Genomic DNA, 53,458 nt, shown 5'->3' with positions numbered 1-53,458 from the left:
GCTCAATCTCGTGTTCGCTGCCAATGCGACGCTCAGCTTTCAGGCGCGGCTGCCCCGCCAGGGACTCGAGCATAAAGTCTTTGGCAAACTTACCGGTTTGAATATCTTTAAGAACCCGTTTCATTTCTTCCTTGGTTTCTTCCGTAACAATACGCGGGCCCGTTACGTAGTCACCATACTCTGCAGTATTGGAGATAGAGTAGCGCATATCGGCAATGCCCCCCTGGTACATCAGGTCGACAATCAGCTTCAACTCATGCAGACATTCAAAATACGCCATTTCCGGAGCATAGCCGGCTTCTACTAGAGTCTCAAAACCAGCCGTTACAAGCGCGGAAACACCCCCACACAGAACAGCCTGCTCACCGAAGAGATCTGTTTCAGTCTCTTCGCGGAAATTGGTTTCAATAATACCTGAGCGGCCACCACCATTAGCTGAGGCATAAGACAGCGCCAAGTCTTTTGCTTTGCCTGTCGCATCCTGATAAACCGCAATCAAGGTAGGGACACCGCCTCCCTCAAGGTAGGTCGATCGAACGGTATGGCCGGGCCCCTTGGGAGCAACCATAATGACATCGACATCCGCTGGAGGCTCAATCAATTCAAAGTGCACATTAAAACCATGCGCGAAAGCCAGTGCTGCACCAGACTTTAAATTTGGAGCAACTTGCTCTTTGTAAATATTCGCCTGGTATTCATCCGGAGCGAGAATCATAACCACGTCGGCATCTTTCACCGCATCGACAACTTCAGCTACCTTCAAGCCCGCGCCTTCAGCCTTTTTCCAGGAAGCAGACCCCTCGCGCAACCCAACAACAACATTCGCTACACCAGAGTCTTTCAGGTTATTGGCATGGGCATGACCTTGAGATCCATAACCAATAATGGCTACTGTTTTTCCCTGAATTAAAGAAAGGTCACAATCTTTGTCGTAATAAACTTGCATCGCTCAATTCCTGCTTTTTGCTCTATACACTTAATACTTTTTCACCGCGGGCAATCCCGGAAACTCCGGATCGCACCACTTCCATAATTGTGTGTTCCCCCAGCGCCTGTAGGAACGCATCGAGTTTTTCGCCGGTTCCTGCCACCTGTACCGTGTACATACTGCTGGTGACATCGACGATCTGCCCGCGAAAAATATCGACACTGCGCTTCACCTCATCGCGCTGGGCACCATTGGCTCGCACTTTCACCAATAGCAGCTCCCGCTCGATATGAGAGCCTTCAGTGAGGTCCACCAATTTCACAACATCAATAAGCTTGTTTAGGTTCTTGGTAATTTGCTCAATCTTGTGATCGTCACCAATCGTCACCAGAGTGAGACGCGATAAAGTCGCATCCTCAGTAGGCGCCACGGTGAGGCTTTCAATGTTGTAGCCACGCTGGGAAAACAAGCCAACAACACGGGACAATGCCCCAGGCTCATTCTCCATCAGAACCGAAATTATTCTACGCATCGCCCTACCCTTTAAGTTCTCTCAGTTTTGCTCAGCCACATGTCACGCATGGAGCCATTTGGTAGCACTTGCATGGGATAGACATGCTCAGATGGGTCGACGTACACGTCGATAAATACAGTGCGATCCTTAATTGCAAAAGCTTCTTGCAACTTGTTGTGTAGGTCTTCACGACGCTCCACTTTCACCCCGACGTGACCGTATGCCTCGGCGAGTTTCACAAAGTCAGGCAGCGATTCCTCGTAAACACTATTGGAAAGCCTTCCTTCATATTGCATCTCCTGCCACTGCTTCACCATCCCGAGAGCCTGATTGTTAAGGCAGAGGATTTTTACTGGCAAATGATATTGGGTAGCCGTAGAAAGCTCCTGAATACACATCTGGATACTTCCCTCGCCAGTTACGCACACAACCTCTTTATCCGGGTGAGCTATTTTCACCCCCAAGGCTGCCGGTAAGCCGAAACCCATAGTCCCCAACCCACCGGAGTTAATCCAGCGGCGCGGCTTATCAAAAAGGTAATACTGCGCAGCAAACATCTGGTGTTGCCCTACATCGGATGTCACAAAAGCATCACCCTCTGTGATGTCATACACCGCCTTGATCACATCCTGCGGCATTATCAGGGCACCATTAGTCTGATAACGAGGAGCCGTGTAGAGCCCGTGACGCTCACGCCAGTCATCGATTTGGCGCCACCAGTCAACTATCGCGGAGTGATCCGGCTGCTCATCATTGGCTTTCAGCGCTTCGAGCATCTCTCGAAGGACAGCCTGAACCGTGCCCACAATCGGGATATCGGCAACAATCGTTTTAGAGATCGAAGCCGGATCGACGTCGATATGAATAACTTTGGCACCCGGGCAAAATTTGCCTGGAGTATTAGTTACCCGGTCATCAAAACGAGCTCCTACAGCCAGGATAACGTCCGCGTGATGCATGGCGGTATTTGCCTCGAAAGTGCCGTGCATACCAAGCATTCCCAAGAAACGCCTGTCACTACCGGGAAACGCCCCGAGTCCCATCAAGGTATTAGTCACCGGGTAGTTCAACTTTCTAGCCAGCTCGGTGAGAAGCTCAGCGCCACCACCCTGCACCACTCCCCCGCCGGCATAAATCACCGGACGGCGAGCTGACAGCAGCATAGCAATCGCTTTGCGAATCTGGCCGCTATGCCCCTTACCGGCCGGGGTATAGGAACGCATCCGCAATTTTTCAGGGTAGTGGTAGGGGAATCTCTCCGCCGGGTTAGTTACATCCTTTGGAACATCAATCACTACGGGGCCGGGGCGGCCCGTATTGGCAATAAAGAATGCCTTTTTGACGATTGTAGGGATATCTTCAGCATTTTTAACCAAAAAACTGTGCTTCACGATCGGCCGCGAGCAGCCGACCATATCTGTTTCCTGGAACGCATCCTCACCGATCTTATCTCTCGGTACCTGGCCGGATATCACCACCATAGGAATAGAATCCATATAGGCCGTTGCGATGCCAGTAATCGCGTTCGTGGCACCAGGACCAGATGTCACGAGTACCACACCCGCCTTACCAGTAGACCGCGCGTAGCCGTCGGCAGCATGGGTAGCGCCCTGCTCGTGGCGCACGAGAACATGCTTTATCGACTTCTGCCGAAAAATAGCATCATAGATATGTAACGCTGAGCCGCCCGGGTATCCAAAAATCAGATCCACCCCTTCATCCTGCAGCGCGCGAACCAACATATCGCCGCCGGAAAGTAATTCCACTTGAGTCTCCTCAATTTTCCTGTTTTTTAGGATAGCCATCACCGAAAACGTATAAAACGCCTACTGACAAGAATGCCAGACAGCAATTATAGGGGAAAATGGTGACAAATATCAGCCTGTTGCGTGTTTTGCTGCCGATTTTTAGGATGAACTGATCGCGCATAAACACCCAACCCCAAGCAAAGCTATATAGGTTCACTTCAGGGTTAGCAGGCCTCCAGGGGTGAGGAGGGCCACTCAGTGGCATTTCGATGGAGGATGTTCCATCAGGATTAGACTCAAAACCACGGGTGTGCGGTGAAATCTAGTCACTGAGTAAACCCCCGATTTTGCCAATTGAGCCCTAGCTGTCAATAGGTGTCTGCGAAAGTGTTAAGACAGTTACGGGAAAACCCGCCAGTACCGGTACAATAAAGGGACGGAAGGAACACCAACACAAGGGGTAAGCACCATGCGTATCTTACTGGCGCTATTGATTGCAGTAACAGCTATAACCGCTCAAGCCGATGGCATCTATAAATGGGTAGATGAGAATGGCGTTGTCCATTTTGGTGAACAACCTCCAGAAAATACTCAAGTGGACGTAATCAAAAAGCCCAGGTCAGAGCGGTATAAAAAGTGGGAAGCTGAACAGAAGGCTGCCAGTCCCCGAGAACCAGCTGAACTATCAAAGAGAACCGTAGCCAAGCAACCTGAAAAGCAGCCCGACGTACGTCAGCAAGAGCAGGAAAAAGTAACGCAAATGCAAGCCGCTCTTCGCGCTAGGCGCTGTGAGTCAGCTCGAAAATCTCTGAACTCCTTGACTGCGAATTCTCGCGTTCGCGAAGTCGATCAAAATGGAAATTACAGAAGATTGGGTGAAGATGAACGGCAGCAACGTATAGCTACCGCTCAACAACGTATCCGGGATAACTGTTAAAACCTTCCATATTCTCCCTACATTTCCTGGTAGGGCCTATCAGTAAATTGATCCAGGCTATAGCGTTCAGTGTAATAGCCTGGCTCAAAAGCACTATCCCTTGCCATAGGTACCGTCACCCTGGCAATACTCAATTGTTTCACCAGATAGGGGCCGTCCTGCCCGGCATCGCGAATCAAGAGCCCATAAAACTCTAGGGGAATCCAGTGCCGCCCCGCCGTTAACTCAAGAGCATTTTGCGTTGTGCCTATCGGGGATTGCTCATCGTTATAAAGGGAGCCCTGAAAATAGTAGCGCCCCTCTCTGCTGATATCGACTTCCGCCTCAATTAATAAATTGCCATCGGCAGTAACAGAATCCCGCAGCGATCCTGTATAGCTTCCCGTATCCTCAGAAAGGGTGAATGCTGCCGCATCGCGGAGACCATCAATATCCGTATCCACAATGACCTTAAAAATACCCGCTTCCAGCACCTGGCTATTAAAGGAGCCCGCCTCCATCAATACCTCGTAGATTAAGTCTCCATCCGAATCACTAAAAGCCAAGGTACCCACGACTTGTTGGTCTTCGTAAACCAACAACGCAGTCAAGTCAGCACTGACTCGATCTCCATCACTATCGGTCTGATAGGCAAAAACCCGAATAGTATCCCCACGCAAATAAAACTTTTCATCTGTCCATATAGTCAGAGAATCCCCTTCCTCACTGTGAGTGGTTCTTTCATCCACCGCAAATGTCTGAGTAATCGGGTCCTGTTCAGGAGTTTTAATTGCTCGGTTTTCTGGCGGATAGCGATGAAAGCGGGCTAGATCCGAGAGAAGGGATTCGTGTAACTCAGTCTTGTTGGACAGGGAGTGAATTCCCTTCCATAGTTTTACAGACTGATCCTCTTCCTCTTTCTCCAGTCCCGCCGGCTCAACGTTATCTGGCTTACGACTTCGGATAGATCGCTCTTCAGCTTTCGCTTTGGCTATAACAGCGGGCGCTGCCTCTTCACCACCAGACAGGGCCCAGTAACCCACCAGTCCAGTAACTACGGCCAGTACACCCCAGCCTGCCAACCGGGCCTTTGAGCGATCTTTGCTTGATGTAGACATCAATACCTCCGAAGCCTTTTATTTTTTTAGTTAATTCGTGCAGGCTGAGATTCTACCCGCGCTGTTCTTTCCTGAACCACAGTCCAGTCCATCGGGAATAGAATCATAATCGGGGGATAGAATGCCACCGTTACGCTGCGCATCATGATCTGTATAGATACTGGCCAAATTGTAAGATCGAGCAGTGCCTTTACTGTCGTTGTCACAAGAAAAAATCGCGCTGCCGTATGCTACTCCAAACAGGGTTTCATATTCTTTGAGATTTGACCACAGATTGCGCTTGGCTGACCCTGAACAGTTCATTTGTGAAGCTAAATTGATATAGCCGTCATCCTCACCATTCAGCAGCATGGAGGTAGCACTTTCCACACCTGGGAAGCCCGCATAACCCCCAATGGTGTACACCGGCGCACCGAGATTAGTCCCCACATAATTTCTCACAGTGTAAACATCATTAGTCTGCATATAGCGAACCGCCGAACACTCACGCCCAAGAAATAGTGCGTTGACCAAATCGTCATACCAGCTTCCATTACATATCCGATCAACGCCTTCAGTTCCGGTAATTGCTCCCCCTGTGGTGAATATTGCAGCAACACCGCTGATAGCCGCATCAAAATCAACGCTCACTGCATAGCTTTCGTTAAGCCCTGCAACTCGAACTTCTTCTTCAACCGTTTTACAGGATTTACTGCCATACCAAGTCGTGGAACATTTTTTTACTTCTTGAATTTCTGTATTGCTATCGAACTGGTTGTAGGCGCGATTGTAGTATGGGGACCCTTCAACAGCGTTACCCGCGATATACATCATTTGGGCGGCACCCTGGCTGTGGGAAATAATCCAGAAAGTGTCCTCTGCTGAGCACTGGTTTTCGTGTTCAAACCGATCTCCCTGGCCAGAGCGGATCTCTATAATTTGACGAGCAATCTCCCCCGCAGTCTCATCATGCCAGTAGGGAAATTCACCTTCATCAGTTGAGTTATAACCGACAACGCCGTAATTGCCGCCATCAACTAACAATTGCTCAATAAAATCACTGCTAGAATATTCGTCGAAAACCGCCTCACTCCAATAGTCCAGTGCTGGCTGCACTAAACTCCCATCATTACTTTCACTTGTAGTGTGTCCTTCGACTCCGTGTCCATGAACCAGGATATAGCAGTTTTCCGCTACCGCTGATGAAGCTCCAATTATCGCCGAGAAAAAAATAGACAGGCTTGTACCCAGCCTTTTAGACAGTGCCATTGTTATTTTCCTTTATTGTTTTAGTAAGTGGCAACTCTCGTGACTGAAGAGTTTTAAAAAATCTGAATAACGCAATGTACAGCAGACGACTAAAACTTATCCTTTACGCTCTATTTCGGAATAGGATTAAAGGCGCCAGAGGGGGGTCGAATCCGCCACGCGAAGCGACCAATTCGTCATATTCCTCAATTTATACTCGTGCTTTGAGGCGCCTTTGCTATGATGCCGGCAACGCCACCCGGACGGCAGTAAGTCATGAGAGACCAAAATAAAAATATGTCCGGCCATGCCGGCGTGCCCAAGATATTTGCGCCTTACTTTGTGGTTGCCGCCGCCAGGCTCGGCATCCCCACCGAGACGCTAATTGAACGATTGCCATTCTCATTTAGCTGGAATCCAGGAGAGAGTGAATGGCTCAATTACAGTGAATTCAATGCTCTAATTGAAAGCATACTGGCGCTATCCCCTGTTACCTCACCAGGTCTCAGCTTTAGCCGCTTCCCAATTATGCTTTGGCTTGAAGAAACTATTATCGAAGCTCAGCCCTCCTTGAGACGGCCGAGGGAGATCTTTCGCCCTGCAGAAATTGTGCTCTCACAAACTCTGGCCCCCCTCCTGCGGTTCCAGACTTACCAGGAAGCCGATGCGGAAGTACTCACACTCAACTGGCAGCAGGAACTCTTTAGCGCTCCGGTCAATCATTTTATTGCTGAAATGCTGATGAGTCGTGGAGTAGATCTATTGCGCACTCTTAACCCGAGGTTTCCCGAGGTCCGGGGATTAAAGTTACGCAGTGAAAAGCCAGAAGATGACTCTATCCACAAGAGGATTTTCCAGTGCCCAATTGAATTTTCCGCTGATGAAAATGCGATTATCCTGGGCTCCCAGATACTGGACTTCCCTATACCCAGTTACCATAAAATCATTCGCAGCCAAAGCCGAAATATATTAAAAGCAGTTCTACACAACACTTTAACCAGCTATAACCTGGCAGCCAGTTTGCGAGCCTGGCTCGAGAAGCACTTACTCAGTGAAGAAATCACTATCAAACAAGCCGCAGCCCACTTCCGCACCAGTGGCCGCACTTTACAGCGCAGATTGAGAGAACAGGGAGTAACATTCCAGCAGCTTAAAGACAGTGTTACGCTATCTCTGACCAAGAAACTCCTTCTCTCAACCAGTGATTCCGTAGAAAGCATTGCGGTACAACTTCATTTTGCCGAACGCGCAGTATTTACCCGCTTCTTTAAAAAACATGAGGGAGTCACCCCTTCCGAGTTCCGTCGCAGCAATGTCGACAGAGATATTTTCGAAGCGTAAATAAGTGTAAAGAAACTCAGGAGGCCGCTACAGCCTCCGCCTCAAAATTCCGCCCAAGATACATATACATCGCCGGCACGACAAATAAAGTAAATAACGTTCCAATTGTCATACCGGTCGCCACTACCAAGCCCATTGCAAACCTTGCTCCTCCACCTGGCCCCGACGCTATTAACAATGGAACCATCGCCAAAACCAGAGATGCAGTAGTCATTAAAATCGGTCGCAAACGGATTGAAGTGGCCTGCTCAATCGCTGATCGCTTATCAAGCCCTGAGAGCTGTAACTTATTGGCAAACTCCACTATCAGAATGCCGTGTTTGGAAATAACCCCAATCAGGGTAACCAGGCCCACTTGTGTGTAAATATTGAGGGTCGTCAATCCTAGACTGACGAAAATCATCGCTCCGCAAACACTCATCGGTACGGTGACCAACATAATCAAGGGATCGCGCCAGGATTCAAATTGAGCAGCTAACACCAAATAAATCACTATCAAGGCAAAGAAAAAGGTAACCACCAAATCTGATCCTTCAGTTTTGAATTGCCTGGACTGCCCCGAGTAATCTACAGAATACTCGACTGGTAAGATTTCTTTAGCCGCATTATCCAACACCATCAATGCTTCACCCAACGTAATCCCAGGGCGTGGCACACCCGAAATAGTGACGGCATTTAATTGTTGAAATCTCTTTAGTTGCTGTGGTTCAACGGTTTCCGTGAGCCTTATCAAAGTACTCACAGGAACCAACTTGTCGTTTACCGCCCGAATATAATATTGCTCCAACTGATCAGGGGTTAGGCGGTCAACTCTCTCGACTTGGGGGATAACTTTATAACTGCGGTTATCCAGGGAAAAACGGTTAACATAAGCTCCGGATAACATCGCACCTAAGTCACGACTCAAGTCCACCATTTCCACACCCACACTGGCCGCTTTATCACGATCAATTTCTATTACAATTTTTGGTTTATCAATTTTCAGATCAGAATCTAGAAAAATAAACTTTCGGCTCTCAAGGGCTCGGGTCATAATATCGCTTGCCACCGATGCCAGATTCTCCATGGGCTCTGTAGAACCGATAACAAATTCAACCGGAAGCTGCCCTCCCGCAGTTGGCAGACTTGGTGGCACCACAACGGCTATTTTTAGCCCGGCTATTTGCTGCACATCACTGCTAATCAACTCCTGCATCTTTTCCGTATCGCGGTCTCTCCCTTCCCAGGGAGCCAAAACAAACCCGGCTACCGCATTATTAACACCACTACTGAAGGTGCCCGCCCCATTAAGCAGAAAAATATTTTCAACCTCAGTAAATCTCTCAGCAATGACATTAAGTTCACCACTGTACTGCTCAACATAATCTAAAGTTGCGTAAGCATCGGCAGTAGAAATTGTAAGAACAAGCCCCCTATCCTCTGTAGGTTCAAGCTCTTGAGGGGACGTCACAAATAAGAAGTAACAACTTATCAATACAATTAAGCCGAAAACCAAAATAACTCGGCGCTCATCAAGAGAAGAATGGAGCGATTTTTCAAATCTCGTCTGAAGTCGATTAAATTGGCGTTCCAGCCAAATTTCAAACCGGGCACCTCCACCATCGCGAGGCTTTAATATTTTCGAGGCCATCATGGGAGATAAAGTAAGAGCGACCACTCCAGACAGTAATACGGCTCCAGCTAGGGAAAATGCAAACTCTATGAATAGGGTCCCGGTTAAACCACCAAGAAAACCAATAGGAATATATACTGCAATTAGCGTTGTAGTCATAGCCACTACAGGCCATGCCAACTCTCGGGCCCCTACGATCGCAGCCTCTTTTGGAGGCAAGCCCTCTTCTATATGTCGATGGACATTTTCCAGAACAATAATGGCATCATCAACAACAATTCCGATTGCCAGAACCATGCTTAGTAATGTGAGCAAGTTGATGGAAAATCCCATTAACAACATTAAAAAGAATGCACCAACAAGAGAAAGCGGTAGTGCAATTGCTGGAATCAATACGCTGCGAACTGACCCCAGAAACAAATAAATCACCAAAATTACTATAAATACTGCTTCAACAATTGTTTTGACGACCTCTTCAATGGAGTCCTGAATATATTCAGTACTGTCGTAAGGAATTTCACCTAGCATACCCTCTGGCAACTGTGGAAAAATTTTCTGCTCCAACTCCTCGCGTACTTTTTTAATAACTTCAAGGGAGTTCGCATCGGGTGCCACCTCAATAGCAATAAAAGTGGCAGACTGCCCGTTAAAAGTCACAGAGCTGTCATAGGACTCAGCTCCTAACTCTATCTCCGCCACTTCACCAAGACGAACCAGCTTATCTCCATCGGATCTAACCACTAGCTTGCGGAAATCCAATTGACGTGCAATATCTGTGTCCGCACGTATTTCCAGTGCCACACGGGTTCCCTTTGTCGAACCAACTGCCGACAGAATATTATTATCCCTGAGCGCATCAGAAATATCCGCAGGTGTGACTTCCAATGCTGCCATCTCTGTCGGTTTTAACCAGACTCTCATTGCAAAGGTACTGTCACCCAAAAGGCGAGCTCGCTGCACACCAGCTATAGTCGCCAATTTAGGTTGAACAACACGTGTCAGATAATCTGTGATTTGATTATTAGCGAGAATATTTGAGGAAAAAGAAAGGTACATTGCAGCAGTGGTTTCTCCCTGCTGCATTTCCACGCTGGAATCCTCTGATTCATCAGGCAATTCACTGCGCAGCTTATTTACCTTGGCAACGACCTGAGTTAACACTTCATTTGGATCGTAATCAAAACGTACATAAACGTTTATCGTCGAGAGACCTTGCACGCTGGTGGAGACCATGTAATCGATACCATCTGCAGTAGCAATCTCCTGCTCAAGCGGAGTAGTAATAAACCCCTGCACTAGATCTGAGTCGGCACCAACATAAACGGTGGTTACTGTAATAACTGCATTTTCAAGTTCCGGGTACTGCCTGACATTTAATTCCGTTAGCGACCTTAAACCCAATAGAAAAATAAATAGGCTGACTACGCAGGCCAACACTGGCTTTCGAATGAAAATCTCTGTGAAATTCACAACCTATAAATTCCAGGTTTAACTATTTTCCGGTGTGGGGTCTGCGCTTTCTGGGGGTTGATTCTGATTATTGATAACCGCTTTCTCTCCATTGCGAAGTTTAAGTAATCCGCTGCTAGCCACTATGTCACCCACCAAAAGTCCTTGTGTAATTTCAACTAGATCCCCACGTTCCTCACCAGTTTTCACAAATCGTTTAACTGCGACCATATGCTCACCATCTTTATCGGGCTCCAACACAAAAACCGCCACCCCATAGGGAGCAAAAGCCAATGCGGTTCTGGGAATGACGAGCACTTTTCGCTGTGCACTTATCTTTACGGATACTTGGGCAAACATTCCAGGACGTAAATCGTGTTGGGGATTTTCCAGAGTAGCTTGAATCAGAAAATTTCTACTCGCACTATCCACTTGGGGGTCAACAGCAGTAATTCTTCCTTCGTAAGTATTTTTAGGGAAAGCATCTGTTGTCAACTGAATAGCAAGCCCAGCCTTAACCAAGGCATATTTTTGTTCAGGGAGGGAAAAATCAACAAAAATAGGATCAAGTTGCTGTAGAGAAACAACAGACTCCCCCGGACTTACATTCTGCCCAAGATCGATTTGTCGAATTCCCAGTACTCCACTAAACGGCGCCACGATAACTCGCTGATCCACCCTGGCCCGTTGCACTTCTATATTGGCAACCACCTGGTCCAAAGTACTGCGAGCGCTATCCAAATCTGCTTCGGTTGTTACACCTCGCCCCAGCAGAGTCTTGATCCGCACGTAATTGCGACGGGCCAAGCGAAGCTCTGCATCCAACACCTGCAACTGCGCCTTTTCCGGTTCTGCAAAAATTTCCGCCAGTAAATCGCCCTTCCTAACATGCTGGCCCGACTTGAAGTGAATAGCGCTGATAACCCCCTGAGCTTCGGTAGTAACCTCTACGCCATTAACAGCTCGAACAGTGCCTATTCCTTTCAGGTCTTCCTTCCAATATTGAAACTGGGCGGTTGCTGAAGTCACTGTGGCCGCAGGCAGGGCTAAGTTGTCTATAAACTGATTCACCATATGCCTGCCAATAAATTTATAAGCAAAAATTCCGCCGAAGAGCAAAAGGCATCCCAGCAGCATTAGCAACATACGCTTACTGATATCAGGCCCCCGTAAGGTGTCGTCAATAAAAACTATAAACTGATACTTGCAAGGGAAACTATGCGCTACGGAGGGATGCCCCTCTACGTAAATATCCGAGCAAACGGATTAGCGCACCTGTGAGTATAGATATGGAGAGAGTGAGGAATCGGTGGGAGTTAAGGGGTGCACTATATGGCACCCCCAAGTGCTTTTTTATCGGAATACGGCTTTATCGCCTTCAACATCCGCACGGATTGTTGCTCCAGGGGAAAATTTACCGGCGAGAACATCTTGCGCCAGCGGGTTTTCCAGCCATACCTGAATAGCACGCTTTAATGGCCGTGCACCATAAACGGGATCGAACCCAACTTCTGCTAATTTATCCAACAGGCTTTCAGATACCTCTAATTTCAGGTCTCTCTCTGTCAGTCGGCGGCAAAGTTGTTGCAGCTGAATTTCGGCAATAGAGCGTACTTCTGCCTTATCCAGTGGATGGAAGACAACTACTTCGTCAATGCGATTTATGAACTCCGGCCTGAAATGGTTCCCCACCACTTCCATCACCGCACTTTTCATCTGTCGATAACGAATTTCAGCGTCCAGGTCGTCGCCATTTTCTGCGGTGGCGTATTTTTGAATTAAATCTGAGCCAAGGTTTGAAGTCATTACGACGACGGTATTACGGAAGTCCACCGTGCGCCCCTGGCCGTCGGTCAGGCGGCCATCATCAAGGACCTGTAAAAGAATATTGAATACATCGGGGTGCGCTTTCTCCACTTCATCTAATAGCACAACAGAATAGGGCTTTCTCCGCACCGCTTCAGTCAGGTATCCCCCTTCTTCATAACCTACATATCCGGGGGGGGCGCCAATCAGTCGGGCCACAGAGTGCTTCTCCATAAATTCCGACATGTCGATACGCACCATGGCGTCTTCTGTGTCAAACAAGAACTGAGCCAATGCCTTGCATAATTCCGTCTTACCCACACCGGTTGGGCCGAGGAATAAGAATGAGCCATTGGGTCGGTTGGGGTCAGCTAGTCCCGCCCTCGAGCGGCGTACGGCATTAGCAACCGCTTCCACCGCTTCCCCCTGTCCGATGACCCGCTTGTGCAACTCATCTTCCATTCGCAGTAGCTTTTCACGCTCACCTTCAAGCATCTTAGATACAGGAATACCCGTCCAGCGAGATACCACTTCAGCCACCTCTTCATCGGTCACCCGATTGCGCAGCAGGCGGGGTTCTTCAGAAGCTTCAGCGGTAGCAGCACTTTTAAGCTGTTGTTCAAGTTGTGGTATTACACCGTACTGTAATTCAGACATTCTATTGAGATCACCTGCACGCCGTGCAGACTCCATATCGAGCTTGGCCTGCTCGAGCTTTTCCTTGAGGTCGTGGCTGCCGGCAAGCTGTGCCTTCTCCGCCTTCCAAACCTCTTCAAGGTCGGAGTATTCCCTCTCCAGTTGTAGAATCTCTTCTTCCAGTTTCGACAGGCGTTTTTTAGTCGCCTCATCATCCGTATCCTTTTTAACCGCCTCTCGTTCAATCTTTAATTGAATTAAACGGCGCTCCAATTTATCCATGGATTCCGGTTTGGAATCGATCTCCATGCGTATCCGGCTGGCGGCTTCATCAATAAGATCAATCGCTTTATCTGGTAATTGACGGTCAGTGATATAACGCTGCGATAATTTTGTCGCGGCAATAATTGCAGAGTCGGTAATATCAACACCGTGATGTACTTCGTAGCGTTCTTTTAATCCGCGCAGAATCGCAACCGTATCCTCTTCAGTTGGTTCATCAACCAGCACTTTTTGGAAACGCCGCTCAAGCGCTGCATCTTTTTCAATATATTGCCGATACTCATCCAGAGTGGTTGCACCGACACAATGTAATTCCCCGCGGGCCAAAGCGGGCTTCAGCATATTTCCCGCATCCATGGCCCCCTCAGCTTTACCGGCACCCACCATCGTGTGGATCTCATCGATAAAGAGAATAATGCGACCTTCCTGTTTTGATAATTCGTTGAGTACTGCTTTTAACCGCTCTTCAAATTCTCCACGAAATTTTGCGCCCGCCAACAATGCCCCCAAATCCAGGGAAAGAAGACGTTTGTCCTTTAACCCTTCCGGCACTTCACCATTGACGATACGTTGAGCGAGCCCTTCAACAATGGCAGTTTTACCAACACCCGGCTCACCAATTAGTACAGGGTTATTCTTGGTACGCCGCTGTAAGACTTGAATCGTCCGCCGTATTTCATCATCGCGGCCGATCACCGGGTCAAGCTTGCCGGCCAGAGCCCTCTCGGTCAGGTCGAGAGTATATTTATCCAGCGCCTGGCGCGCTTCTTCCGCATTGGGGTCATCCACTTTTTCGTCGCCACGCACTTTTTGAATTGCCGCCTCTAATTGTTTAATGTCGCCGTTGGCATTTAGGATTTTGGAAATCTCTCCCGCCGCAGAGTCGAAAGCTGCCAGTAATACAGTTTCACTGGAAATAAAACTGTCACCATTTTGTTGGGCTCGCTTGTCCGTGAGATTCATTAAGCGCATTAATTCCTGGGACATCCCCACATCACCCGTGGGGGAAGTCACCCGCGGCAGGCTATCCAACCGCTTGGCAAGGTCATTGCGCAACCCGTTTAGGTTAAATCCCGCCTGTGACAGGAATGCGGGTACGCTTCCGTTGTTCTGGTTAAGCAGTGCCAGAATCAAGTGCTCGGGATAAATCTGGTTGTGGTCGCGCCCTACCGCCAGGGATTGCGCATCAGCAAATGCCGCCTGTAGCGGGTTTGTCATTCGGTCAATTCGCATGAACGAAACCTCTTTTACTCGATTTTTTCAGAAGCGCTGCAATAGTGGCACTAATTTGCCTTTTACATTCGCTATGGTACTGACAAGTAAAATAGGGGCGCAGGAAGGGTTTTCAATGATTTAAATCAATAGCGGCATTTATTCTATGCAAAGTGGTTTTGCGGCAAATCTATCTCTTATAATTTTTTACAGCCCAGTCAACGCCCAGCCTTGTAATTGCCCAAGCTGCCCCAATATTATCGAATGGCTTACACAGAAAAAATAAGCCATCTAGAAATTCAGTTCAGTCTTTATCCCGCCATATCAAAGTTGCCATACGACCGGTTTCAGACTCCCTGCGGTAGGAAAAAAACTTCTCAGGTTCTGACATTGTGCAGAGCCCCCCACCGTACACCTCGCCAATCCCCAGCTCTGCCAACTCCGCGCGAGCCAGGGCGTAGATATCTGTTAAAAAGTGCAGTGGTTTCTTAGTGTGTGGGCGGAAACAGCTAGCGATTTTTTCTGTGTGTCGACTGCTAATTGCATTTTCAAAGAATGCCTCGAGGACATCGATTCCGGTTTCAAAGGCCTCCGGACCAATCGCTGGACCCAACCAAACCATCAACTCCTCAGGATCACACTTCATCGCCCGTACGGTGTTGCGCAATATACCACCGGCCAATCCGCGCCACCCGGCATGGGCTGCTGCTACGCGGTTACCACTCTTATCGCTTAGCAAAACAGGCAAACAGTCTGCGGTTAGCACGGCACAGACAACACCTCTTTTCATACTAAAGCAGGCATCTGCGGTTCGAACTAAGGCGTCATCACTTGCCTCGACTACTTTGTCGCTATGGATCTGCTCCAGCCACTGCGGTTCTGAGGGCAACTCAAGCTCCTCCCTCAACTGTTGGCGATTGGCAGTAACAGCTGACTCCTTGTCCCCCACGTGAGCGGCCAGGTTAAAGGAGGAAAAATGGCCACAACTTTGGCCCCCAGTACGTAGCGTCGTCGCCGCCCTCACCCCTGCGGGTGCGGGCCAGTCGGGTATCAGGTAGTGGTTACTTGGCATTGAGATATCTTGCTTTGCGAAATTGTCCTTTCGAGAACCGGCGATAGGTGCCCAGGCGAATTTATAACCGGTACTTCAAGGCTCATCAGCGCGCAACTGATCGAGCAGTACTTGCATGTCAGCAGGCATTGGCGCACACCAATGCATGTCCTGTCCACTGGTGGGATGTACTAGCGCTAATTCAGCCGCATGCAGAGCCTGCCGAGGGAAGCTCTGGAGAGCTTCAACAAGGTCTGCCGAGGCCTCTGGAGGCAACTTTGGGCGGCCTCCGTAGAGTGGATCGCCCACGAGCGGGTGCCTGATATGGGCCATGTGTACCCGAATCTGATGAGTACGACCGGTTTCCAGCTTGCAGCGTAAGAGCGTGTAAGCGCTGTAACGCTCCTGTACACGATAATGAGTGATCGCCTCTTTGCCGCCAAAGTCCAAAACAGCCATCTTGAGACGATTTTGACGATGCCGACCGATGGGCGCATCAACACGACCCGCAGTGGTGATATATCCTTGGACCAGGGCATCATACTGTCGACTCACCGTTCTCTGCTTTAATTGATCCACTAGATGGGCCTGAGCGGTCAAAGTCTTAGCCACAACCATCAGGCCACTCGTGTCCTTATCCAGCCGGTGAACAATACCGGCTCGAGGTATCAGCTCCTGTGCTGGGTTGTGGTGGAGCAGGCCATTGAGCAGAGTGCCATCGGGGTTACCGGCAGCGGGGTGGACTACGAGGCCCGCAGGCTTATTGACCACCATCAGGCAGTCATCTTCGTACATAATGTCCAGGTCGAGGTCCTGGGCAGCCCAGCTACCCTGGGGTTCCAGCTCTGCGCAAAGCTGGATAAGCTCACCGCCAAAGAGCTTGTCCTTGGCCTTAGCTGGGGCGCCGTTCAGGGTAAGCTGACCGCCTTTGATCCACGATTGAAGGCGCGCGCGCGAAAAATCGGGAATTAATTCGGCTGCGGCCTGGTCTAACCGTCGACCAGCCATATTGGCAGGAACTTGGATATCTAGTTTTAGGTGTTCAATCATCAATCAATTGCAAATACTTTGGGCAGCTCCGCGACTGTGGTTAAATGTCCGACGCGCCAGGTTAATACTGGTGGGTAGTTTAATAAGGTAGAGTGTAAGAATGATAGAGCGAGGGGCTATGCAGACCTGGAAAATGCTGTGGCTGGCCTTGGTGTCCGCAATATTGGTTGCCTGCGCCAACACAGATGATTCGGAAGTGGGCTTGCCCACCGGTGCTCGTACAGAGCAGGCCTACTACGAGATGGCCCAGCGACAGCTGCGAACCAGCCAGTGGGATCTTGCGATCCGAAACCTGCGGGCTCTGGAGGATAACTTCCCGTTCGGCAACTATGCCGAGCAAGCTCAGCTCGAGCTGATCTATGCCTACTACCGCAACTATGAAAACGACGCTGCTATTGCCGCTGCGGACCGCTTTATCCGCCTGCACCCCCAGCACCGCAATGTCGACTATGCCTATTACATGAAAGGGCTATCTTCCTTCACCGAGGGCACAGGCCTGTTCGAGCGTTTCATGCCGACCGACTTGACCAGCCGCGATCCAGGCTCGGCGCGGGAGTCATTCGCTTATTTCTCTCAATTAATGGCTCGCTACCCTGAAAGCCGCTACGCTCCAGACGCGCAAAAGCGCATGATCCACTTGCGTAACCTGCTGGCCCGCTATGAAGTTCACGTGGCCAACTACTACTTTAAGCGCGGCGCCTACCTCGCAGCAGCCAATCGCGGCCGCTACATTGTGGAAAACTTCCAGCAGACACCCGCAATTCCTGATGCCCTGGCCGTTATGGTTCAAGGTTACCATTTGATGGAGATGCAAGATCTTGAGGCTAATGCCCTGGATGTGCTGCGCAATAACTATCCAAAGCACCCCGCTTTTAACGAAGACGGCACCTTCAACTACGACTTTTACAAAGGCCCGAGCGGCCGCAGTCTAGTGCACAGGGTCACCCTGGGCCTGTTTGAAAAATCTGATCCGAGGGGCTTTGACAGCCGGGAGCTCTATAACCCCGAATACAACCGGGACGAAACTCCTCTGCCTCCAGAGCTTCTGTAACTTATCAGTTTAAAATAGAAACGGCGCCATTCGGCGCCGTTTCTATTTTCAGGATAGCTAGTCACCCAGCTTCCAGCCATTGGTTATGGGATAACGGCGATCCCTTCCAAATCCGCGCTCAGAAATACGCACCCCGATGGCTGCCTGGCGCCTCTTGTACTCATTGCGCCCCACTAACCTGACCACACGCTCTACATCCTCTCTCTGGAAGCCACGCTGAATGATTTCCTCAGCGCTGTGGTCTTGATCGACATAGAGATTGAGAATTTGATCCAGGGTCTCATAAGGCGGAAGGCTGTCAGAATCCACCTGGTCCGGGGCCAGCTCAGCACTGGGCGGGCGAGTAATGACTGTTTCAGGAATCACCTCAGAAATTGTGTTGCGGTAACGGGCCAGCTCGAATACCAATACTTTGGGAACATCCTTCAGTGCATTGAACCCGCCTACCATATCCCCGTATAAGGTTGCATAACCAACGGCCATCTCACTCTTGTTACCAGTGGTCAGGACCATTGCGCCCTTTTTATTGGAGATGGCCATCAAAAGCACGCCACGAGAGCGGGCCTGCAGGTTCTCCTCAGTGGTATCCCTCTCACTGCCAGCAAATTCTTCAGCAAGAGCCCCCATAAACGAATCAAAGATGGGCTCGATACTAATTTCCCGATAGTGAACCCCCATTCTTTCCGCCTGATCGGCCGCATCGCCTTTACTCAGATCCGAGGTATAGCGAAACGGCATCATTACTGCCTCAACACGCTCTTTGCCCAGCGCATCGACCGCAACTGCCAATGTCAGAGCAGAGTCGATTCCACCCGACAACCCCAGCACAACGCCATTGAAACCATTCTTATTAACGTAGTCGCGCACCCCGAGTACCAGAGCTTGGTACACAGAAGCCAAATCGCCTTGAGGAGAAGCAATTTCCCCTGGGAGTACCGTCAAGTTCTCTCCCTGCAAAGATATGGAAGCTGGCAGCAACTGCTCTCCAAACTCCTCAGCCCTGGCACATACTTCTCCCTCGGCGTCAACAACAATTGAGCCGCCGTCAAAAACCAGCTCATCCTGACCACCGCACCAGTTCACATAGGCAATGGGGACCCCGGCATTCTTTGCCTGCCTAGAGACCAATTCCAGCCTCTGTTGAGCCTTGCCCCGATGGAAAGGTGATGCATTGATGTTGAGAATCAACTTGGCTCCAGCATCGACTGACTGCTTGATGGGCTCTGGAAACCAAATATCCTCACAAACACTTAGCCCTACCGGAACTCCTTTGATATCTACTACACAAGGGGTTTTACCCGGTTTGAAGTAACGCTTTTCATCAAATACCTGATAGTTAGGCAGCTTCTGTTTGGCATATTCTGCGATTAACTCTCCCTCAACTATGACTCCCGCCATATTGAACATAACGCCATCAAATAACTTGGGGTAACCCACAACAATGGCGCAGGGCAGATCTGCAGCTTTAAGCTGATCCAATGCCGTATCAATACGAATCTGCATACTGGGTCGCAACAACAAGTCTTCAGGAGAGTAGCCGCACAGGGTCAGCTCTGGAAAAAGTACCAAATCAGCACCCAGCTCCTGGTGCGCTCGGCGCGCAGCTTCTATCACCTGCTTGGTATTCCCGGGAATATCACCAACCAGGGAATTGATTTGTGCCAGCACTAACTGCAAAGTAGACATCGTTGAACCTCGGACAAGACAGGCCGCTATTGTAACCCTATCGGGGTAACAACAGCAGCGGCTCACCACTACAAGAATACCGGTCATCTACATTGAGCAGCTCCCAAACATCCCCCTTACAGCATCACGAACTCCTGCGGATTAGCGCAATCTACCGGGTTGCAATAGCCTTGGTTTTACTTGGGGTTTTTTTCTCAGATATTGGCGGGGGCTCGCTAGGTAAGCACTCACAAACGCTGTTCATATACACTACTGCAGCGTACGCCTCTCTGAATATAGGTTGGCTGCTCTTTTTACGCCAGAAAGCCTATCAAACTAATAGCGGCCAGGTCGGTATTATTTTGGGTTGCGACATCCTGGTTTTCTTATTATTGATTGAAGCCAGCGGCGGCCTGAACTCTGGCCTGGGTTACCTGCTGTTAATCAGCTGCTCTATCGGCGCCATTCTGCTAGATCGGCGTCTGAGTGCATTTTTTGCAGCAATGGCCAGCCTGGGGGTAATTACTCTCCAACTTTATCATCTATTATCTGGCTCTGGCTCTGGCTCTGGCTCTAGCCAAGAAATAGTTTCTGCTGGAGGACTTGGCTTACTGATGTTTGTAACAGTAAGCGCAATTCAGTATTTGTCAGAGCGTATACGAAAAGCCAACCTTCGCGCAGACCAGCAGAGCCGGCAAGCTGCACACCTCCATAGACTGGCACAACAAATTATTGAAAGAATGAGCACGGGTGTACTCGTTATGGGTGCATCCAGTAAGCCTGAGTTAATCAACAGGGCTGCCATTCGACTATTGGGAACCCAATTAACTTCTGAAGCCCCCCTTAACTCTGAGCTTCACCGTCAAATTCAAGCCTGGCGTCACCAAAATGGAAATACTAACGTTCTTATTCAAGCGGATAATAACGAAGAGCTGCAACTAAACTTTGCTCAGTTGCGCCATAAAAGTGGCAATAGCACACTAATTTTTGTTGAGGACAACAGAAAGCTCACGGAAGCAGCACAAAAGCTGAAACTTGCATCATTAGGACACTTAACTGCATCTATTGCTCATGAAGTGCGCAACCCACTCTCTGCAATCAATCATGCTGCACAACTCTTGTCTGAATCTAATCAGCTCAAAGATGAGGATAGACACTTAATTGATATTATTTGTCGGCAGAGCAGCCGAGTAAATCAAATTATCGAAAATGTTATGCAATTATCCAGGCGGCGCGCAAATTCACGGGAAGAGCATAACCTGCGTGACTGGCTCCAACAGTTTTTCATTGACTTCGACACAGGTAGTTCCCCAAAAAGTAAAATTGAATTGGTCTTTTCTGAGAAATTTATTCCGGCTAATTTTGACTCTGCTCAATTATCTCAGGTTGTTACCAACCTCACAGACAATGCCCTGCGCCACTCAGAAATAGAAACCGGACAGCGCTATGCAACCATCCATGCCTACTACAATAATGAAAAGGGGCATTCCATATTGGATATTAAGGATAATGGCAGTGGTATCCCTCCTGAGCTGAAAAATCAGGTATTTGAGCCATTTTTTACTACTGATAAGGCAGGAAGTGGCCTCGGATTATATATTGCTCGAGAATTGTGCGAGGCCAACAGAGTCAGTTTGTTTCATTGCCAAAGTGATGACAATAAAAGCTGTTTCCGTCTGGAGTTTGCGCATTCTATGGAAGTGACCTGATCTAAGTCAGGACATTTCTCTGTAACTAAATCATTATTTACTAGAAATTTCTGACATAATCATGTTTCATGCCTTTTGGCATAAAGTGAACAAAACTAGAAAAGAAAGAATAACGATGCGCCCACTGGCACTAGTTGTCGATGATGAACCGGATATTTGTAATCTACTTAGTCTCACCCTTCAAAGGATGGACGTTGATTGCCACACTGCTGCTACTCTCTCAGAGGCTAAAAGCGCTCTCGACCGAAATACCTATAACTTTTGTCTAACTGATTTACGTCTACCTGATGGAGATGGACTACAGCTAGTTGAATATATTCAAGGATGCACAGAAATTGAGCTACCTATCGCTGTTATAACAGCTCACGGGAATATGGATACTGCAATCAAAGCACTCAAACTGGGGGCTTTTGATTTTGTGAGTAAACCGGTAGATCTTGATCGATTACGTAATTTGGCACAGCTCGCTCTGCGTTTGGATAGCAACCAGGCACCACAGCAAAGCAATCCCCAGAAGGATCTCATACTTGGCGAAGCAGATAATATTCATAAACTTCGCCAACAAATCAGTAAGGTCGCGCGTAGTGACGCGCCTGTCTATATCAGTGGTGAGTCAGGTGCGGGTAAAGAGCTTGCTGCCCGCTCTATTCACTTACAAAGTGCCAGAGCTGAACAGCCCTTTATTGCTATTAACTGTGGCGCAATACCCTCTGAACTAATGGAAAGTGAGTTCTTTGGGCACCAAAAGGGAAGTTTTACCGGTGCGCACAAAGATCATAAAGGCCTTCTGCAAAGCGCGGAGGGCGGTACCCTTTTTCTAGATGAAGTAGCAGACCTTCCTCTGGAAATGCAAGTAAAGCTTCTCAGAGCAATTCAAGAAAAATCCATACGACCAATTGGCTCTAACAAAGAAATATCAATAGATACACGTATTCTAAGTGCGACCCACAAGGACTTAAGCGAAGAAGTAATAGGCGGACGTTTCCGAAACGATCTTTATTATCGTATAAATGTTATCGAGATCACTGTCCCCCCTCTTCGTGACAGGACCGAAGATATCCCTCTCCTAACTGACGTCATTATGCAACGTATAGCCTCTAGCGCAGGGCTTACCCCTCCAGCCTTATCACATGAAGCTATAATTGCTTTGCAAAATTATTCCTTCCCAGGAAATGTCAGACAACTTGAGAACATTCTTGAGAGAGCTTTCACTTTATCTGATCAAAACATAATTCGAGAGGAAGACCTCTTACTTGAATGTAACAATAGGCAAGAAAACTCTTTAGATAAAAAGCACAGTGTTGCTCTACCTCAGACAGAAAAAGCCGCCAGCACAGAAAACTTCAACGCAAACAAGAGCGATTCACTAGACGAATTCCTACAAAGAATAGAAAAAGAAGTTATTGAAGAAACCTTAGTTAAAACACGATGGAATCGCACTGCTGCAGCCCAAAAGCTTGGCATCAGCTTTCGTTCTCTTAGGTATAGATTAAAAAAACTTGGACTTGAAAATTAGATTCATCGCGGTTAGGACTATCGTACCGTAATTTAATGTAGTTGGAATATGTAATCCAGGTAGTATTCTAGTGCAAATTCAAATCGAAGGAGTTTGCACAATGAAACGCCTTGCTGGATTTACCCTCATAGAATTAATCATTTGCATAATGACTATTGCTGTATTAACAGCTATAGCCCTACCCTCTTTTAACGACTTTTTTAAACGCTATAAAAATAAAGTTAAACAGAGAGAGCTTTTTGAACTACTTATACTTATGCGTAACAGAGCACTGAATGAGAAGCGCAATTTCACACTTTGCCCAAAGAAAAGATTAGCTGATGAGTGCTCCAGTGACTGGTCAGATGGAGCTTTATTATTTGCCGACGAAAACGGTAATGGCAAACTGGATCCAGAAGATCAAATCATCAGATATTTAGGTCAAGCTGAAAAGGGAGCTTCTCTTAGCTGGAATGCATTTAATAATAAGGGATTCCTGATTTATAAGCCAACAGGAACCACTCCTTCTCAAAGTGGAAACTTCTCTTTCTGCCCCGAGAGTGGCGAGGCAGAGTATGGATGGATTATCATTCTTAATGCTATTGGAAGACCCTATTATGCAAAAGATAAAGATGGGAATAACATTGTAGAAAATGGTAGTGGAGATGAATTAACCTGTCAGTAAAAGGTTTTAGTTACAAACAGAACTCCAACACAAATCATCCGGATCAGCGAAGGCTCCGTCATCCCCTCTATCCCAAGCGCGAACACCACTAGAGCGGAGCTCAATTACCCCATCACCAGCTTGAGTATTTTTGGGTGTGGCCCGAATGGTGTAGGAAGAATCATCGGCGCTCTCAATGGTCAAATCATACGTTTTATTACTACTATCGAGAGGAGCTTCTGTAGAAAAAATAGAAGGAGATCCAGTATCTGCTCCCCCATCTGCAGCTCCAGTATAAGAACCGTTCTGCGTAAAATGCTGCTCCATTGCTTGCGCCATACTCATTAATGCTCCTTGAGCGTCAGCGCGCTGAGAAGTAACTATATGATTTTGGTATGCGGGCCAAGCCAGTCCAGCAATAATACCAATAATTGCTACCACCACCATTAACTCAATTAAAGTAAATCCACTATAATTTTTCATTTTCATATATTTTCATACCTGGAATGGCCCGGCAAAGCCGGGCGCTATATGTTAACCACATGCCATTAATTTGGTGTAATTTCCTCCCATGAGAGACGACCGGCTCTATCTCCATCACCAAAATCCACCTCTCGCTCATGCACCTCACCATCACTGGTACCGGTATACTGCTTAGTACCCAAGAAGCCTGATTCGTTTGGACTACTTTCGGAGAGCATTTCACCTACATAACCATAATCATCTTCATCAATTACACCGTCATTATTTGCATCGAAAACAGAATCCTCTGGAGCCAAGCCAGTCCAAACATCCACCGACATCAACCAACCATAGCCCCCGGCAGCGCAAACTTGTCCTGTAGGGATCAGGGTATTAAAAAATAAAACATAGTTCTGTAGTTCTGGTCGAGTAATAACACGCTCACCTCCATCCTGACTTGCTGTACTACCCTCTTGCAAAGGCATATACCAACCCGATTTATCACTCCAGGTAAACTCTGATCCCGATACAGTCCTCAGAGTTGTAGTACTTCCATCATCCAAGGTAAGAACCTCAGATGTCAGCGTGCGTTCTTCCAAGTTATCTGTATCTAAATTAAATACGTCATTATCAGATACAACGTAAAATCCACCTGGGTCAGTATCACTAGTATCTGAGTCTACTAAGTATTGACCTGTACCGAATGCTACTAATAAATTAGGGGAAGCGCCGGAAGAGTTATCTGTATTTCTTGCAACGAGAGGAGCACCAGTAATTGCTTCCCCTGAAACTGAAAAAAGTGGCGATGGAGAAGTAGTTGACGAAGCAACATCCCAGCTTCCTGTCGCTGAGACATCAAATGCCCACATATTTCCTTTTAAGTCTCCAGCATAAATACGGTCTATAGTACCATCCAGGTCGGAGTCGACAATCGCTGGTGTTGACATCCCATTTTTATCATCGGTGTCGGCGGTCCCTGTTGAAATATAGACATGGGAATTACCACTACCATCCTCACCATCCAGATATACGATAAACAGGCCAGCATCACCCGTTGAACTATTATATCCATTTCCAAATATCGCAGCCCATTCACCATTTGACATACGACCAACCTGAGGTCGACTAAAGCTATAACCTAGGTTGCTATTGTCTGAATCTGTAAATTCCCACAAAACGATATTGGCAGCATTCGCCTCGGTAAAATCTGAGGGGTTAGTGATGTTCAGTGCATAATACCCTTTACCGCCGCCACCTAAGCCGCCCACAAGGACTGTTTCCCAGCTTCCATCAATATATGCGTCGGAAGTTGTAGGAGTCCCATCAACATAATATTTATGGGTATAGTACTGAGAACTTAATGCATGTAAGCCTTCATCCGCACTAGTGCTTAATAAGGCAGCAGGGGAATACGCAATTAATTCTTTACCTGCGTCAGTTCCACTTACATTCGCATTAAAACCATGTAAAAAGCCATCATTCGCCCCCACATAAACAACTGGTGTACGGCTACTGTTAGAACTAACAAAGCTATCATAGGTGGAAGCTTCACTGAATTCAGCTTCGCCCCAAGAAGAACTGGGTGCACCCACATATACCGGAGTCGAACTTACAATATCACCAAGGCGGCTTTCTCGAACGCGGAAATCACCTGTCCCAGTTCCTTCGTCAGTTTGATCCCCCCTAAGATAGTCAATACGATCTGAGGCACCACCATCATCGACCCCCGCGTTGGATTGGATGTCAAGATTTAGATCGTCAGCATGATCTGTTCCCGAAGTACCCAGCCCAGACGCAGTGAAAGCTACTCCAACACCACCACTGTAGGAGAGCATCACTCTATTACCGGTGCTAATAGAAGCTAGCTCCGTGCTAGCCTGCCATGAGGAAGTAGAAGCAATATTTCCTTCATCATCGAGTGCCCAAACCTCTAGATCTCCCGACCAGGCGCTGCTATCAAAACTTGCAGAAAATATTGCTGAATTAGCTTCCAGTGAAGAAGTATTAAACGATACTGAACTTGAGCTACCAACAATAGACTGCACATTATTAATAATAGTATTAAAAGTGGTTTGGAGTTGATCAGCATTACTTGCCGTATACACACCACCGCCGCCTAATTCTCCAGCATTTTTCATCAGGTCAGTATCTGATAAACCATCTTCAGCAAAACCAATGATGTAACTGGTAATATTATTAACGACCTCTTCACCATCTGTTTTTGTTAAATCCGGGCGCAAGTCAATATCGTACAGGGCCTTAACAACATCATCCATTTCATCATCGGTGCAACCTCCGGTATTTGAGGAACAACTACCGTCATCGTAGCCCTGCAAATGACTGCTTATACTATCATCCCGAGTTGGTTCCCCATCTGTTAGGGCCACCATAAAGCTATTTTGACAGTAGTATTGGATAGCACCTCCATCAACTGTATCATCCGGTTCACTAACACCATTCCAATCCAAAATAGTGCTAGTACTGCCTCCTGAAGTCTCTCCCGCGAAAATTTCCTCCCCAGCTACCTCTTCTTCACTGCCATCTGCATCGGTATAGGTAAGGTTATTTTCTTCATAGCCAGTAATAAAATACCGACCTACACCAGCAAAGCTCTCTGCGAGCGGGGTATTTCCACTTGCATCAATATCTTCAATAATATCGAGGATGCTGTCACGATTATCATCCGTGAGACTCTCCAGCCCGAAGAGTAATCTAGCTCCGTTCCTACTGTTAAATTGCATCAAACCAACGCGCACATCATCCAGCCCAGTTACCAACTCTTGGGCAGCACTGATCATGATATCGGTTCGGCGTATATCTACTTTGGAACGAGCCGCATCACCATCATCATCTGTGAACTCATCCGCCTCGTAGCCACCACTGCTATTTTCCTTGGAAAAAAACCAGTTCAGGAAATGCCCAGTAACACTCTCCCTATAATTACTCGAATCTTCACCTGTAGAATAATAACTGCTGCCAGAGTCGTCTGCAGCATAGAGCCAAGCCGTATAATCCTCATCTTCATCAAAACAGTTATTACTGCTATTCCAAGTAAACCAGCTAGTATCATCATTGTTATCAGTATCAACTAATTTGATAGTTACACTACCGTCTGAGCTGTCGACCCGATATTCCACCTCATCATAAGTGCCCGTATAGCTACAGGTGCCGCCACCACCATGGCCATGACCACCGCCACCGCAAGAATCTGTATAGGTATATTGCATAGACATTGGGCTGCTGCAGCTAGACCCTGCTGCATCAGAAGTATCATATCCATCCGCAGGCAAAACCATTGCTTCCATTGATCCTGAAGAGTCCAATACAAACATCAAATTAGGTTCTGCAGAGCCGCGAGAATAAAGAGGAACGTCGGACAATTCTCCCGGAGCAGAGAAAGCCTCGTTACTAACACAAACCAGAAGCAGCGCAGCGGTGATTGGTTTTAGTGGAAAGCGGACTATATTTAACGGTGAAAAATTCATTTTTTTACTCTTTTATATTTCTTTACCATAGAGAGTGATAATGATTCTCTCAGTACCACCAATCCCTACTCCACGAGAAACAATTTTAAATACTCGAACCTCTGAGCTATCGCTGTCCGTAGAACCAGCACTAAGGTCTACATTCGTGACATCGGTGTCATCTTCAGTAAGTCCTGCAAGTTCGATAAACATACGACCAGTTAGAGCTTCACCATCAGCACCTTCCATAGCTACTGTTTGCTCAACTGAATTGGTGTCAGTCCAAGTATCTTCATTAAATAAATCATCTGGACCATCACCTGCAGTACGCCGCCATCCCGTTGTTCCAAAGTCATCCAGGTCAGTTAGTGTCTCTATATACTCTTCACCTTGGCGTGCAACAGACTCCGCCACCTCGAGAGCCACTTTGGCATCACGGGAAGCAAAGGTCATACGCTCACTCATCAGAACACTTCTAGCTCCTGAAATACCAATTAGGGTTAATATCAATAAAATAATCAGGCTAACCATTAACACAGCGCCATCTTGCGATCTGAATGTCCTCATCACATATCACCTCGATTACGCACTTTTACCGTAGCAACATACAATTTTCTAATTCGTCCGTCCGTATATTCAGTTTCACTACCATCGAGCCGGCTTATAGTTTGACTATTTACACTCGCATCGTTATCGCTAGCCACCAATAATTCCAATTTAATAGCCACAACTTCTGACATATCATCAAGGTCTGTACTAGCACTCTGCCAGGTGTCAATTATTCCACTTCCTGTAGTATCCCGACCGTAAGAAACCTGCATATCCTCTATACCGGGAACTAATTCTTGGACAGAATCATTCTCATCATTAACGAATAAAGAATTGGTCCCAGTTGTATTCTCTGCAATAAAATAGGTTTTTTGATATGGTTGAAAAATTGCTGAATCAGCTCCATACGTTTCCGTAAGAGTATCACTTAAATTTTGAACCCAATCGCTATCGACACTTCCATCTTCATGCTCTAACGTCCTATCACCATCTCCAACAGCGCCAGTAATATTTGTAATGGTAAAGACATCGCCGTTAATACAAGTGGAGACCAAGACAATATCACCAGCTTCCACAGGGCAATTTGAACTTACGATTAAGTCTCCACTACTTGGCTCTAACATACGGCCTGACCCACCACAGGCATCAACAACACCTCCAAGGATCAACACATCACTATCATCGATAACAGCCATTGAATTTATTGTTGTACTACTTGCATTATCAATTCCCTGAATCCCATCAGAGCCTATAGAGGTTAAGAATGCATCTGTAGTATCAAGTCTATTCTCAATGCTATCCTGATCGGGAGCACACCCCCAATAATCGGCAAGTCGTATTTCCCTACTCAATAAATCAACCGCGAATCGACCATTCTCCTGTACTCGAGAGAACCCTTCCTGCATACGAAAAGTATCACTATTACTTTGAAATATTTGTAATACGCCAAGTAAAAGCAGGGAGCCCAATAAAATACCTATCATTAATTCAACTAATGAGAGACCTTTCTGATTACCATAAGCTCGCATTGTTAAAGCTCCACTATCATCTCAAAAGTGGCATTATCTAGGCCACCATCTACACTGCCGTAATTCTCTCCCGTATGTTGCTCACTCCAGGATATGGTTACCGTAACTTCCCCTGAATTACGTTCGATAGTTCCTGTAGCCGACGGTAAATTTGAGGATAAGATTAATTCCCATTCATAGAGATCTAACTCTGCCAACTCACTTACGGAACATGCACTACTGCAGCTTGGTGTTGAACTGCTATCACTACCACCTGAGCCACCATCACTCGATGAACCACCAACGCTCCCATCATATTCACCATCTGAAGCACCGGTAGGATTAGCACGCATTCTTTCAATAATTTCCTGCGCTGCAAGTGCTGCCATATAGCGGTGATGTGAGCCATTCCCATTTTTTAGGCTCATCACTTGAGTTGCCGCCAACCCCAAAAGCCCAACCGCCAGGATCAAAACCGATACGAGCACCTCAATTAGAGTTGCTCCTTTTTGCTTGAACATTAAAATTATCCTCTTTTCACCCAGCACCTCTACGGGCAATCTATATCTCTATTTAATCGTAAAGCTCCTGATACAAGAACCTCCAATTGACGACCATAATCCCCCGTACGGCTATCACAAAGCTCTAAAGTCAAAGTAGCTCCAAGGCTTATTTCTCCCTGCGAACCATAGCTAAATGTCAGATCAGCTACTGCGGTGCCAGAGATATCAGCCGAAATAGTAATATCGGAATACTCAACCTGGAGTATTCTCAACTCTTCTCCAGCAGAGTAAGAATCATCTCCATCATCATCAACCCAGACAACAATTCCATTATCAATATTGTTATCAATTACACCTATTCCCACATCACCTCCCCTACGTACAGCTTCAGATCGGGCATATTGGAGAGTGCTATTTAAATCGTTTGTCACCGCTGACAAACGATTACTTTCAAGTAATGAATTAAAAGAGGGAAGTCCAATCACCAATACTATCGCCAGGATCGTGATTGTGGCCATTAACTCAATCAGGGTTGCCCCTATGATATTTTTAAATTTTTTCATAACTGCTACCTTAAAGAACCGACAAGCATTTAAATGTGCCGCTAATCATAGGTCTATAAGTCTCTCTATATCTAATTCATTTAGCTATTTGGTATAAATTTCATACACAAAGAAATTCCCACCTCGAAACTTCATAAACAATGTGCAAACAAAATGGAAGTCCGGCACTTTGTTTCTTTATTACCGTATATATACCAGTTTACAGGGAGCAGGTAAGCGATAGGGTCGATGGTTTTGCCGCTTGCCGACAAACGGATTGGGAGGAGCGATAAGTGGGCTAGTCAGATTGGCGAAGGGCGGTAGAGCTGCTGATTAACGCAGCTCTTTAGGTAGGGAGAATCGTATATTCTCAGCCCTTCCATCCATTTCTTCAGGAAGGCTTGCACCAAGTTGTTGCAGTCGGCTAATCACTCCTTGTACCAGGACTTCCGGTGCTGACGCTCCCGCTGTGATCCCTATAGCCGCCTTACCCTGGAGCCAATCCGCATCGATATCATCTGCACCATCGATCAATTTGGCAGCAGCACCACAGCGTTCAGCGAGTTCACGCAGGCGATTAGAGTTAGAACTATTCGGGCTACCAACAACAAGGACCAGGTCACTTTCCAGAGCCAGCTGCTTTACAGCATCCTGGCGATTCTGGGTCGCGTAACAGATATCATCTTTTCGCGGCCCACGGATTTCAGGGAAACGCACTCTCAGGGCATCAATTACTCGAGCGGTATCATCCATGGATAGTGTTGTTTGGGTAACATAGGCGAGATTACTCTCGTCTTTAACAGTTAACTTCGCAACATCCTCTTCGTCTTCAACCAGGTAAATGGCACCGCCAGCAGAGTTGTCATACTGCCCCATTGTGCCCTCCACTTCCGGGTGCCCAGCGTGGCCGATAAGTATGCACTCAGCACCGTCGGTGCTGAACTTACTCACTTCAATATGCACCTTGGTAACCAGCGGGCAAGTAGCATCGAATACACGCAGGCCGCGCTCTCCAGCTTCGCGCTGCACAGCTTTTGAAACACCGTGAGCACTGAAGATAACGATAACATCATCGGGCACTTCATCGAGTTCATCGACAAAGACTGCACCGCGCTCTTTCAGGCTCTCCACCACAAACTTATTATGCACCACTTCATGGCGGACATAGATCGGCGCACCAAATACATCCAGGGCGCGATTCACAATATCAATTGCCCGGTCAACACCGGCACAAAAGCCCCGGGGGTTAGCCATTCGGATTTGCATGTCTACTTCAGTACCCTACTTGCTACAAAGAGGGAACCCGACCCTATTGGATCGAATCCACCGCAATAATTTTCACATGGAAATTTAAGGTTTGACCGGCCAATGGATGATTAAAGTCGACGGTAACATCGTCCTCACCAATCTCACTGATTACTCCGGGGAGTTCGCCGCTGCCATTGTCAAAAGAGACTACCAATCCGCGCTCCAGCTCCATATCGGGAGAAAAGGTATCCCGGCGCACCTTTTGCAGGTTTTCCGGGTTGCGCTGACCAAATCCTATCTCCGGCGGTATCTCGATCTCGGCTTCATCCCCCGCTTTTAAACCAAAAAGCGCTTTTTCAAAGCCCGGCAGCAAACTGCCATCGCCAACACTGAAAGAGGCTGGGTCACCTTTGAAGGTTGAATCCACCTCAGTGCCATCGTCCAATTTCAGGCTAAAGTGCAGTGTCACCCGGCAGTGTTCACCGATAACGGCATTACTCATAGTTCGTTAGACTTCCACGTTATTTTTTGCTTTGCCACTTTCTTTTTCTGCAAAAAAAAGTAGCTCAATAACCAGCATTGCAGCGCCGATACTAATTCCCATATCCGCAACATTGAATACCGGGAAGTGCCAGTTGCCGTAATAGACCGAAATAAAATCCCTTACGTAACCCAGCAGCACTCGATCCCAAAGGTTGCCCAAGGCCCCCCCCAGAATTAGCGCCAGGGCACAGGGTTCCCAGCGCTTTGTTGTCGGCAGGCGCCATAGCCAAACACTGACAACAACGCTAAATACAAAGGCAATAATTCCGAAAAACCACCGCTGCCATCCCCCAGCATCAGACAGGAAGCTAAAGGCAGCACCGTAGTTTTCGGCATAAGTAAATTGCAGCAAGCCGGGAATAATTTGCATTGAAGGGCCGTGCATAAACATATCCACGGCCCAGACTTTGCTGGCGATATCGAGGACAACCACCACCAGCGCCAGCCAGTACCAGCGCCATGGATGCCCCCAAACAGGGTTGGAACTAGGCATAGTGCCTCACTTCTCCTTCACCAGAAACGTTTTCCACGCAGCGCTCACAAATGTCTGGATACTCTGCTGATACACCCACATCGGCACGGTAATGCCAACAGCGCGCACACTTGGGGTGATCCACTTTGCTTATGCTGACTTTCAATCCTTCCAGCTCTGTGGATTCTGCACCGGCAGCATCGCTGAGTGGCTGTACAGAAGTGGAGGAGCAAATCAAAACAAAGCGCAACTCGTCTTCGAGCTCCAAGAGCTTTTCGCGCAGGTCATCCTCGGCGAACAGAGTCACCGCCGCTTGCAGGGAGCCGCCAATAGCACCAGCTCCACGCTGCTCTTCAAGCACCTTGTTTACCGCAGTTTTTACTTCGGCGATGGCAGCCCAATAGTCCGCACCTTTAACCGAGTCTGCTGGCAGCTTCGGCAGCGAATACCACTCTTCAATAAAGATGCTGTCCGCTTTGGCTCCGGGAATAAACTGCCATAGTTCTTCTGCGGTAAAGCTCAGGATAGGCGCAATCCAGCGAACAAATGCCTGAACAATATGATAGAGGGCAGTTTGCGCAGAGCGGCGTGCAGTACTGTCCTCTTTGGTGGTGTACTGGCGATCTTTGATGATATCCAGGTAGAAGCCACCCATTTCCACGACACAGAAGTTATGTAACTTCTGATAGATCTGGTGGAACTGGTAGTTATCGTAAGCCTCGATAATTTCATCCTGTAGACGCGCAGCCTTATCCAGCGCCCAGCGATCCAGCGCCAGAAGTTCACTTTCCGGCAATAAATCTTTTTCCGGGTCAAACCCAGCCAGGTTGGACAGGAAGAAACGAGCCGTATTGCGCAAGCGACGGTAAGAGTCCGCTGTGCGTTTCAGGATCTCATCGGAAACCGCCATTTCACCACTGAAGTCTGTGGCGGAAACCCAAAGGCGCAATACATCTGCACCCAACTTGTTGATTACATCCAGTGGTGCAACGGTATTGCCGATGGACTTGGACATTTTCCGTCCCTGTGCATCTACCGTGAAACCGTGAGTCAACACTTGCTTATAAGGGGCACAATCGTTGATAGCGATGGAGGTCTTCAGTGAAGACTGGAACCAGCCTCGGTGCTGATCAGAGCCCTCAAGGTACAGATCTGCCGGGAAACGCAGGCCGTTGCGGCGCTCCAGTACGGCGTAATGAGTCACACCTGAATCGAACCAGACATCCAGGGTGTCGGTAACCTTTTGATATTGGCCTGCCTCATCTCCCAGAAGCTCCTGCGGGTCCAAGTCAAACCAAACGTCCATACCCTCGGCGTCGACCTTTTCAGCCACTTTGTCCATCAAAGCGGGAGTGTCCGGGTGGATTTCATGGGTCTCTTTGTGAACAAACAAAGCGATGGGCACGCCCCAGGTACGCTGGCGGGAAATACACCAATCCGGGCTGCCGTCGAGCATGGCATCGATACGAGCCTTGCCCCAACCGGGGATCCACTGAACTTCATCCGCTGCCTTCTGTGCATTCTCCAGAAGGTCATTCTGCTGCATGCTCACAAACCACTGCGGAGTTGCGCGGTAAATAAGCGGCGTCTTGGTGCGCCAGCAGTGAGGGTAGCTGTGCTCCATCTTACCCTGGTGCAAAAGTACTCCGCGCTCCTGTAACAGGGCCACGATTTTGTCGTCCACCTTGTAGACGTGTTCACCGGCAAACAGCGGTACCATATCGCGGTATACGCCATTGTCATCGATATAGTTCAGGGTATCGATGCCGTAGCGCTTGCCCACCTGGAAGTCATCGGGACCATGGTCCGGCGCAGTGTGTACACAGCCTGTACCTGCATCAGTGGTGACATGGTCGCCGAGGATCATCGGCAATTGCTTCTCGTAGAAAGGATGGTTTAGCTTCAGGTGCTCCAAGGCGGCACCGCGAATACGGCCTACCACTTCACCTTCGAGCCCCGCCTTCTCCAATACGGCATCCTTGAGTGCTTCGGCAACGAGCAATCGGCGCTCAGCCGTTTGCACCACAACATATTCCAGCTCAGCATTGACAGAAACCGCTTGGCTGGAAGGAAGCGTCCAGGGGGTTGTGGTCCAGATAACAACGGATAGGGGGCCTTCACCCGCGTGTCCACCTGCCGCATCGGCGATAGCCAGGGATGTCTCTTCCGTCGCCGGATAGCAAACGTAAATGGAGTAGGAGGTTTTATCCTGATACTCCACTTCTGCTTCCGCCAGAGCTGATCCGCCCACAACGCTCCAGTACACAGGCTTGAAACCCCGTGCCAAATGGCCATTTTTGACCACTTGCCCAAGCGCTCGGATGATATCGCCTTCAAATTGGAAATCCATGGTGCGGTAGGGATTGTCCCATTCACCGAACACCCCCAGGCGAATAAAGTCTTTCTTCTGTCCGTCCACCTGCTTGGCTGCGTATTCGCGGCACTTCTGGCGGAAAGTTTTGTGATCCACCTTTGCGCCAGCCTTGCCAATCTTTTTCTCGACGCGGTGCTCAATCGGCAGGCCGTGGCAGTCCCAGCCAGGCACATAGGGAGCGTCAAAACCGCTCAGGGTTTTCGACTTGATAATAATATCTTTGAGAATCTTGTTGACCGAGTGACCTATGTGAATATCCCCGTTGGCATAGGGAGGACCGTCGTGCAGGATAAACTGCTCGCGCCCCGCCCGCGCTTCGCGGATTTTTTCGTAGAGCTTGGTTTCCTGCCACTTCTTTAAAATAGCCGGCTCGCGCTGGGGCAGATTGCCGCGCATAGGAAAGTCGGTCTCAGGCAGGTTTAAGGTCACTTTATAATCAGTCATTGGATGTCTACTTCAGCTCTAGTAGAGAATAATTCATCGTCTATACACCGGTTAGTGTCCCTTGGGGTTTTGCACAAACCAGTCTTTAGCATCGTCAATATCCTGAGCGATGCGGGCTTTGAGGATTTCCAGGGAGGCAAACTTCTCTTCATTGCGAAGTTTGTGGCAAAACTCTACCGCTAGTTCTTTCCCGTAGAGGTTGCCATCAAAATCAAACAAGTTGACTTCCAGTAGTGGCCGGGCGCCCTCTCCCTCAACTGTCGGGCGAAACCCCACATTGGCAACACCGTCAATTTCCGGCCGCCCAGCTGCGAGCTCACTTCCATTCGCGGCTTTGGTGCGAACGGTGTAAACGCCAACCAGCGGGGAGCGGTAGCGGTGCAAACGCACATTGGCTGTGGGAGCACCCAGTTGCCGGCCCAAGGCGCGGCCGGGGGCAACCCGCCCGGTAATACTGTAAGGGCGCCCGAGTAAGGCCTCGGCCAACTCAAATTCGCCCCGCTGCAAGGCTTCGCGGATGCGGGTGCTGCTCACCCGGGCTCCGCGAACCTCAAGCGTAGCCGTGTCTTCCACCGTGAATCCATTTTCGGCTCCGGCGCCCTGGAGAAGTCGATAATCGCCACTGCGATCACAGCCGAAACGGAAATCGTCTCCCACCACCAAATGGCGGATTCCAAGGCCGTCCACCAGAATACGGCGCACAAAAGCATCGGCACTCAGGTTGCGCAGTTTCTCGTTAAACTGCAGGCACAGCACCCGGTCGGCACCAGCATCAAATAGCGCCAATACCTTCTCTTTAAAGCGCATCAGACGCGCGGGCGCCCTTTCCCCAGAGAAGAACTCATGTGGCTGGGGCTCAAAGATAATCGCCACCGAGGGCAGATCATGTTCCTGCGCGCGCTGCTTGAGCTGCGCAATAATCGCCTGGTGACCGAGGTGTACACCATCGAACGAGCCGATTGTCGCCACGCTTCCCCGGTGGCGGGGGCGCAGGTTGTGCAACCCGCGAATTAGTTCGCGCTCCTGGGCCAAAGCGATTTTCCCATCCTCATAAAATCGAGCCGCACAGTATAGCGGATTCCCACTGGGCGGCCAGAGGCCATATTTATCCAGATATGCCCACTTAAAAAACTAACTTGTGGCGCGGAAGTGGCGGGGGCGCAATCCTGAAACCAGTAAAACGGACAGATAGGTCGCTCCCCCCGCAGCTACGATCAGCCCCATACGCCAGGCGCGGTCATACCAGGCCCATTCACTCCACTGTGACCACAGGTGCAGGGCCCCGAGCAAAATCGCAACCATCGCCAAATTCGCCAGAAGCAACCTTACCAGGTAAGTGCCCCACCCAGCCTCAGGTTTATAGACATCATCTCGACGCAGGCCTTTATAGAGGAGCCAGGCGTTAATAGCGGCCTGACAAGCCGTAGCCAGCGCCAGACCCATATGGCCGAGCTTGAAGTAGTAGTTAAGCGGTATCACAAACAGCAGGCTCAACACCATTTTGGCCGAGATAGCGATTAAGCCAAAGCGCACTGGGGTGTAGGTATCCTGGCGGGCAAAATAGCCCGGCGCCAGCACTTTAATCAGCATAAACGCCAACAACCCCATGGCATAAGCGCGCAGGGACCAGGCGGCCATTTGCATATCGCGCGGCTGCATCTGCCCATACTGAAAAAGGGTTGTCAGGAGCGGCTCAGCCAGTACCACCAAGGCTACAGAAGCGGGCAGGGAAATTAGCGTGACACTGCGCAAAGCCCAGTCGAGGGTATGACGGAACCGGCGGGGGTCTCCGTCAGTGTGCTGGCGCGACAAGCTCGGCAGAATCACCGTTGCCACCGCAACCCCAAACACTCCCAGAGGCAGCTCGGTGAGGCGGTCGGAAAAATAGAGCCAGGAAACACTGCCGCTGGGCAGGAATGAAGCCAGCAGAGTGTCCATCACCAGGCTGATCTGGGTCACTGACACACCAAAAATCGCCGGCGCCATCAGGCGTAAAATTTTACGCACTCCTTTGTGCTGCCAATCCCACTTAGGGCTAGGCAGCAAACCTTCACGAGCGAGAAAAGGCAGTTGAAACAGCAGCTGCACCACCCCCGCAACAAAAACGCCCCAAGCCAGCGCCATAATTTGCGGATCAAACCAGCTGGTAGCAACAGTCGCCGCAGCAATCAAAACCAGGTTGAGCATCACCGGGGTTAGCGCCGGAATCGCAAAACGATCGAAAGTATTGAGTATTGCCCCGGTAAATCCCGCCAGGGAAATCAGCATTAAATAGGGAAAGGTGATCTGCAACATATCGGTAGCGAGATCGAACTTCTCACGCTCACTGCCGTCCCACCACCAACCAAAAGCAAAAATACCCGTTACTAGTGGAGCGCAGAGAACACCAAACAGAGTAACCAACAAAAGTACGCCACCAAGAGCGCCCGCAACCCGGTCATTTAACTCTCGCGCAGCCGCTTTACCGCCCTTTTGGCGGTATTCGGCCAGTACCGGTACAAAGGCCTGGGCAAATGCCCCTTCGGCAAATAGACGGCGAAAAAAGTTGGGAATCTTGAATGCGACAAAAAAGGCATCGGCAGCATCGCCCGCACCGGCAAAGCGGGCCAGCGCCACGTCGCGAACCAGCCCGGCCACTCGCGACAGCATAGTGGCAGCACCGACAACGGAACTGCCCCGCAGCAATCTGGAAGCACCAGATTTTTCGACTGCCTGTTCCTGAGCTGGGGATGACTGCGACAAAACTCGGACTCCTGGCGAAAGTTGAAACTTGTTGGCCGGCAAGTCTACCCCAAAACCTGGGAATATATGGGCTCCTCTACAGAGCTGAGGCCCTGCGACTGCGGGACCGCGAGCCTATACTAAGAGCGAGCTAGTCGCGCCACCCATGGAGCTGGTGGTGCGGGGAGAGAAGGGATGACCATTAGTGCTTTGAGTATTGCCCTGGTTCTGGCAATTGTGCGGTACATAGCAGCTGTTGATGGCCCCAGCCCCGTCTGTCCATCCACCCCCTGCTATAACTGCGGTCGCCCAGCCCCTTCCAGCTTCTGAGCTGGGTTTCGGAGCGATCGCCATATTTCGCCACAATTGAGCCGCAGTTGGTCATAGCTGCGCCACGCCAGCGCCTCCTTGGAGCTTTTTAATAACACTCAAACGGGCCACAACAGAACAGGCCCACACGAGTAAGAAAAGCCGCTAAGGAGCAGAACAATGAAAAAAGTAGTGATGGCCGTCGCCCTGGGTTCTCTGATTGCCACCGGAGCCCACGCTAAGGAACAAAATGAATCCAATCTGACTCCGGCCAAGCAGGCCTCAGTCTTTACCGGCTCTGCAATTGCCGGTGCAGCATTGGGTGGGCCCGTTGGCTTTATCGCCGGAGCACTCGGCGGAGCCTGGCTCGGAGAGCAGATCAAGCAAGCAGACGAGGCAGATATGCTGGCAACACAACTGACAGAGAGCCGTGCAGAGCTCAGCAACCTGGCACAGCAATTGGATGCGGCTCAACTGTCCGCGAACGACGCCAGCCAACTGGCCCTGGATTCACTGCAATTCCAAATGCTGTTTACCACTGGGGAGGACGAGCTTCAGGAGGGTCAAATGCACCAGCTGAGTGCCATGGCTGACTTCCTAAAGCGCCACCCCCACCTGCAAATTCACCTGGAGGGACACGCAGATCCCCGCGGCAGCGACGGCTACAACAATGTACTGTCCGATCAACGCGCCCTGAGTGTGGAAGAGGCTTTGGTATCGCTGGGAGTTGATGCCTCAAGAATCAGCCGCAGCGCACTCGGCTCCACCTACTCCCAGGCAGCCCGAGGCGATGTAGACGCCTACGCCATGGAGCGCCGCGTCGACATCCGCTTCTCCCTTCCGGAGTCCATGGCGGGAAACTTCTGAGTCTGAGTGAAAGGGGCACGGCGGACAACAAATCCGCATACCCCCTCGTCTTCAAGCCGCACTACATAAGCGTGAGTGGATCGCAAATCCACTCACGCAACTCCAAGCTGATAGAAACCCTGTTGTATTTGCGGGCGCCTTGCGCCCGCCTTTTTGCCTAACCCCTGCAACTTCGTGCATGATTCTCCGCCAGAAAGGAATTAAGTCGGGATTTGTCATGAGTGCAACCATCGCCATTGTCGAAGATGAACGCGCTATCGCAGAAAACTACCGCGATGCTCTGCGCCGCCACGGTTACCGGGTCGATTTATACAGCGCCAGGATTGAGGCCATGGATGCTTTTCGCCAGCGGCTGCCGGACCTGGCCGTGATCGATGTTGGCCTGGGCAGCGAGGTGGAGGGCGGTTTTGAGCTCTGCCGGGAATTGCGCGCTATGGCGCCGAGCCTGCCAATATTATTTCTCACCGCCAGGGACTCAGAGCTGGATATTATTTCCGGACTGCGCCTGGGGGCTGATGATTATCTCACCAAGGATATCTCCCTACCCCATATGCAGGCGCGAATTAACGCCCTACTGCGCCGCGTTAGCGTGCTGCGGGATCAAAACGATGAAGGCGAGAGCTTAACTCAGGGAAAGCTATGGCTGGATATTTCCAGGCTCCACTGCCACTGGGATGAGCAACCCGTGGACCTGACCGTGACCGAATTCTGGATTGTCCACGCCCTGGCCAAAAGGCCCGGCCACGTTAAATCCCGCAGCCAACTAATGGAAGCAGCCCGCGTAGTACTGGATGACAACACCATCACCTCTCACGTCAAAAGAATCAGGCGCAAGTTCCAGGCGCTGGACACCGAGTTTAATGCCATAGGAACCGCCTACGGCATGGGGTATCGCTGGCAGCTGTAAACCGCCATCGGGCGAACAATTTCAAAAATTTAAGTATGAACCTACGCCGCCAACTCTTGCTCGTCAGCCTTGTCGCACTCACCCTGCCCTGGGCCGGCTGCCAGTACCTCCGCCAGGTGGACGCCGCCCTAGCACAAGGCCAGATCCAGGCAATCGAGGCAACTGCGGCGGCAATTGCCGCGCGCTTGGCCAGCGCCCCCCAGCTTATCGCCCCAGATCCTCAGCGCCTTTCGCGCCCACCAGGGGCTCAGCTCTACCTGAATCCCCTATCTCAAGCCCCGAGAGTCGACGGCTATGGCGATGAGTGGCGAGCACAGCAACTGGAGCCCAGAGCCCTTGAGGACGAGCAGCTATCCCCTATGGCCCAGGTGACGCTGGGGCAACTGGATAAGCAAATCTACCTGCTTCTCACTGTTTCGGACTCAACCCCCGCCTACCGGGACCCCCGCACAGGCCTGATCGCTGGTGGTGACACCGTAGAGCTGTTTACCGCTGACCGGCACTACATCCTGCCCGTCGCCAGCCAGGGGGCCACCAGCGCCTTGTGGCACAACCCTAGAGAGGGCCGCTACGAGCGCGAGCTGCGTTTCAGGGGCCGATGGACTACTTCTGGTGCCGGCTACCAATTGGAGCTGGCTCTACCACAAACCCTAACCGGTGGAGCCCTCGCTATCCGCATTCACGACAGGGCAAACAGCAGTGGCTCCTCACCGACTCGCAGCGCCAGCACACTTCCAACAGATGGCCACCCAGGACGCCTGGTGAGCCCTCTGCCAGACCTTCAAAGAGAACTCGACCACTTTGCGCGCCCTGGACTGCGCCTCGCAGTACTGGACAGCGAGGGGTTTCTTCTTGCCAGCAACGGACAACTACAGCTGGCAGATTCCGAGAGCAATTCGTGGCTGAGAGACTGGGCTTATCGCAAATTGCTTTCCAGAGAGGATTTGCCACAGCTGCCGGAAAATAGCTTGCCTCTTCCGACGCCTGACAGCCGTGGCACCCGGGAGCAATGGTATTCAGGACCGCTGCAATCCCGAATTGGTGCGGTGAGTGTGCCCGTTATCACCCGGGTCGACGAAGTGGTTGAGCGGCCACTTCTGGGGCAAGTCGTCGTCCTGCAATCTGGCGAAGCGATGCAATCAGTCACCGAGGGAGCAGCCCACCGGTTGTGGTTGATCAGCTGCGCCGCGGCCGCTATCGCCCTGCTCTTCCTTTTGGGCTACGCCAGCTGGCTTTCCTGGCGCGTGCGCAAGCTACACCAGGCCGCCCGCAACGCAGTGGATTCCAGCGGCAAACTGCGCGGCAACTTTCCCCATTCAAAGGCAAGCGATGAACTGGGAGACCTAAACCGGGCCTTCGCCAGCCTGCTCGCAGAACTGGACCAATATCACCAGTACCTGCGCACTCTCGCCAGTAAGTTGTCACACGAGCTACGCACACCGCTGGCAGTGGTTCGCTCATCCCTGGATAACCTCGCCGCCGGAGAACTCGACGACCACAGCCGCCGCTATGCAGGGCGGGCTATGGATGGCAGTGCAAGGCTGTCGGGGATTCTCAACAGTCTCTCCGCAGCCAGCAATCTTGAAACCAGCATCCACCAAGCGGAGCGGGAGCCTTTCGACCTGGCAGACCTGCTTGAAGTCATGACACAGTGCTATGGCGATGCTCACAGCGAACACCGATTTACTCTGAACAAACCCACTGGGGAGCTAGCCTGCCACGGCGCACCGGAGTTATTGGCTCAACTGCTGGACAAGCTGGTGGATAACGCATGTAGCTTCGCCCCACAAGGCAGTGAAATTTGCCTGTCAGTGGCAACAAACAGAGATACCTACTTGATCACAGTGGGCAATGACGGCCCTCTGCTCCCGGAAGGTTACGCTCACAAGCTGTTCGACTCTCTCGTTTCTGTGCGCAACCAGGGCGATAATGCCGGCCACCTGGGGCTGGGACTGCATATCGCAAAACTGATCGCAGACTTCCACGGTGGCTCCTTAAAAGCCCGAAACCGCAGCGACCGCAGCGGTGTAGAGTTCAGCCTGGAGTTGCCGACCGGGTAACCGCCGTTGTGGATTGACAACATATCTGCACCGAGACGCCCGCTATGGTTGACAAACAACCAACTGTGGGGATAATGTCGCGTCCCGATCGGGCCCCAGGGCCTGTTAGTTACAGATTTATAGATTCCAGACAGGAGCAACCGGTGGCCAACTCACCTCAAGCGAAGAAACGCGCGCGCCAGAACGACAAGCGCCGCATGCACAACGCCAGTCTGCGCTCCATGGTGCGCACCTACATCAAGAAGGTAGTTGCGGCCATCGATGCCGGCGATGCGGAAAAAGCAAAAACTGCGTACGCAGAAGCAGTTCCCGTTATTGACCGTATGGCAGACAAAGGCATTATTCACAAGAATAAAGCCGCTCGTCATAAGAGCCGTCTGAACGCTCAGATCAAAGCTCTGGCCGCCTAATCCCTTAGGCAGCAGACACAAAAAAGCCCCGCATTGCGGGGCTTTTTTGTATTCGAAACTTGCCAATTCAGAGCAGGATCAGGTTATCGCGGTGAATCAATTCATCGTCATCCCGATACCCTAAAAGGTCGGCAAACTTCTCCGATGACTGCCCCAGAATCCGACCGCTCTCACTACTGTCATAATTGACCAGGCCCCGCGCTATCTCGCGACCTTCAGCATTCCTGCAAGACACCAGATCTCCGCGCCTGAAATGCCCTTCAACAGCGGTAACCCCCACCGGCAACAAACTGCTACCACTCCCAGTCATAGCTGCCTCGGCACCGGCATCCACTAACAGGGTTCCGCGCACCTGTAACTGTCCAGCGAGCCAGCGCTTACGCGCCGCCAGGGGGTCCGCCTCTGGCAGCAACAGGGTACCCAACTGCTCGCCGGCACAGACTTTATCTATCACCGCCTCCAGGGCGCCGCCAGCGATCACTGTGCGAGCTCCTGAGCGCGCTGCCAGCTGCGCTGCGCGCACCTTGGTGGTCATACCACCACGACCCAGACCGCTGCGGGAATCCCCCGCCATCTCCAGCAGCTTGGGATCAAGTGCAGATGCCTCACTAATTAATTCTGCTTCGGGGTTATCGCGGGGATCTTCAGTAAACAGCCCATCCGCATCGGTCAAAATCAGCAGCGCATCTGCCTCAACCAGATTTGCAACCAGAGCCGCCAGGGTATCGTTGTCGCCGAAACGTATTTCGTCAGTCACTACCGTGTCATTTTCATTCACGATAGGCACAGCCCCCAGTGACAGGAGCGTGCGCAAGGTGCTGCGAGCATTCAGGTAGCGAGTGCGATTGGAAAGGTCATCGTGATCCAACAGGATCTGTGCGCTGCGAATATCAAAGCACCCAAAAGCCTGCTCATACACCTGCACAAGGTGGCTCTGCCCCACCGCGGCAGCCGCCTGCAATTGGTGGATAGACTCGGGCCGGCGACACCAACCCAACCGGTCCATCCCGGCCGCAACAGCACCGGATGAAACCAGAACAACTTCGATCCCTCGACGGCGCAAATCAGCCATCTGTGCAACCCAGGCAGAAATGGCTGCGGTATTCACACCTCGACCATTATCTGTCAGAAGGGCGCTACCAATTTTTACCACCCACCGCTGGGCCTTGGTCAACGCCTGCCGGGACACTGTTGCGGAGTCCATGCTTCCCCCTCAGGACAAGATAACTATTGAGCGAGCCAGGCGAACTCAGCAACTGCTCGCTCCACACAATTTAAGAGCGATACTCAACATCCACATCGTGGTCGTCGTCATCATCCCAATCCTCGTCATCATCCACCTGCCCCTTGGCAGCTTTGCGCTTAGCGCGATGACTCTGTCTCAACTCTTCGATTCGCTCGCGAGCTTCGCGCTGCATTTGGCGCTGCGCTTCCAGCTCCACCACAGCCAAGTCGGGATCTCGCTCCTCAATTTCCTGACGTTCTTCCAGGTAGTCCATCAAGCGTCCACCGAGGGCATCGGTACCCTCTTTCCGAATAGCTGCCACACGGAACACAGGCCCTTCCCAGCCCAGAGCATCCACTACCGCCTGGCAGCGCTCTTCCAGCTCCGCAGCGGGAACCAGGTCGGTCTTGTTCAATACCAGCCAGCGCTCACGCCCTGCCAGTGTCGGGCTAAAGGTGGACAACTCGCGCTCAATGGCTCGGGCATTCTCCACCGGATCAGAGCCATCGAAGGGAGCCAAGTCAACCAGGTGCAACAAAACACGACAGCGAGTTAAGTGCTTGAGGAAGCGAATCCCCAGGCCCGCCCCTTCGGCTGCACCTTCAATCAGGCCGGGAATATCTGCAATCACAAAGCTGCGATGCTTCTGAACCTGCACCACCCCCAAATTTGGTACCAGGGTAGTAAAGGGGTAGTTGGCCACTTTCGGTTTGGCCGCAGAGACGGCGCGAATAAACGTGGATTTACCCGCATTGGGCAGTCCCAACATGCCCACATCTGCCAGAACCTTCAGCTCGAGCTTGAGACTGCGCATCTCACCCTCAGTGCCGTGTGTGGTCTGACGCGGCGCACGGTTAGTACTGGACTTGAAGCGGGTATTACCCAGGCCGTGGAAGCCCCCCTGGGCCACCAGCTGACGCTCACCGGCTTCGGTCATATCGCCGATAGTCTCGCCAGTATCCACATCAATGATCGTGGTGCCCACCGGCACCTTAAGGACCAGGTCCTCACCCTTGGCGCCAGTACAGTTGCGCCCTCGACCCGGCTGACCACTCTCAGCGGCGTAGCGGGGCTGGTAGCGATAATCCACCAGGGTGTTCAGGGAATCATCAGCTTCCAGGTACACGGAGCCGCCATCGCCGCCGTCACCGCCATCCGGGCCACCCTTCTCAACAAATTTTTCCCGGCGAAAGCTCAGGCAGCCATTGCCGCCCTTGCCTGCCTGCACAGAGATGGGCGCCTCATCGACAAACTTCATAATCACTCCACCGCCACAGCGGTTGTCTCATCCGGTGCGCAGATGCGCGCACTATCATCATACCAGCCGACAAGCCGCCTCCTGTGGGCAACTGCCACCCTAACTTCCCGTCGCGGTCTTTTTACGACTTTTCCAACAAAAAAGCCCCGCAATAGCGGGGCTTTTTATGAAGCTTGGGCTAATGACCGCTTAAGCAGTTTCGATAGAAACAAACTTGCGGTTGTTGGGGCCCTTAACTTCAAACTTCACAACGCCGTCCGCAGTGGCGAACAGGGTGTGGTCTTTGCCCATACCAACGTTAACACCGGCGTGGAACTTGGTGCCACGCTGACGAACGATGATGTTGCCTGCTGCTACAGACTGGCCGCCAAAGCGCTTCACGCCCAGGCGTTTACTCTCGGAATCGCGACCATTTCGCGTACTACCGCCAGCTTTCTTATGTGCCATGAGTCGTTACTCCTCTCTTATGCCTTGATGCCAGTGATTTTAACTTCGGTGTACCACTGACGGTGGCCCTGGCGCTTCATGGAGTGCTTACGACGACGGAACTTGATGATTTTCACCTTCTCGCCGCGGCCGTGGCTTACCACTTCAGCAGTTACTTTAGCGCCATCTACAATGGGAGCGCCAATATTGATCTTGTCGCCATCGACAACCATGAACACTTTATCAAAATCGATGGATTCGCCAGTTGCTACTTCCAGCTTCTCCAGGCGAAGTACTTCGCCTTCTTCTACACGGTGTTGCTTGCCACCGCTCTCAAAAACAGCGTACATATTTCTATGCTCCGGTAAGGACGACACGAAGCAGCGGGAGGACCGGTAAGTCACTGCTCCGCATTTCGGGAGCTTGCGCCGTGTGTTTAACATCTATTCGCCAAAAGGCCCGCAGACGACCCAATAGCCGCAAAGAGCCCGCAATTGGCGGGGCGCAGATTCTAATCAATTCGCCGGGTTGATACAATAGCGCCCCTTCGCCTTCCGGCCCCCGGGAGGCCCCTGTCTAGTCGTATAAGGAACTCTCACATGCTGCCTTTTCACCGGGTCGCCACCGAAGACTTTGCTGCGGTTAACCAGCGCATTCTCGATCAACTGCACTCGGACGTTCCCCTGGTGGAAAATATAGGTCACTACCTGGTCGAAGCCGGGGGGAAGCGCCTGCGCCCACTACTGGTACTGCTTTGTGCCAAAGCTTGCGGCTATCCGGGTGAGAACCATATCGATCTCGCCACCATTATTGAGTTTATTCACACTGCTACCTTACTGCACGACGATGTTGTAGACACCTCTGACATGCGCCGCGGCCGCCTTACCGCCAATGCCAAGTGGGGCAATGCGCCCAGCGTACTCGTGGGAGATTTCCTCTATTCCCGCGCCTTCCAGATGATGGTTGCCCTGGAAGACATGAACATCATGGCAATTCTCTCAGAAACCACCAACACCATCGCAGAGGGTGAAGTACAGCAGCTGGTCAACGCCGGTGATCCCGCAGTAAGCGAAGAGAATTACTTCACCGTTATCCACAAAAAGACTGGCGCACTGTTTGAAGCCGCCTGTGAAACCGCTGCCGTATTAGCCAGCTGTTCAAGTAAAGAGCAAACTGCGCTGAAACTCTACGGCCGGCATCTGGGGCTCGCTTTCCAGTTAGTCGATGATGCTCTCGATTATCGTGGCAACCCGGAAGAGCTGGGTAAAAATGTTGGTGATGACCTGGCAGAAGGCAAGCCGACCCTCCCCTTGATCTACACCATGGCCAATGGCAGCAAAGAGCAAGCACTACTGGTAAAAACTGCGATTGAAGAACGTAGCGCGGAGAAGCTCAGCGAAATAGTAGAGGCCATTGAGGCCTGCGGTGCACTGGACTACACAATGGATCGTGCCCGGGCCGCTGTAGAAGACGCCAAAAAGCAATTGGCCTTTATGCCCGAGAGTGAACAAAAAACCGCCCTGCAGCAATTGACAAGCTTTGCTATCGAAAGAAACGTCTGAAAATAAACGCTGCCTGGGCTATCTCACCAACTCGGGCAGCGCTGTTATTTTTAGCACGATAAAAGGCAGTACAACTCCTATCTCCTCGAACTGCCAACAATCCTGACCAGCATCCAAGCTTTATTCGCATCTATTTTCCATTCTCCCCCCGATATTAGGTACGATTGTTCTTCTTGTTATTTTAAACGCCAGCACCAACTTTACAGGGCATCAAAATAACAAACAGAAATGTAATTGGTATAGAGAGACCAGGATATGAAAAGCTCTACTGCACTTTATCAGCTAAGAAATTACCCAGAATTATTCTTAGAAAATAACCTAGTGAGAATTACCGGTACAAAAGATACCGGTGTCATGGATTTTCAATTCGGGACCTATACCATGGGCATGGGCGCATCCGGTGTCGACAGTCCCAATGAATTATTTGCTTTCCACCGCCAAGGGGTCTTTATCGACGACCCTCAAACAGTCAAGGTTCACCATATCCGTATGATTGACTGGGATGAAGAGCTTGGCTTAGATCGCCTTGAGCCCTACCAAATGCGCAGCGGTGCCGACATTATGATTACCGGGCAGCTCAGTGACTGTTGTTTCTGCATTGGCGGTCGCAATGCGAATATGCCAGCCGTTGCTCATATTCGCCCCAGAAAAAAACAGGGACTTAATGGCAAGGCTACGCACAATGCGATTATCAATCGGGGAAAGTTCAGGTTTTTGGGTAACGTTACAAAATCCCTGGGGCGCTCAACCTTAAAACCCCACCATCACACCTACTCAGACTACGCCTCTGTAATAGGCGTGCGGGTTAAGAACCAGTGGCAAATCTACGCTCAACACTTAAAAACTCCCAAAGGCCCCATCCAAGCTGTCACCCGACTCTTATAATTTCTCCCATAAAACTAGATAAATAACTTTTAGTCCCCCCAAACCAAAAAGCCCCGCAGTTGCGGGGCTTTTTAATATTAAAAAACGAGTATTAACCGATAAGCTTAAGCAGCTCCTCTGTTTTCTCCCTCATTAACACCTCATCTCCCCGGGATTCAACATTCAGGCGAACAACCGGCTCAGTATTTGACATACGCAAATTAAAACGCCACTCAGGGTAAGCGATACTCAAGCCATCCACATGCTCGACGCTGTCAGCTGCAGGTCCATACTTTTCTTCTGCCGCCTTTAATAGTGCTGCAGCATCCTGAACCTTGGAATTGATTTCTCCCGAACAAGGGAAAGCAGCCATGCGTTCACCAACAAGCTGTGACAGCGATTTACCACTGCGACTTACCAACTCAGCGACCAATAACCATGGGATCATGCCGCTATCGCAGTAGGCAAAATCGCGGAAGTAATGGTGCGCGCTCATTTCACCACCATAAATGGCGTCTTCCTTGCGCATACGCTCCTTGATAAAGGCATGGCCGGTTTTACTCTGCACCGGCTCTCCTCCAGCAGTGCGGACAATATCCTCGGTATTCCAGAGCAAGCGTGGATCATGAACAACTTTGGCACCGCTGTTTTTTGCCAGGAAAGCTTCTGCCAGCAAGCCAACAACATAGTAACCTTCAATAAAATCACCACTTTCATCGAAGAAGAAGCAGCGATCAAAATCACCATCCCAGGCTATACCAAAATCAGCGCTGCTTGCCCGCACTGCCTCGGCAGTAGAATTGCGGTTTTCTGGCAAAATTGGGTTGGGAATACCGTTGGGAAAGTTGCCGTTGGGTTCATGGTGAACTCGCACAAACTCAAATGGCAAGTGTGGAGCCAGCGCATCAACAACCGCCCCCGCACCACCATTACCTGCATTAACCACCAATTTTAATGGTTTCAATGCAGTATTATCGATATACCCCAATAAGTGCTGCACAAAATCAGCGCGGTGTTCAAAGCGCTGCAAAGTGCCTCTTTGCTCAACCGGGGCAAAGTTGTTTTCTTCTGCCAAACGCTTGATATCCAGTAGACCGGTATCACCACTGATTGGACTACTGCCTGCACGTACAAACTTCATGCCGTTGTAGTCCATAGGATTGTGACTGGCAGTAACACAAATACCGCCGTCAAAATCCCCGTGGAAATTGGCAAAGTAGACCTCTTCTGTACCGCACTCGCCGATATGGAAAACATCGGCACCGGCATCTCGCAATCCATTCACTAGCGCATCAGTCAGCTCGCCACTGGTAAGCCGTATATCATGTCCAACAACTACTCGACGAGCACTCAGAAACTGAGCAAAAGCACGCCCCACTCGATAAGCAACATCGGTGTTAAGTTCATCGGGAACACGGCCGCGAAGGTCATAAGCCTTAAAGCAAGTCAGCTCACTCACTTGCTTTTCTCCTCAGCAGCCTGCTCTGGCAAATACACATTTTCATAAACGTGATTGGTAGCGTCTATAAAGCCCTCAACCGAACCACAATCGTAGCGGCGGCCCTTAAAAGCATAAGCTAATACACAGCCCTGCTGTGCTTGTGCCATCAGCGCATCGGTAATTTGAACCTCACCATTTTTGCCTGGAGGGGTATCACGGATCAGATCAAAGATATCCGGTGTCAGGATATAACGACCAATAATCGCCATATTACTGGGGGCATCTTCCGCTGCAGGCTTCTCCACCATATCGGTGACCTGGTACAAACCAGGTTTAATCTCATTACCACCGATCACACCGAATTTATGGATCTGGTCCTTCGGCACCTCTTCCACAGCAACAATACTGCAGCGGAACTGCTTATACAGCTGGACCATTTGCCCCAAAACTCCCATGTCTTCATTCAGGCACAGGTCATCCGCTAGCACAACTGCAAACGGTTCGTCACCAACTAGGCGATGCCCTTGTAAAATGGCATCACCCAAACCTCTCATTTCCCCCTGACGGGTATAAGAAAAGCTCGCCCTATCGATCACTTTACGGACTGAATCCAAATAACGTTCTTTACCGGTACCAGCAATCTGGTGCTCCAGCTCAAAGTTGGTATCAAAGTGATCCTCAATGGCACGCTTGCCTCGACCTGTAACAAACCCAATCTCGGTCAGCCCTGCCTCTATAGCCTCCTCAACACCGTACTGGACCAGAGGCTTATTCACCAGCGGTAACATTTCTTTCGGCATAGCCTTAGTGGCAGGAAGAAAACGAGTACCGTAACCGGCAACAGGAAATAGGCATTTCTTGAGCATTCTGCTCCCCCAATCAATTAAAAACAGCGCACCCCGCGCAGGGCAGGCAACGTATCATAGCGTCGTGACGCGAGCACTTACATACGATAACGTTAGACTTGGCCCAAAATGTGAATTCCCCAAGGATAAAGCCCAAAACTATACGAATATGTTAGGGAATTAATATGCTTAAAAAGCAGTATTTGTGAAAACAATTCTCGCGCCAGTCACAAAAAGCGCCTTGACCGACTGGACAAGCGACACACAGCCCTTAGAATGCCCGCTCTTGCAAAAGTGTCCAATCTCAATTGCATAACCACCCACTAACGGGGAAATGATGAGTAATTTTGTACAAAAAAGTGAGTATACCAGAGAGGAGCTTCTGGCTTGCTCCCGCGGCGAGATGTTCGGCCCAGGCAATGCCCAGTTGCCAGCTCCCAATATGTTGATGCTCGACCGCATCACTCATATATCTAAAGAAGGGGGCGCATTCGGAAAAGGAGAGCTGATCGCTGAACTCGACATTCACCCCGACCTATGGTTTTTCGACTGTCACTTTCCCGGCGATCCCGTAATGCCTGGGTGCCTGGGACTGGATGCCATGTGGCAGCTACTGGGCTATTTCCTGGCCTGGAAAGGCAACCCCGGCCGCGGTCGTGCTCTGGGCTGTGGGGAAGTTAAATTTACAGGCCAAATCCTCCCCACCAGCAAGAAGGTAACTTACCATATCCAAATGAGTCGGATTGTTGAGCGCAGGCTCGTTATGGGTATTGGCGACGGCAGTGTCTCTGTGGATGGAAGGGAAATTTACACCGCAAAGGATCTTCGCGTAGGCTTATTTACCCGTACGGACAACTTTTAAACTCGTTTAAGACTAATACCGGTGGAAGCCACAACCCTCTACCGAGAAGCTATGCTGGAGATCACTATGCGTCGGGTCGTCATTACCGGAATGGGTATCACCTCCTGTATCGGTACCAACACAAAAGAAGTCACCGAGTCACTAAAAACTGGCCGAAGCGGCATCCGCTTTCAAGAAGAGTACAAGGAGCTCGGTCTGCGCAGCCATGTAGCTGGGTCTGTGGACATCGATTTCAAAGAACATATCGATCGCAAGCAACTACGCTTTATGGGCGACTCAGCTGCCTACGCCTACATTGCAATGCGCGAAGCCATTGATATGTCTGGCCTTGAAGAGGCCCAGGTGTCCAACCCACGCACTGGTCTCGTCATGGGGTCGGGGGGCACATCCACCCAGCAGATTATTGATGCCGCTCATACTCTGAAGGAGAAAGGCGTACGTCGTGTTGGCGCCTACCGCGTCCCCCAGGTAATGGGCAGCACCGTATCCGCATGTCTAGCGACTCCCTTCAAAATCAAAGGGGTGAACTACAGCATTTCCTCAGCCTGCGCTACCAGTGCCCACTGTATTGGCCATGGTGCCGAGTTAATCCAGATGGGCAAACAGGATGTCATCTTCGCCGGTGGTGGTGAAGAGCTTGCTTGGAGCCTCACCCACCTGTTTGATGCTATGGGCGCTCTTTCCAGCAAGTACAACGATAACCCAACTCACGCTTCTCGCCCCTACGATGCCGATCGCGATGGTTTTGTGATCGCTGGCGGTGGTGGCTGCCTCGTTCTAGAAGAAATGGAACACGCGCTGGCGCGCGGTGCGACTATCTATGCGGAGCTGACCGGTTACGGCGCCACTTCCGACGGTTACGATATGGTTGCCCCAAGCGGTGAAGGCGCCGCCCGCTGCATGCAGCAGGCTCTGGCCGGTATGGATGGCAAAGGTCTGCAGGGTAGCGTAGATTATATCAACACTCACGGCACCTCTACCCCCGTGGGCGATATCGCCGAATTGAAAGCCATGCGTGAAGTCTTTGGGGATAAGGTTCCAGCATTTGCCTCTACCAAATCACTTACGGGCCACTCCCTGGGAGCTGCAGGGGTTCAGGAAGCTATCTACAGCCTACTGATGATGCAGAATGACTTTATTGCGGCATCAGCTAACGTAGAGAATCTCGACCCTGCGGCTGAGGGCATGGACCTAGTCAGCGAGCTCCGAGAGACAGAAGTCAGACGAGCTATGTCCAATAGCTTTGGTTTTGGCGGAACCAATGCCTGCCTGATTTTCGATAAAATCTAATCGAAATAAAAAGGGCGCCTCAAGGCGCCCTTTTTATATTCCTTCTGCATAATAGGAACCAAATCACTCTGGTTCCACATGCAAGCGCTCCAGCCACAGTTCAACTTGACGCGTCAGCCCCTGCCGCCAGCTGCGTTGCTGAATACCAAAAACATCTCGCAATTTGCCACATGAAAGCTCTATGCTGCGATCTCCCTTTTCAGTCTCACCTCCAAGTGAAGCTAGCTCGGCTAAACGTTCTTCATCGTAAAATGCCTGAGCACGCTCAACAACTTCCAACGCGAACTCCATCGCAGTACAGCTATCAGAACTGCCGTAATGGTAGACGCCTCCAGCTTTGGCACCACTAGCAAGCTGTTGGGCAACTGCCACTGCCACACGCGCCATATCCACTACCGTCACCGGGTTGCCGTTATTCCTTCCATCCAGAACCAAAGACTCCCCAGATGCAAAGCTACGTAAAATACGCCCTAACAAGGCATCCTGACCACTATCCACCATCCAGCCAAAACGCAAAATCGTCAGGTTTTGCAGCCCATTAAAGGCATCTTCGCAGGCCAGCCATTCGCGTCCACTTGAGGACTGTGGTTCTGCGGGCTCATCTTCGTCATAGCGGCGGCGCTCACCGCCAGAAAAAACTTGGTAGGATGAGAGGTGAATAATATGTTCACAGGGTGCAGCACAAAGCCGCTTGCTCACCAGCAGTGACTCCGGCATGCCTCGATTGTCGGCACAGGCGGAGGCATTAATCACAATTGAGCCTGGTCTCAATTGATCGATTTCCCCGGGGGTCAACTGCTGTATGCGAAAGCCTGCGCGCTGCAGTCTTTTTTGCAGCGCACCATCAATCTCATTACCTGCTGTGATAATGGCGACGGTATCCGGCATATAACCTGTATTCAATTCAGACACTGGTAAATCCAGTTCTTAGAACGGGATATCGTCATCAAAGCTATTATCGAAACCACCGGCAGGACCCTGGTTCGGCTGTTGCTGGGGCTGCTGGTTAGCTGGTGCCATGGGTGAGGGAGCGGTACGCCCCTGCCCGTATGCCTCCTGGCCGCCCTGCTGCTGGTAGCCACCCTGGAAACCGCCGCCCTGTTGGTCAAAACCGCTGGAACCACCCATCGGCTGGCCGCCACCCATTTGACCACCTGCGGCTGCGCCCATTCCAGCGCCACCCATACCCTGACCAAAGCCGCCCTGCTCACCGCGACCGTCCAGCATCTGCATTTCGCTGGCAACGATTTCAGTGGTGTAGCGGTCCTGGCCGGAATTCTTATCCTGCCACTTACGAGTGCGTAGAGAGCCCTCTACATAAACTTTGGC

The 53,458-nt window shown here is 50.4% G+C and carries 45 protein-coding genes (2 of these 45 running past the window's edge); 14 read left to right on the top strand and 31 right to left on the bottom strand.

All coding sequences use genetic code 11. The annotated features are described in order from the left end of the window. The 3 genes in view from ilvC to ACJJIE_RS19965 are tightly spaced (at most 22 nt apart) and all read right to left on the bottom strand, a layout consistent with a single transcriptional unit that may run on beyond the window. A protein-coding gene (gene ilvC / locus ACJJIE_RS19975; protein WP_444892749.1) for a ketol-acid reductoisomerase crosses the window boundary here: on the bottom strand, positions 1-946 show its 5' portion. It extends 80 nt beyond the left edge of the window; only the first 946 of its 1,026 coding nucleotides appear in the window; it begins with the start codon at positions 944-946; its stop codon lies off the left edge, out of view. Positions 947-968: 22 nt separating this feature from the next. Further along, positions 969-1,460: an acetolactate synthase small subunit gene (gene ilvN, locus ACJJIE_RS19970; protein ID WP_282934340.1), complete on the bottom strand. Its 492-nt coding sequence runs from the start codon at positions 1,458-1,460 to the stop codon at positions 969-971. Between the two features lie 11 nt (positions 1,461-1,471). Beyond that, a complete protein-coding gene (locus tag ACJJIE_RS19965; protein WP_282934341.1) occupies positions 1,472-3,208 on the bottom strand; it encodes an acetolactate synthase 3 large subunit in 1,737 nt (578 codons plus the stop codon). 451 nt (positions 3,209-3,659) lie between these two features. Between ACJJIE_RS19965 and ACJJIE_RS19960 the strand changes: the two genes are divergently transcribed. Beyond that, the gene (locus tag ACJJIE_RS19960) at positions 3,660-4,127 is read left to right on the top strand and encodes a DUF4124 domain-containing protein (RefSeq protein ID WP_282934342.1); all 468 of its coding nucleotides are present in this window, start codon (positions 3,660-3,662) and stop codon (positions 4,125-4,127) included. A gap of 17 nt (positions 4,128-4,144) precedes the next feature. Here the strand turns inward: ACJJIE_RS19960 and ACJJIE_RS19955 are convergent, their stop codons facing one another. Continuing rightward, positions 4,145-5,224, bottom strand: a complete 1,080-nt coding sequence (locus ACJJIE_RS19955) for a DUF4785 family immunoglobulin-like domain-containing protein (protein WP_444892748.1) — start codon at positions 5,222-5,224, stop codon at positions 4,145-4,147. Between the two features lie 30 nt (positions 5,225-5,254). Then, positions 5,255-6,472, bottom strand: a complete 1,218-nt coding sequence (locus ACJJIE_RS19950) for a hypothetical protein (RefSeq protein ID WP_413664323.1) — start codon at positions 6,470-6,472, stop codon at positions 5,255-5,257. A gap of 255 nt (positions 6,473-6,727) precedes the next feature. Between ACJJIE_RS19950 and ACJJIE_RS19945 the strand changes: the two genes are divergently transcribed. Continuing rightward, on the top strand, positions 6,728-7,792 hold the full coding sequence (locus tag ACJJIE_RS19945; protein ID WP_444892747.1) for a helix-turn-helix domain-containing protein: 1,065 nt from the start codon (positions 6,728-6,730) through the stop codon (positions 7,790-7,792). 16 nt (positions 7,793-7,808) lie between these two features. On the opposite strand, the gene ACJJIE_RS19940 is transcribed toward ACJJIE_RS19945, so the two are convergent. The 5 genes from ACJJIE_RS19940 to rluD form a co-directional block, all read right to left on the bottom strand. Then, positions 7,809-10,874 carry an efflux RND transporter permease subunit gene (locus ACJJIE_RS19940; protein WP_444892746.1) on the bottom strand — a complete coding sequence of 1,022 codons (3,066 nt, stop codon included), beginning with the start codon at positions 10,872-10,874 and terminating at the stop codon, positions 7,809-7,811. An 18-nt stretch (positions 10,875-10,892) separates the two neighbouring features. Further along, complete coding sequence (locus ACJJIE_RS19935) at positions 10,893-11,999, bottom strand: efflux RND transporter periplasmic adaptor subunit (protein WP_444892745.1); 1,107 nt, start codon at positions 11,997-11,999, stop codon at positions 10,893-10,895. A gap of 207 nt (positions 12,000-12,206) precedes the next feature. Next, positions 12,207-14,810, bottom strand: a complete 2,604-nt coding sequence (gene clpB / locus ACJJIE_RS19930; RefSeq protein ID WP_282934348.1) for an ATP-dependent chaperone ClpB — start codon at positions 14,808-14,810, stop codon at positions 12,207-12,209. 283 nt (positions 14,811-15,093) lie between these two features. Continuing rightward, a complete protein-coding gene (pgeF, locus tag ACJJIE_RS19925) occupies positions 15,094-15,861 on the bottom strand; it encodes a peptidoglycan editing factor PgeF (protein ID WP_444892744.1) in 768 nt (255 codons plus the stop codon). 75 nt (positions 15,862-15,936) lie between these two features. Next, the gene (gene rluD, locus ACJJIE_RS19920; RefSeq protein WP_444892743.1) at positions 15,937-16,890 is read right to left on the bottom strand and encodes a 23S rRNA pseudouridine(1911/1915/1917) synthase RluD; all 954 of its coding nucleotides are present in this window, start codon (positions 16,888-16,890) and stop codon (positions 15,937-15,939) included. A 100-nt stretch (positions 16,891-16,990) separates the two neighbouring features. On the opposite strand from rluD, the gene ACJJIE_RS19915 reads away from it, so the two are divergent. Further along, entirely contained in the window at positions 16,991-17,941 is a 951-nt protein-coding gene (locus ACJJIE_RS19915) for an outer membrane protein assembly factor BamD (RefSeq protein WP_282934351.1), read from the top strand. A gap of 57 nt (positions 17,942-17,998) precedes the next feature. On the opposite strand, the gene ACJJIE_RS19910 is transcribed toward ACJJIE_RS19915, so the two are convergent. After that, the gene (locus ACJJIE_RS19910) at positions 17,999-19,627 is read right to left on the bottom strand and encodes an NAD+ synthase (RefSeq protein ID WP_282934352.1); all 1,629 of its coding nucleotides are present in this window, start codon (positions 19,625-19,627) and stop codon (positions 17,999-18,001) included. Positions 19,628-19,719: 92 nt separating this feature from the next. On the opposite strand from ACJJIE_RS19910, the gene ACJJIE_RS19905 reads away from it, so the two are divergent. From ACJJIE_RS19905 to ACJJIE_RS19895, 3 genes are all read left to right on the top strand, one after another. Then, positions 19,720-21,315 carry a sensor histidine kinase gene (locus ACJJIE_RS19905; RefSeq protein ID WP_444892742.1) on the top strand — a complete coding sequence of 532 codons (1,596 nt, stop codon included), beginning with the start codon at positions 19,720-19,722 and terminating at the stop codon, positions 21,313-21,315. A 115-nt stretch (positions 21,316-21,430) separates the two neighbouring features. After that, on the top strand, positions 21,431-22,831 hold the full coding sequence (locus tag ACJJIE_RS19900) for a sigma-54-dependent transcriptional regulator (protein ID WP_444892741.1): 1,401 nt from the start codon (positions 21,431-21,433) through the stop codon (positions 22,829-22,831). Positions 22,832-22,931: 100 nt separating this feature from the next. Beyond that, on the top strand, positions 22,932-23,495 hold the full coding sequence (locus tag ACJJIE_RS19895; RefSeq protein ID WP_444892740.1) for a GspH/FimT family pseudopilin: 564 nt from the start codon (positions 22,932-22,934) through the stop codon (positions 23,493-23,495). A gap of 6 nt (positions 23,496-23,501) precedes the next feature. On the opposite strand, the gene ACJJIE_RS19890 is transcribed toward ACJJIE_RS19895, so the two are convergent. The 12 genes from ACJJIE_RS19890 to murJ all read right to left on the bottom strand — a co-directional run bounded on the left by ACJJIE_RS19890 (position 23,502) and on the right by murJ (position 37,824). Further along, positions 23,502-23,963 (bottom strand): type IV pilin protein, encoded by a 462-nt coding sequence (locus tag ACJJIE_RS19890; RefSeq protein ID WP_444892739.1) that lies wholly within the window; start codon positions 23,961-23,963, stop codon positions 23,502-23,504. A 59-nt stretch (positions 23,964-24,022) separates the two neighbouring features. Next, entirely contained in the window at positions 24,023-27,421 is a 3,399-nt protein-coding gene (locus ACJJIE_RS19885; RefSeq protein ID WP_444892738.1) for a PilC/PilY family type IV pilus protein, read from the bottom strand. A 12-nt stretch (positions 27,422-27,433) separates the two neighbouring features. Then, positions 27,434-27,967 (bottom strand): pilus assembly PilX family protein, encoded by a 534-nt coding sequence (locus ACJJIE_RS19880; RefSeq protein ID WP_444892737.1) that lies wholly within the window; start codon positions 27,965-27,967, stop codon positions 27,434-27,436. After that, entirely contained in the window at positions 27,967-28,977 is a 1,011-nt protein-coding gene (locus tag ACJJIE_RS19875) for a PilW family protein (protein ID WP_444892736.1), read from the bottom strand. Before ACJJIE_RS19875 ends, ACJJIE_RS19880 begins: the two co-directional genes overlap by 1 nt. A gap of 2 nt (positions 28,978-28,979) precedes the next feature. Further along, positions 28,980-29,477, bottom strand: coding sequence for a type IV pilus modification protein PilV (pilV, locus tag ACJJIE_RS19870; RefSeq protein WP_444892735.1), 498 nt, complete (start codon positions 29,475-29,477; stop codon positions 28,980-28,982). Between the two features lie 29 nt (positions 29,478-29,506). Continuing rightward, complete coding sequence (locus ACJJIE_RS19865) at positions 29,507-30,022, bottom strand: GspH/FimT family pseudopilin (protein WP_444892734.1); 516 nt, start codon at positions 30,020-30,022, stop codon at positions 29,507-29,509. A 312-nt stretch (positions 30,023-30,334) separates the two neighbouring features. Next, complete coding sequence (gene ispH / locus ACJJIE_RS19860; protein WP_444892733.1) at positions 30,335-31,267, bottom strand: 4-hydroxy-3-methylbut-2-enyl diphosphate reductase; 933 nt, start codon at positions 31,265-31,267, stop codon at positions 30,335-30,337. Positions 31,268-31,310: 43 nt separating this feature from the next. Next, entirely contained in the window at positions 31,311-31,751 is a 441-nt protein-coding gene (locus tag ACJJIE_RS19855; RefSeq protein WP_282934364.1) for an FKBP-type peptidyl-prolyl cis-trans isomerase, read from the bottom strand. A 6-nt stretch (positions 31,752-31,757) separates the two neighbouring features. Beyond that, complete coding sequence (gene lspA, locus ACJJIE_RS19850; RefSeq protein WP_444892732.1) at positions 31,758-32,285, bottom strand: signal peptidase II; 528 nt, start codon at positions 32,283-32,285, stop codon at positions 31,758-31,760. Then, complete coding sequence (ileS, locus tag ACJJIE_RS19845) at positions 32,278-35,082, bottom strand: isoleucine--tRNA ligase (RefSeq protein ID WP_444892731.1); 2,805 nt, start codon at positions 35,080-35,082, stop codon at positions 32,278-32,280. Before ileS ends, lspA begins: the two co-directional genes overlap by 8 nt. A 51-nt stretch (positions 35,083-35,133) precedes the next feature. After that, entirely contained in the window at positions 35,134-36,114 is a 981-nt protein-coding gene (gene ribF, locus ACJJIE_RS19840) for a bifunctional riboflavin kinase/FAD synthetase (protein ID WP_413664303.1), read from the bottom strand. Between the two features lie 99 nt (positions 36,115-36,213). After that, positions 36,214-37,824, bottom strand: a complete 1,611-nt coding sequence (gene murJ / locus ACJJIE_RS19835; protein ID WP_108731696.1) for a murein biosynthesis integral membrane protein MurJ — start codon at positions 37,822-37,824, stop codon at positions 36,214-36,216. Between the two features lie 468 nt (positions 37,825-38,292). On the opposite strand from murJ, the gene ACJJIE_RS19830 reads away from it, so the two are divergent. From ACJJIE_RS19830 to rpsT, 4 genes are all read left to right on the top strand, one after another. Then, on the top strand, positions 38,293-38,979 hold the full coding sequence (locus ACJJIE_RS19830) for an OmpA family protein (protein WP_108731695.1): 687 nt from the start codon (positions 38,293-38,295) through the stop codon (positions 38,977-38,979). Positions 38,980-39,196: 217 nt separating this feature from the next. Then, entirely contained in the window at positions 39,197-39,886 is a 690-nt protein-coding gene (gene pdsR, locus ACJJIE_RS19825; protein ID WP_108735148.1) for a proteobacterial dedicated sortase system response regulator, read from the top strand. 35 nt (positions 39,887-39,921) lie between these two features. Next, positions 39,922-41,946, top strand: a complete 2,025-nt coding sequence (locus tag ACJJIE_RS19820) for an ATP-binding protein (protein WP_444892730.1) — start codon at positions 39,922-39,924, stop codon at positions 41,944-41,946. 143 nt (positions 41,947-42,089) lie between these two features. Beyond that, positions 42,090-42,356, top strand: a complete 267-nt coding sequence (rpsT, locus tag ACJJIE_RS19815; RefSeq protein WP_108731693.1) for a 30S ribosomal protein S20 — start codon at positions 42,090-42,092, stop codon at positions 42,354-42,356. A 67-nt stretch (positions 42,357-42,423) separates the two neighbouring features. Here rpsT and proB read toward each other — a convergent pair whose 3' ends face one another. The 4 genes from proB to rplU form a co-directional block, all read right to left on the bottom strand. After that, positions 42,424-43,560, bottom strand: a complete 1,137-nt coding sequence (gene proB / locus ACJJIE_RS19810) for a glutamate 5-kinase (RefSeq protein WP_444892729.1) — start codon at positions 43,558-43,560, stop codon at positions 42,424-42,426. A 70-nt stretch (positions 43,561-43,630) separates the two neighbouring features. After that, a complete protein-coding gene (gene cgtA, locus ACJJIE_RS19805; RefSeq protein WP_444892728.1) occupies positions 43,631-44,839 on the bottom strand; it encodes an Obg family GTPase CgtA in 1,209 nt (402 codons plus the stop codon). Positions 44,840-45,028: 189 nt separating this feature from the next. Beyond that, complete coding sequence (rpmA, locus tag ACJJIE_RS19800) at positions 45,029-45,286, bottom strand: 50S ribosomal protein L27 (RefSeq protein WP_073277572.1); 258 nt, start codon at positions 45,284-45,286, stop codon at positions 45,029-45,031. Positions 45,287-45,303: 17 nt separating this feature from the next. Next, positions 45,304-45,615 carry a 50S ribosomal protein L21 gene (rplU, locus tag ACJJIE_RS19795; protein ID WP_413664299.1) on the bottom strand — a complete coding sequence of 104 codons (312 nt, stop codon included), beginning with the start codon at positions 45,613-45,615 and terminating at the stop codon, positions 45,304-45,306. Between the two features lie 249 nt (positions 45,616-45,864). On the opposite strand from rplU, the gene ACJJIE_RS19790 reads away from it, so the two are divergent. Both ACJJIE_RS19790 and ACJJIE_RS19785 read left to right on the top strand, forming a co-directional pair. Next, positions 45,865-46,827, top strand: coding sequence for a polyprenyl synthetase family protein (locus ACJJIE_RS19790; protein ID WP_444892727.1), 963 nt, complete (start codon positions 45,865-45,867; stop codon positions 46,825-46,827). Positions 46,828-47,082: 255 nt separating this feature from the next. Next, positions 47,083-47,712, top strand: a complete 630-nt coding sequence (locus ACJJIE_RS19785) for a hypothetical protein (protein ID WP_444892726.1) — start codon at positions 47,083-47,085, stop codon at positions 47,710-47,712. Between the two features lie 91 nt (positions 47,713-47,803). Here the strand turns inward: ACJJIE_RS19785 and ACJJIE_RS19780 are convergent, their stop codons facing one another. Both ACJJIE_RS19780 and galU read right to left on the bottom strand, forming a co-directional pair. Next, on the bottom strand, positions 47,804-49,150 hold the full coding sequence (locus tag ACJJIE_RS19780; protein ID WP_444892725.1) for a phosphohexomutase domain-containing protein: 1,347 nt from the start codon (positions 49,148-49,150) through the stop codon (positions 47,804-47,806). After that, a complete protein-coding gene (gene galU, locus ACJJIE_RS19775) occupies positions 49,147-49,998 on the bottom strand; it encodes a UTP--glucose-1-phosphate uridylyltransferase GalU (protein ID WP_282934374.1) in 852 nt (283 codons plus the stop codon). Before galU ends, ACJJIE_RS19780 begins: the two co-directional genes overlap by 4 nt. Positions 49,999-50,314: 316 nt before the next feature. Here galU and fabA point away from each other — a divergent pair, with 316 nt between their 5' ends. Both fabA and fabB read left to right on the top strand, forming a co-directional pair. Beyond that, on the top strand, positions 50,315-50,839 hold the full coding sequence (fabA, locus tag ACJJIE_RS19770; protein WP_282934589.1) for a 3-hydroxyacyl-[acyl-carrier-protein] dehydratase FabA: 525 nt from the start codon (positions 50,315-50,317) through the stop codon (positions 50,837-50,839). 66 nt (positions 50,840-50,905) lie between these two features. Continuing rightward, complete coding sequence (gene fabB / locus ACJJIE_RS19765; protein WP_282934590.1) at positions 50,906-52,129, top strand: beta-ketoacyl-ACP synthase I; 1,224 nt, start codon at positions 50,906-50,908, stop codon at positions 52,127-52,129. Between the two features lie 63 nt (positions 52,130-52,192). Here the strand turns inward: fabB and ACJJIE_RS19760 are convergent, their stop codons facing one another. Together ACJJIE_RS19760 and ssb are read right to left on the bottom strand one after the other, a co-directional pair. Further along, entirely contained in the window at positions 52,193-53,041 is an 849-nt protein-coding gene (locus ACJJIE_RS19760; RefSeq protein WP_444892724.1) for a sugar nucleotide-binding protein, read from the bottom strand. A gap of 15 nt (positions 53,042-53,056) precedes the next feature. After that, positions 53,057-53,458, bottom strand: partial view of a single-stranded DNA-binding protein gene (ssb, locus tag ACJJIE_RS19755; protein ID WP_282934376.1) — the 3' portion only. The gene runs 222 nt beyond the window's last position; 402 of the gene's 624 nt are visible here — the last part of the coding sequence; its start codon lies off the right edge, out of view; its stop codon occupies positions 53,057-53,059.

It is taken from the genome of Microbulbifer maximicatervae (SeqCode), assembly GCF_052467325.1.
Note: the sequence above shows the minus strand (reverse complement) of the source record. Positions and strands in the feature narration are given on the sequence as shown.

Excerpts from the sequence above, each read along its gene's own strand:
- ACJJIE_RS19900 (WP_444892741.1), top strand. The coding sequence starts at position 21,431 with ATGCGCCCACTGGCACTAGTTGTCGATGATGAACCGGATATTTGTAAT.
- fabA (WP_282934589.1), top strand. The coding sequence starts at position 50,315 with ATGAGTAATTTTGTACAAAAAAGTGAGTATACCAGAGAGGAGCTTCTG.
- ACJJIE_RS19950 (WP_413664323.1), bottom strand. The coding sequence starts at position 6,472 with ATGGCACTGTCTAAAAGGCTGGGTACAAGCCTGTCTATTTTTTTCTCG.
- ACJJIE_RS19785 (WP_444892726.1), top strand. The coding sequence starts at position 47,083 with ATGAAAAGCTCTACTGCACTTTATCAGCTAAGAAATTACCCAGAATTA.
- ileS (WP_444892731.1), bottom strand. The coding sequence starts at position 35,082 with ATGACTGATTATAAAGTGACCTTAAACCTGCCTGAGACCGACTTTCCT.
- cgtA (WP_444892728.1), bottom strand. The coding sequence starts at position 44,839 with ATGAAGTTTGTCGATGAGGCGCCCATCTCTGTGCAGGCAGGCAAGGGC.
- ACJJIE_RS19830 (WP_108731695.1), top strand. The coding sequence starts at position 38,293 with ATGAAAAAAGTAGTGATGGCCGTCGCCCTGGGTTCTCTGATTGCCACC.
- ispH (WP_444892733.1), bottom strand. The coding sequence starts at position 31,267 with ATGCAAATCCGAATGGCTAACCCCCGGGGCTTTTGTGCCGGTGTTGAC.
- ACJJIE_RS19915 (WP_282934351.1), top strand. The coding sequence starts at position 16,991 with ATGATAGAGCGAGGGGCTATGCAGACCTGGAAAATGCTGTGGCTGGCC.
- clpB (WP_282934348.1), bottom strand. The coding sequence starts at position 14,810 with ATGCGAATTGACCGAATGACAAACCCGCTACAGGCGGCATTTGCTGAT.
- ACJJIE_RS19960 (WP_282934342.1), top strand. The coding sequence starts at position 3,660 with ATGCGTATCTTACTGGCGCTATTGATTGCAGTAACAGCTATAACCGCT.
- ACJJIE_RS19880 (WP_444892737.1), bottom strand. The coding sequence starts at position 27,967 with ATGAGGACATTCAGATCGCAAGATGGCGCTGTGTTAATGGTTAGCCTG.
- ACJJIE_RS19820 (WP_444892730.1), top strand. The coding sequence starts at position 39,922 with ATGAACCTACGCCGCCAACTCTTGCTCGTCAGCCTTGTCGCACTCACC.
- ilvN (WP_282934340.1), bottom strand. The coding sequence starts at position 1,460 with ATGCGTAGAATAATTTCGGTTCTGATGGAGAATGAGCCTGGGGCATTG.
- pgeF (WP_444892744.1), bottom strand. The coding sequence starts at position 15,861 with ATGCCAAGTAACCACTACCTGATACCCGACTGGCCCGCACCCGCAGGG.
- fabB (WP_282934590.1), top strand. The coding sequence starts at position 50,906 with ATGCGTCGGGTCGTCATTACCGGAATGGGTATCACCTCCTGTATCGGT.
- pilV (WP_444892735.1), bottom strand. The coding sequence starts at position 29,477 with ATGTTCAAGCAAAAAGGAGCAACTCTAATTGAGGTGCTCGTATCGGTT.
- rplU (WP_413664299.1), bottom strand. The coding sequence starts at position 45,615 with ATGTACGCTGTTTTTGAGAGCGGTGGCAAGCAACACCGTGTAGAAGAA.
- ACJJIE_RS19895 (WP_444892740.1), top strand. The coding sequence starts at position 22,932 with ATGAAACGCCTTGCTGGATTTACCCTCATAGAATTAATCATTTGCATA.
- ACJJIE_RS19865 (WP_444892734.1), bottom strand. The coding sequence starts at position 30,022 with ATGAAAAAATTTAAAAATATCATAGGGGCAACCCTGATTGAGTTAATG.
- proB (WP_444892729.1), bottom strand. The coding sequence starts at position 43,560 with ATGGACTCCGCAACAGTGTCCCGGCAGGCGTTGACCAAGGCCCAGCGG.
- galU (WP_282934374.1), bottom strand. The coding sequence starts at position 49,998 with ATGCTCAAGAAATGCCTATTTCCTGTTGCCGGTTACGGTACTCGTTTT.
- lspA (WP_444892732.1), bottom strand. The coding sequence starts at position 32,285 with ATGCCTAGTTCCAACCCTGTTTGGGGGCATCCATGGCGCTGGTACTGG.
- pdsR (WP_108735148.1), top strand. The coding sequence starts at position 39,197 with ATGAGTGCAACCATCGCCATTGTCGAAGATGAACGCGCTATCGCAGAA.
- ACJJIE_RS19790 (WP_444892727.1), top strand. The coding sequence starts at position 45,865 with ATGCTGCCTTTTCACCGGGTCGCCACCGAAGACTTTGCTGCGGTTAAC.
- rpmA (WP_073277572.1), bottom strand. The coding sequence starts at position 45,286 with ATGGCACATAAGAAAGCTGGCGGTAGTACGCGAAATGGTCGCGATTCC.
- ACJJIE_RS19855 (WP_282934364.1), bottom strand. The coding sequence starts at position 31,751 with ATGAGTAATGCCGTTATCGGTGAACACTGCCGGGTGACACTGCACTTT.
- ACJJIE_RS19935 (WP_444892745.1), bottom strand. The coding sequence starts at position 11,999 with ATGTTGCTAATGCTGCTGGGATGCCTTTTGCTCTTCGGCGGAATTTTT.
- rluD (WP_444892743.1), bottom strand. The coding sequence starts at position 16,890 with ATGATTGAACACCTAAAACTAGATATCCAAGTTCCTGCCAATATGGCT.
- ACJJIE_RS19955 (WP_444892748.1), bottom strand. The coding sequence starts at position 5,224 with ATGTCTACATCAAGCAAAGATCGCTCAAAGGCCCGGTTGGCAGGCTGG.
- ACJJIE_RS19910 (WP_282934352.1), bottom strand. The coding sequence starts at position 19,627 with ATGTCTACTTTGCAGTTAGTGCTGGCACAAATCAATTCCCTGGTTGGT.
- ACJJIE_RS19885 (WP_444892738.1), bottom strand. The coding sequence starts at position 27,421 with ATGAATTTTTCACCGTTAAATATAGTCCGCTTTCCACTAAAACCAATC.
- ACJJIE_RS19890 (WP_444892739.1), bottom strand. The coding sequence starts at position 23,963 with ATGAAAATGAAAAATTATAGTGGATTTACTTTAATTGAGTTAATGGTG.
- ACJJIE_RS19945 (WP_444892747.1), top strand. The coding sequence starts at position 6,728 with ATGAGAGACCAAAATAAAAATATGTCCGGCCATGCCGGCGTGCCCAAG.
- ACJJIE_RS19875 (WP_444892736.1), bottom strand. The coding sequence starts at position 28,977 with ATGCGAGCTTATGGTAATCAGAAAGGTCTCTCATTAGTTGAATTAATG.